This is a genomic window from Sphingomonas pruni NBRC 15498 (genome assembly GCF_001598455.1).
Taxonomy (GTDB): Bacteria; Pseudomonadota; Alphaproteobacteria; order Sphingomonadales; family Sphingomonadaceae; genus Sphingomonas; species Sphingomonas pruni.
This window is the reverse complement of the sequence record NZ_BCYZ01000023.1, coordinates 1-55,202: the sequence shown is the minus strand read 5'-3', so window position 1 is coordinate 55,202 and position 55,202 is coordinate 1. Positions and strand designations below refer to the sequence as shown.

Genomic DNA, 55,202 nt, shown 5'->3' with positions numbered 1-55,202 from the left:
GTCGGAACAAGCCGGCATGGAACAGGCGCGCACTCGCCTTGCCGGTCGGCCGCGCGCGGCTCAGCCGCATTCCGGCGTCCTGATAGCCGCTGAGGAACAGGCGTTGCAGCACCGCGCCGGTCCCCGCGAACAAGGCGACGCCGATCGTCAGCAGGATCGCGAGCGACACCGGGTCGCCGAACGCGGCATGGCCGGGCACGCCGCTCCATCCATTCTCGCCCCATCCCCAGGCGCGCAGGTCCTCGAAGATCACGGCAAAGGACGACCGCCGCCCCTGGCCGCCATGCGATAGCTGGCTGAAGAGGAACAGGGCGCCGCCGAGAACCGCCGCCGCCACCTGCCCAACCGTGCGCGCGGCGCGGGGGCCGGCGATGCTGGCGAGCGTCAGCGTGACCGCGATGCCGATCGCTGCCGCGGTCAGCGCCAGCGCAACGAGCAATGCGACGACGCCGAGCAGATGCGGGTGACCCAGGATCGCGACCGGGACGACCACGGGCAGCAACAGCCCGGCATAAGTCAGCGCGATCGCACCGGCGATTCCCGCCAGCTTGGCAAGCAGCACAACGCGCCCCTCGATCGGTGCGGTCAGCAGCAGATCGAGGTCACGACTTTCGTACAGGGTCTGCTGGCTGCCGAGGATCGCCTGCGTGGTCATGAATGACAGAGCGACGACGGAGGCAGCGAGGATGCCGATCCCGATCTCCGCGCGATAATCGATCGGCACGCCCATTAGGAGGTAGGCGACCGCGATGCCTGCCGCGAGGTAGAGACCGAGCAACACGAGCGCGAGCGCCTGACGCTTGCCGCCGCGCCTGCGGCCGCGCCAGGCGAGCCGCAATTCGTGGCGGGCCAGCCAGGCAAAGCTTCCGGGAGCCAATCGGGTCACGCCCCGCTCGTCAGCCGGATGAAAGTATCCTCCAGCGTCATGCCTTCGGTCCCAGCCCGGTCGCGCAATTCGTCGAGCGTTCCTTCGGCTAGCAATTTGCCGCCGCCGATGATGCCGATGCGGTCGGCCATGCGTTCGGCGACCTCGAGGATATGGGTGGTGACGATTACCGTCTTGCCGCGATCGACCTGCTCGCGCAGCGCGTCCTTGACCGCACGCGCCATGGCGGCGTCGAGGCCGGTCAGCGGCTCGTCGAGGATCAGCAGCTTGGGATCATGGATCAGCGCTCCGGCCAGCGCGACCTTCTGCTTCATGCCGCGCGAAAAGCCCTCGCACCGCGTGTCGCGCTGCTCCCACAGATCGAGCCAGTGGAGCAGCCGCTCGGCTTCCTCCGAGGCCACATGCGGCTCCATCCGCCATAGTCCCGCGACGAAGGCGAGATATTCGAGCGGGCTCAATTTGTCATAGAGCATCGGCTCGTCGGGCAACCACGCGGTGATCGCCTTGGCCGCGATCGGATCGGCCAGCGCATCCACGCCGAAAATCTCGATGCTGCCGGCATCGGGTCGGGTCAGGCCGGTGACCATCCGGAGCGTGGTCGTCTTGCCCGCGCCGTTCGGACCGAGCAGGGCGTAGAGCTGGCCTGCCGCGATATCGAGATCGAGGCCGCTGATAACGGGTTTGTCGAATGCCTTGGCCAGGCCGCGAATCCGAAGGGCTTCTGTCATTGGGGGAGGGGTTTAGCCCGACATTACGCCTCGTCCAGCTTGAACAGCGCTTCGACTGGCTTGCCGATCGCCGCGGCGAGCTTGAGCGCCAGCACAGTCGAGGGAATGAACACGCCGTTCTCGACCGTGTTGATCGTCTTGCGGCTCACCCCGACGCGCTCGGCCAGCTCGGCCTGGGTCCAGCCGAGCCGCGTGCGTTCGTCGCGCAGAAAATTGATCAGCCCGCTGCTCACGAGTTGAGCGCGCGCCGCTCGAGCATGGCGAAACGGATCAGCGCCGCGGCAATACCCGCACTCATCAACACATGGATCGCGTCGCGTGCGCTCATCGGCTCGAACAAGGAGAGGGCGTAGAGCGCGATCGCCGCGGCCATCGTCGCCAGGAAGCCGAAGCGGAATCCTTCGGCGCGATGCGCTCGGGCGCTCTCGTCGTTGATCAACGCACGCACCCTGGCACCGCGGAACCAGCCGCCGCCGGTCGCGAAGGCGATCACCAATACGACCGAGAGAATCGGCCATGCACTGATCGCTATATGATCGACCAGCCGCGACCCGTCGCCCGGGTGGTGACCGCTGAAATAGCTTGCCTGCTGAGCGAGAAAGATGACTGCCATCGCTGGCATCATCCGCGCGCGGCGGTGCACCAGTCGGTCCGCGGTTTCCGCATCGGTCATTTGAATACCCCCAAAGAAATGTAACCTATGCTACTCATGTAACCTGTGGGTTACATCGATGCAAGGGGCAAAATCAGAGACGAATGGGTTTGCCTCGCCGCTTCGGGCCGCTAGGACCTTAACCATGACGGCAACCGGTACCGACCAGCCGGTCGAAGGACGCTTCGACGGACGCGAGCACCGATTCCCGGTGCGGGTCTATTTCGAGGACACCGATCTGTCGGGCGTGGTCTACCACGCCAATTACCTGCGCTACATGGAGCGGGCACGGTCGGACATGCTGCGGCTGGTCGGGATCGACCAGCGCGCGGCGATGGAAGCCGGGGAGGGCGCCTATGCGGTGTCCGAAATGGCGATCAAATTTCGCCGCCCGGCGAAACTCGACGACGCGTTGGTGGTTGTTTCGCGACTGACACGGATTCGTGCGGCAGCGGTTCATATTCATCAGAGAGTCATGCGGGGCGCTGAATTACTGGCAGAGGCGGACGTGACCGCAGCATTGGTCGCGCCCGACGGACGCCCTAAACGCCAGTCGGCAGACTGGGCGTCGGCCTATGCAGGGCTGATCTGGACACCCGAAGAACAAGGGGACTGAAGACGTAATGCATTGGAGTTTGGACCTTTCCCCCGGATCGACCTCACCGCTCGCGCTGCTGCTGCATGCCGACATCGTCGTCCAGATCATCATGGCCGGGTTGCTGATCGCCAGCATCTGGACCTGGGCGATCATCATCGGTTTCTCGACCAAGGTCGGCGCGACCCGGCGCAAGATCGACAAGTTCGAAAAGGATTTCTGGAAGGCGGAGGATATCGACGCCTTCTACAAACTGCACGGCGATGACGAATTGCCGGTGGCCCGCGTGTTCGCGGCCGGTGTGTCCGAATGGCGCCGCTCGACCGCCGGCGGCGTAGTCGATCGCGAGGGCATTCGCGAGCGCCTCGCCACCGCGATGGGCTCGGCCGTAGCGGGGGAAGCGGACAAGCTCGCCGACCGGCTCAACATCCTGGCGACGGTCGGATCGGTGGCGCCGTTCGTCGGCCTGTTCGGTACCGTCTGGGGCATCATGTCGAGCTTTACGGGCATCGCCGCAGCCCAGAATACCAGCCTGGCGGTGGTCGCTCCCGGTATCGCGGAAGCCCTGTTCGCGACCGCGATCGGCCTGTTCGCGGCGATTCCGGCGGTGATTGCCTATAATCGCTTCAGCCATGGCGTGAACCGGATCGAGGCGCGGCTGACGCGGTTTGCCGATGGGTTCCATACGACCTTGAGCCGCCAGTTGGAGGCGAAACGGTGAATGAGGCCCATCAAATCCTCCCTATGCGTAGCGTGGGGAGGGGGACCGCCGGGGAAGCCGGGGGTGGAGGGGCCCGCAGCCGCGTAGCGGCGGAGGGAGGCCCCATCCTCGCGGCTGCGCCGCTGCGGCCCCTCCACCAGCTTCGCTGGTCCCCCTCCCCAAGCAAGCTTGGGGAGGACTTTTAGGGATGGCCATGAACCTCCCCTCGGCCCGCGCCAAAGGGCGCCGCGCGCCGATGGCGGACATCAACGTCACGCCATTGGTCGACGTCATGCTGGTGCTGCTGATCATCTTCATGGTCACCGCGCCGCTGATGACCGCGGGCGTGCCGGTGAACCTTCCCGATAGCCGCGCCAAGGCGCTCGACCAGGATCAGAAGCCGGTCGATATCGCGGTCGATCGCGACGGCACGATCCATATCGGCGAGGATGCCGTGACGATCGAGGAACTGCCCGATCGCCTGTCAGTGATCGCCAGCGAACGCCGCCAGGGGGACAAGCCGCCACAGGTCTTCCTGCGCGCCGACAAGGCGCTCGATTATGGCCGCGTGATGGAAGTGATGGGCGAGCTGAACCGCGCCGGCCTCAACCGCGTCGCGCTCGTCTCCAACGCCAGGGAGCGCCAGTGAGCGGCATCGCCGTCTCTCCCATTCTGCGCCCGATCCCTGCGGAGCGCGACGACCGGTTGTGGATCGCGATCGGCGTGTCGCTGCTCGCGCATCTCATCCTGTTCACGATCCTGTCGCTGCTGCCGCCATCGCCCCCGCCGCCGCCGGTGGTGCCGATGGACGTGACGATCGCCGACGATGTCGGGCTGAAGGCCGGCGCGCCCAACACGACGGTCGATCCGGCCGAAAGCAAGGCGCCCGATATAGGCAACCCCGAGGATTCGGCGCCGCCCGCGCCGGCCGAGGAAAAGGCCGAGCCCGCGCCGCCCAAGCCGCAGCCTGAAGCCGCGCCGCCGCCCAAGCCTGCTCCTGTCGCCAAGCCCGAGCCGAAGAAGCCGGCGCCCCCTGCGCCCAAACCGGTCCCGAAAGCCCAGCCCAAGCCCGCCGTCGCGGCGCCCGCCAAACCCGCGGTCAAGCCGGGCAAGGGCACCGGCAGCACCGCCAACGCGATCAAGCCCAAGGCGCGCGGGCTCAATTTCGGATCGGATTATTTCAAGGGCGCCTCAAGTAAGCCCAGCCCCGCGACCGGGACTGCGCCTAAAGCCGCGACTATGAGCGCAATAGCGGTCATGGATATTCGCCGGAAGATCGCCGAGCAAGTCCAACCCTGCGCCAATCGCCAGGTCAAGCCCGGCCCTGGCGCAGAACGAATCCTGGTCGCGGTTCGGTTGAAGATCAATCGCGACGGCACGCTCGCCGGACGACCGACAATAGGGGAGGTGACTGGCGTCGACGACGAAAATTCCCGTTATGTCCAACGCGTCAAAGACAGCGCGATCGCGACCTTCATGGGCTGTCAGCCGCTGCGCGGACTGCCCGCCGAATTGTACGACGTCCCCAATGGCTGGAGCAATTTCACGCTCCGGTACAAGCTTCCCGGTTGAGAGAGATGATGATGACCAAAGCTCTTCCGCTGATCGCGCTGACGATTCTGCTGGCGCCCGCTGCCAATGCCCAGACGACTCCACCGGCACCGACCCCGGCGCCCGCTCCGGCTCCTGCCCCCCAGGCGACGCCGGCGCCTGGCCAATCTGGCGGCCTGGTGGTCGATGTCGAGGGCGGCATCTCGGCGCCGATGGGAATCGCGATTCCGGCGTTGCCTACCCCCGAAGTGGCCTCGACCGCAGCGGGATCGACCGATCAGCTCGGCAGGCAATTGGCCGATGTCATCACCGCCGATCTCAAGAATTCGGGATTGTTCAAGCCGCTTCCTACCGGGCAGCTGATGCCGGTCCCGTTCGCGCAGGCGACCGCTCCCGATTTCACCGGCTGGACGTCGCGCGGCGCGACTGCCCTGGTTCAGGGCTATATTCGTGCCAACGGCAACGGCACAGTGACGGTCGGCTGCTATCTCTATGACACTGCCGCACAGCGCGAGCTCGCGCGCCAGGGCTACGTGCTCACGGTCAACGAATGGCGCCGCGCCGCGCATAAATGCGCCGATATGGTCTATACCCGCCTGACCGGCGAAGGGCCGTATTTCGACAGCCGCGTGGTCTATGTCTCTGAGACCGGACCCAAGGGCAAGCGCATCAAGCGGCTGGCGATCATGGATCAGGATGGCTTCAACGGCCGTTTCCTGACTAACGGCCAGACGATCGTGCTCACCCCGCAACTATCGCCCGATCAGCGCCGCGTCGCGTACCTGTCCTATCTCGACAAGAAGCCGACCATCTACGTCATGGACATCGCCACGGGACGGCAGCACCGGCTGGTCGACAATGTCAGCCTGGCGCTGGCGCCGCGTTTCTCGCCCGATGGCCGCTGGATCCTCTATTCGATGTCGCAGGCGGGCAATACCGATCTCTACAAGATCCCGGCCGATGGCGGCACGGCGCAACGCCTGACCACCGCGCCCGGCATCGACACCGGCGGCAGCTGGTCGCCCGATGGCAGCAAGATCGTGTTCGAAAGCGACCGTTCTGGCTCGCAGCAGCTCTATGTGATGAACGCCGACGGTTCCAACCAGCAGCGGATCAGCTTCGGCTCGGGCAAGTACGCCACGCCCGCCTGGAGCCCGCGCGGCGACCTGATCGCCTTCACCAAGATCGGCGGCGGCTTCCATGTCGGGATCATGTCGCCGTCGGGCGGCGGCGAGAAGATGCTGACCGATGGCTGGCAGGATGAGGCGCCCAGCTGGGCGCCCAATGGCCGCGTGATCATGTTCTTCCGCTCGACCCAGGGCGGAAGCGGCGTCGCGGACTTGTGGTCGGTCGACCTGACCGGCGTAAACGAGCGCCGCTTGCCCACCCCGTTCGACGGATCGGACCCGAGCTGGGGACCCATTCGCAAGGACTAACGTTTCGTATCCGGACCGAACACGCCCCCCAGGCATTCAACAGCCAAAAGTTAGGGAGAACCAACAATGGCACGCACGACTACCAAGCTGATCCTGCTCGCGACACTCGTCGCGGCTGCGGGCTGTGCCCATAAACGCCCGCCGGTCCTGCCGCCTGCCGCGGGCGAACAGCCGTCGGGATCCACTGGCAACGGCGATGCCGGATCGATTGTCCCGGGCTCGGCCGAGGATTTCAAACGCTCGGTGATGAGCGACACGATCCACTTCGCGCTCGACCAGTACGATATCGACGCGACGTCGCGCTCGATCCTCGACAGCCAGGCCGCCTGGCTGATGAAATGGCCCGACCGCCGCATCACGATCGAAGGCCATGCCGACGAACGCGGCACGCGCGAATATAACCTCGCGCTCGGTGATCGTCGCGCTAATGCCGCCAAGAACTATCTCGCCGCGCGCGGCGTCAACGCCTCGCGGATCAACACGATCAGCTATGGCAAGGAGCGCCCGATCGCGCTCGGTTCTGACGAGGCGAGCTGGGCCCAGAACCGCCGCGCGGTGACGATCGTCCTGCAATAGCTGCGATCGATCAGTCGCACGCGAACGAGGCCGGGGAGTGATCTCCGGCCTTTTTCGTGGCTACGCCTCCCATTTATCCAGTGCGCGCCGATAGGCGGATTCTCGCGCGGCCATTTCCTCTTTCAGATCGGCGATCTCGCTTTCCTGCTTCCTGCCCAACTCGCGTCGCTTGGCCTGCAACGCATCCAGCCGATGATCGATGTCGGCGAGGGCGCGTTCATGCCGCTGCTGCGCGGCGCTCAGCGCCTGCTCGGCCTTTTCAAGCGGCTTGCGGTTGGGCCGGGGCGGGCGCTTGGCTGTTTTGGGCGCGGGCGCCGTCTTGCCTCTGCTCGGCGCGCCGTTCCCCGCTCCCGCAGCCTTTCGATGCTCCGCGGCCGAACCCCGAGCGCGCTTGATCACCTCGCCCGGCTTGGCGAGCGGCTCCTTCGTCAGTTTGGGGTCGGTGACGATCTCCGCCGCACCTCGGGAAAACAGGTTCTTGGTCGTTCCCCAGGCCTTGAGCGCGGCTTTCATGCTCGGCGCCGCGACATAGGCGTCGTGGAAGCCGATCGGGGTGCGATAGACCTTGAGCTTCGGCATGATCGCAATGCTAACGCAGGGCCGGCGCGTTGGTGCCCGTGCGGTCGGCGGCCGTCGGAACCCTGCTGCCGAATGCGCTTGCGACTCGCTTGAGAACGATATAATGATGATATCATAATTAACGGGAGGGTCCGATGTCGGATTCGAATGGAAATGGTGCCGCCTTGACGTTGTCGCGCGAACGTCCGGCGGCAACGTCGAGCGGTTATGTGATGCTGCTCGTGCTGCTGATCGCGTTGGCGGCGGCGATCTATGGCGGGTTGACGGCAGACACCAATCCAATGGTCGGCGCACCGTTGATCATCGGCGGGACGATCGTCTTCGCCTTCGTGCTGTGCGGCTTCTACATGCTCCAGCCCAACCAGGCGGCGGCGGTCACCCTGTTCGGCAGCTATCAGGGCACCGACCGCAACACAGGACTGCGCTGGCTGCTGCCATGGCTGGGCCGCAAGAAGATCTCGGTCCGCGCCAACAACATTATTTCGGACAAGATCAAGGTCAACGATCTGCGCGGCAACCCGATCGAGATCGCGGCACAGGTGGTGTGGCGCGTGACCGATACCGCCCAGGCCTTGTTCGATGTCGACGATTACAAGGCTTTCGTGATGGTCCAGATCGAGGCGGCGGTGCGCACGATTGGATCGCGCTACCCCTATGACGATTTCGCGCACCAGGAAGTGACGCTGCGTGGTAATCATGATCAGGTAGGTGCCGAGCTTCGCCAGGAACTGATCGCGCGGCTGGCCATGGCGGGGATCACGGTCGACGAATGCGGATTCACGCACTTGGCCTATGCCCAGGAGATCGCCGGCGCGATGCTTCGCCGGCAACAGGCGCAAGCGGTGGTCGCCGCGCGCCAGACCCTGGTCGAGGGCGCGGTCGGCATGGTCGAAATGGCGCTCGACCAATTGAGCCAGAAAGGTGTGGTCGAACTCGACGACGAGCGTCGCGCGGCGATGGTGTCGAACTTGATGGTCGTGCTGTGCGGCGAGCGTGACACCCAGCCGGTCGTCAACGCAGGTTCGCTCTACCAGTAAGGCGATAGGATGGGCGCTCCTCCCAAAAAGGCGTTTCCGCTGCGCCTCGATCCCGCGCTTCACGCGGCGATCGAGCGCACGGCGGCGAGCGACCTCAGGAGCGTCAACGCCCAGGTCGAATGCCTGCTGCGCGAGGCGCTCGCGCGGCGCGGGGTGAAGCTGGCGGATCCGGTACGGCCCAAGCGCGGCCGCCCGCTCAAGCAAGGAGATCAGGAATGATCGGACGGATGACGAGCCGCGAGCGGCTGCCGATCCTGCTGGCGCTGTCGGTTCTGGCGCTCGGCATCGGTGCCGCGATGGTGCTGGCATGAGCGAGGGCGATTGGTTCGCGCCGAAAAAGCTCGGTATCGGCGCCGGTCTGCCCATCACCTGGCAGGGATGGGCGGTGACGATCGGCTATTCGGCGACAGTGATCGTCGCGGCAATGACCTTGGTGCCGCGGCATCCGGGAATCGCGGCGGGCGTCATTGTCCCGTTGACCGCCGCCTTCATGGTGATCTGCGCCCAGCACACACGTGGTGGGTGGAAATGGCGCTGGCGGGGAGAAGAATGATGAAGGCGATTGCGATGGCCGGCGCTGCATTGCTTGCGGCCGCGACCACGCCCACGGGCGTCGAGGTCACGATTCCCGGCCCACAGGGTGCGCTCGCGGGAACGTTGGTCGATCCGGACAAGGATGCGCCGGCCATCCTGATCATTCCGGGTTCCGGCCCGACCGATCGCGACGGCAACAATCCGCTCGGCGTGAAGGGTGGCGTCTATCGTCAGCTTGCCGAAGCCTTGGCCGCCAGGGGCGTCGCCACGCTCCGCATCGACAAGCGCGGCCTGTTCGGCAGCAAGGCAGCGATCCCCGACGCCAACGACGTGACGATCGCGGCCTATGCCGCCGACGCGCATGCCTGGGTCGATATGCTGCGCGCGAAAACCGGCCGCAAATGCGTCTGGCTGCTCGGACATAGCGAGGGCTCGCTTGTTGCCCTCAAGGCAGCGCAGGATCCCAAGGGGATTTGCGGCGTGATCCTCGTCTCGGGCGCGGGGCGGCCTTATGGCGAAGTGATTCGTGCCCAACTCCGCGCTAACCCCGCCAACGCGCCGCTACTGGCAGCGGGCGAGGCGGCGCTCGACCAACTCGAGGCGGGCAAGCGAGTCGATGGTGCGACCTTGCCGACACCCCTCCAGCCCTTGTTCCGCGACAATGTGCAAGGCTTCCTGATCGAGGCCTTCTCCTACGATCCGGCGAAGCTGGTCAGTGCGATCAAGCTGCCGGTGTTGATCCTTCAGGGCGACAAGGATCTGCAGGTGCCGGTGACCGACGCCGAGTTGCTCAAGCGCGGCCAGCCCGCCGCGACGCTCAAGATCCTGCCCGGGGTCAATCACGTGCTCAAACCGGTGGATGGCGATGACCGGGCGGCAAATGCCGTGACCTACGGCAATGCCGATCTGGCGATCTCGCCTGCCGTGTCCGAAGCGATTGCCGCGTTCGTCCGAAAGTAACTGACCTCAGCCGATCGCCTGATTCAGCAGCTTGGCCAACCGCAAGCCGCCGCGCTCGACTTCCAATCGAACCGTCGGGACCAAGCTTGCGATCGTCGCATTGTCCAGTTTCACCTTGGTCGGCGTCGGACCGCACGGATCGCCGCCGATCGCTGTCTTGTAGGTGACGTCGCGGGCGACCGCCCAGCTCTCGCGGCTCCAGTCGAGCACGTTGCCCGCCGCGATCCGCTTGCGCTGGGCGAACGAATAACGATGCACCAGGCTGGGGCCGGTCGAGATGGCGCGCTCGGCGAGATAGCCGTCCCAGATCGAATGGAGGTTGAGCCGGCTGGCGGCATAGGTGCCGTATTCGGCCTTCACGTCGTTGCCGCCCTTGTCGCCTTTCTCGCCGGCATGGAGTGGCTGGTGCAGGTCGCCGACGAAGTGGATCAGGAAGACGAGTGCCTCGACGCGCTGCTTGGTCGGCGTGTGACGATCCTTCAGAAGCTTCACGTCGCGAACGATCTGCGCCGAGACGCAATCGCCGTCCTTGCAGACGCTATCGACGTCGAACGGCGAGCAGATGTCGACGTCCTGATAATGCCAGGCGTTGGTATAGCCGAATTTCTGCTTGCCGTTCTCGTCCTTGATCCCCTTGATGCAATCCGCCCAAACCGCTGCGTCGTCGAGCGTGCCTGCCTTGCATTGCGGCGTGCCGAGCAGTTTCTGCTGGCGGAGCAATCGCGTGATCTCGCGCCGCGCCTTGGGCGTGATATTGGCCCAGGCGATCTCGGCGACCGTCTGATGGCCATATTCCCAATAGGCATTGGCGGGGGATGCAAGGACAAGTGCGGCGAGTGCGGCAGCAGCGGGGAGGAGGCGCTTCATGGGCTTTGCCTTAGGCTTGAGGGCGAGCGCTTCCAATCGTTTTAGAGTCGCCGTGTGCCTCTTCCTCGTCCCGTCTCCCCGGACTAGTTCCGGGGTCCAACCCTCCACAACGGAATGCAGCCGTTGTTGCATGTTGGATGCCGGGACAGGCCCGGCATGACGGGTGTGCGGCGTCAGCCCTCGTCCTGATAGAGCGCCACCCTGCGCCCACCATCCGACCCCGCACGGCCGCGGTACATGCTGGCGGTCGTAAAACTCCAGGCCATGCCGCCATCGGCCGCGGTGACGATCACCCCGCCAGTACCGCCAAGCGCCTTGACCTCGGCCATCACGGTATCGGCTGCCAGCTGCAGGCTCTCGCCCAGGAAACGGACGCGGGCGTTGATCTGGAACGCGACACTCTCGCGGATGAAGAACTCGCCCGCGCCGGTGCACGACACCGCGGCGCCGCGGTCATCGGCATAGGTGCCGGCGCCGATCAGTGGCGAATCGCCGATCCGGCCCCAGCGCTTGCCGGTCACCCCGCCGGTCGAGGTCGCCGCGGCGATATGTCCGGCTTGGTCGACCGCGACCGCGCCGACCGTGCCGTATTTCATGTCGACGTCGAACTTGCCGCCGTTCGATAGCAATTCGTCGAGCTGGCGGCGGCGTTCGGGAGTCGCGAACCAATCGGCGTCCGCCTGGTCGAGTCCATGCTCGCGGCTGAACGCGTCGGCGCCTTCGCGGCCGAGCAGGACGTGCACGCTCTGCTCCATCACGGCGCGTGCCAGCGTCACCGGATTCCGGGTCGCGGTTACGCCGGCGACCGATCCGGCGCGCAGCGTAGCCCCTTCCATGATCGCCGCGTCGAGTTCGTTCTTGCCCTCAAACGTGAACGCCGAGCCGCGGCCGGCATTGAAATGCGGATCGTCCTCGAGCACGCGGGCCGCCGCCTCGACCGCGTCGAGCGAGGCACCGCCCGCCGCCAGGATCGCGCCGCCCGCATCGAGCGCGGCATTCAGCGCGGCGCGAACGCCCGTATCGGTTTCAGGCCGGGTCTGGCTGCGCGTTATCGCGCCGGCGCCGCCATGGATCACCAGCGACCAGGGTTTGTGGGGTGTCGTCATGGCGGCGAGCGGTACCCTTGGCTGGGCGCCGCCGCAATCCGATCAGCGGCCGCAGCCAGTTCACTTCGCGCCCGATCAGGTAGAATGCCCAGCAGCCGGCCACTGTCGCCGGCACCAGGATCAGGAATTCGCCGAGCGCACCGATGCCCAACGGACGCAGCCAATATTCGGCCACGACAATGATCGTCTGGTGGATCAGGTAGAAGGGGAATACTGCCTCGGTCAGTGTCGGGCGCCACGCACCGTCGCGGTTCCAGAAACGCTCGGCGATGCCGATCAGGGCAGCGACCGCGGCCCAGCATTGAAGCTGATGCGCGACCAGCATCAGGTCGCCCAGCCATTGCGGCGGAAAGAGGTCGCCGGGATAGGCGATTTCGATGGCCGCGCCGAATGCGTAGCTCAGCACCGCGAGCACCGCCGCAGGCTTCCACCAGCGCACGAACGATGCGAGCACGCGTGACGACCGCGCGAGGCCGAAGCCGAACAGGAAAGCGGGAAAATAAGCGAGATGCGCAACGCCGTCGTTGATCAGGTCCTGGCTGTCGCTCCAACGGTGGAAGATCACCACCTGGCTCAGCACCAGATAGACGATCGGCAGTACCAATGCGCGCCAGCCGCCGAACACGGTATCGAACCACGCCTGCAGCCATTCGGGCCTGGGGACGAGCAGGAGCAGCGACAGCGCGGCGGTATAAGTCCACAGATAGGCCACGAACCAAAGATGGTTCCAGGTCGGCAGGAACACCCCATCGATCGCGCGGAAGCGGAAATAGTCCTGTATCAGGAAATGGCCGAAGCCCTGCGTGTAGCCATGCTGCGTCGTCACCTCGACCCAGCTTTGCGGTGGCACCATCACGACCATGCCGAACAGGAGCGGGATCAGCAGGCGGCTGCTGCGGCTCGACAGGAATTTCGCGACGCCGCTGGACTTGGCCAGCAGCGCCCGACTGGCATAGCCCGACACGACGAACAGCAGGGTGAGGCGCCAGGGGTTCGTCACCAGCATCAGCACCGACAGCCACTCGACCGGCTGAGCGGTCTTCACATGGAAGCCCCAGGGCGTGAAGACCATCGCGGTATGATAAAGGATCAGCAAGGCGAAGGCGCCGACGCGCAGCCAATCCATGCCGTAATGACGTGCCATGCCGGTCCATGTAGCGATTGAGGGCGCGATGACTACCCATCGCGCCCTCCGTAGTTCCCCGATGCGGGTAGAAAGGGGCTCAGGCGACGTCGGGCCGCGCCCGGATGTCCTCGATCCAGCCGCCCGACATCGACGGCTTGGCGGCCTGCCCACGCGCCTTCAGGCCGATCAGCGGGCGCAACAGGTCGATTTCGCGCCCAACGAGATAGAAGGCCCAGCATCCCGCGATCGTCGCCGGGACCAGGATCGCGAACTCAGTTGCCGCCCCCAGGCCGAGCGGCTTCACCCAGAATTCGACCAGGATGATCACCGTCTGATGGATGATGTAGAAGGGGAAAGTAGCCTCGGCGAGCGTCGAGCGCCAGCGATGGTCGTGGTTGAGGAAGCGTTCGGCCACGCCGATCAGCGCCGCGATCGCGAGCCATGTGTCGATCTCGCGCGCCAGGCGGAAGACGATCGTCACGTTATGGCTCGGAAAGCTGAAATCGGGATAGGCGACCAGCAGTCCGGCGATCACGGCGTAGCAGGCGACGGCGGTCGCGGTTGATGCCATCCACCAGCGCGTGAGGCCATCGCGCACCGCGCGCGAGCCGGCGAGGCCGAAGCCAAACAGCAAGGCGGGGAAATATTGCAGATGGGCCGGCCCATCGCCGAACAGATCGTGCGTTTCTTCCTGGTGCGGGAAAAGCCAGAATTGGGTGATCAGCAGGAAGATCACCGGCAGCCCCAGCGCCCGGCCGCCACCGAACACGCGATCGAACGTCGCCTGCAGCCGGTCCGCGCCGGGTATTAGCGTGATCAGCGCGAGGGCGAGCGTATAGACCCACAGATAGGTCACGAACCACAGATGGTTCCAGGTCGGCATGACGATGCCGTCGAGCTTGCCGAAGCGGAAATAGTCATGGGCCAGGAACCAGAAATAGGATTGGCCGTATCCGTGCTTGCCGACCAGCTCGACCCAGGTCTGCGGCGGGACGATCACCGCCATGCCGAAGATCAGCGGGATCAGCAGCCGCGACGTGCGGTTCTTCAGGAACCCGCTTATCCCCGTGGATTTGGATAATAACGCGCGGCTGGCATAGCCCGACACCACGAACAGCAGGGTGAGCCGCCAGGGATTGGTCAGCAGCATCGGGATCTCGACCCAGTCCATCGGCTGCGCGGTCTTGATGTGGAAGTCCCAGGGCACGAAGACCATGCCGATATGGTAGAAGATCAGGAGCGCGAATGCGCCGATCCTCAACCAGTCCATTCCATAATGCCGTTCCATCGTTCGCCTCCGTTCTTTGCGATGCGGTGACGGCTAGTCGAGGCCTTCCGGGGCCGGTATCGGAGAGGGCTGGACAGCGGCTTTGCGGGGACGATCGAAATAGTGGCTGGGACGAACGGCGGGTGGCGCGGGATGAACGGGACGCAGCGCAGGCTGGCGCTCGTGCTGGCTGCCGGCTTCCTGGTCATCGTCGCCGCGATCATGATCGCCAATGCCGAGTCTTCGCTCAGTGATCTTCGTGCCAACGGTCACTTCCTCCGCCCCGACCTGATCTGGTCGTGGGAATGGACCAGCATGATGGCATGGTTCACGGTCTGGCCGGTGATCTGGCTGGCGGTGAAGCATATCCGTCCACCCCGTTTCCCCTGGGTCGTGGTCGGCATCGTTTTCGTGCTCGGCAGCGTGATTGCGTCGGCTTGGCACGTGGCGCTGATGGTCGAGTTGCGGCACCTCTATTATTCCGCGACCGGCGCGGGGACCTACCAGTTCTTCGACGGGATCGAGAACAAGCCGCTCTACGAATATCGCAAGGACGTGGGTTCCTATCTGCAGTTCGTCGGGCTGTTCGCGCTAGCGCAATGGCTGATAGCGCGGGCCGGAACGGATCCAGCCGCGGAATCCCACGTGCCGAAGACACTCGCGGTCGGCGACGGCGCGGTCACACATCACGTCCCGATCGAGGAGATCGAATCGATCGCATCTGCCGGCAATTACGTCGAGATCGCCTGGGGCTCGCGGACGCTGTTGCATCGCGCGACCCTGGCGGCGGTCGAGGCAGAATTGGGCGATGCGTTCCTGCGCATCCATCGCGGCCGGCTGGTGCGGCGCGCGGCGATCCGCCGCATCGAAACCGATAAATCGGGGGACTTCACCGTCGAACTGGCGTCGGGCGCAAGCCTACGCGGAAGCCGGCGCTACCGTCCGGCGGATTGATCTCGGACTGAGGCCAACGAGCGGCCGCAGCCAGTCGATCTCTCGTCCGATCAGGTAGAAGCCGACCGCGAACCCGAACGTGCCGGTCAGGATCAGCGCGAACTCGACGAACGGGTTGAGGTTCAGCGGCAGCGTATACCACGCAATCAGGATGATCGCCGGATGGTGGGCGATATAGAGCGGGAACACCGCTTCGGCCAATGTCGCGCGCCATTTGTGATCGTGATCGAGATAACGGCTGGCGAGCTGGAACAGCACCAGGATCATGCTCCAGCCCATCGCCAGCCGCGCCGCGCGATCGAGCATCATGATGAGGTGCGGCGGGACGTTATGCCCTTCATAGGCGAGCTCGATGCAAACCACGGTCACCCCGGCGACCAGCGCGACCGCCGCCGCCGGCCATTGCAGCCGCGCGATCGTCGGCCACAATTTGCTCTCGCCCGCCAGCGCGAAACCGAACAGGAAGATCGGACAATAGGCGAAATGCGCATTCCAATCGGTGAACAATCCCTGCTTTTCGGAAAGGACGAACATCACCGAAAACTTGAGCAGGATCAGCGCGGCGATCGGAACCCAAAGCAATCGCGCGCCCGGCGCCAATCGGTCGACGGAGCGGGTCAGCCGCTCGGCATCCCAACCCGGCGCGAGCAACAAAGCCGCCAGCGCCATCGTATAGGCCCATAGATAGGCGACGAACCACAGATGCTCCCAGTTCGGGAAGCCGTGGCCATAAACGGGGGTGACGCTCCAATAATCGGTCAGCCAGAAATGGAGCAGGCTGCCCGGATAGCCGGCCTCGCGCGCTCTGACCCACATTTCGGGCGGGATCAGCGCGACCATTGCGAAGCCCCAGGGAATCAGCAGCCGGCGATTGCGTGAATCGGTGAAGGCGCGGACGTCGCGCGTCTTGTCGAACAACTTGCGGCTGGCATAGCCCGATACCGCGAACAACAGCGGCAGGCGCCACGGCGTCAGCAACGCCATCGGCGCGGTCAGTTCATGATAGGTGACGGGAGACTTGATCACCCAGTCCCAGGTCGAAAAGACCATCGCGACATGATACACGATCAGCAGGCCGAAAGCGCCGATCCTGAGCCAGTCCAGGCCATAATGTCGTCGCTGGGGAATCATCGTGCCGTTCGTATCCGAGTTGATCCAGATCATAGCGGACTGGCCCTGACCAAAAGGTTATCGCGAACGAAACCTCGGTTGCCCAAAATGAGTGTTGGCGGTTTTTTGTCGGCGTGGATCGTCGACTCGACGACGGGATGGCTGGATCTCGCCGTGTCTGAGCTAAGATCCGCGCGAGGGTGCTAGGTTTCGCGGCCGCGCGCCGCTATATGGCGGGCGACCCAAGAGGATTTCGAATGTCAGTTCGTCCCTGGCGCGACATCACGCGCCGCAAGAGCCGCCAGATCATGGTCGGCAACGTTCCCGTGGGCGGCGATGCCCCCGTCACCGTCCAGACGATGACCAACACGCCGACCAGCGACCCGCGGGCGACGATCGACCAGATCCGCCGCTGCGAGGATGCCGGCGTCGACATCATCCGCGTGTCATGCCCGGACGTCGAGTCGACCGCGGCGCTCAAGCAGATCGTCCGCGCCGCGCGCGTGCCGATCGTCGCCGACATCCATTTCCACTATAAGCGCGCGCTCGAGGCGGCCGACGCCGGCGCCGCTTGCCTGCGCATCAATCCGGGCAATATCGGCTCGGCCGAGCGGGTGAACGAAGTCGTCGCGGCGGCCAAGGCCAATGGCTGCGCGATCCGCATCGGCGTCAATGCCGGCAGTCTCGAGAAGGACCTGCTCGAGAAGTACGGCGAGCCGTGCCCCGACGCCTTGGTCGAAAGCGCGCTCGATCATATCAAGCTGCTCCAGGATCGCGACTTCCACGAATTCAAGGTCGCGGTGAAGGCGAGCGACCTGTTCCTCGCGGTCGCCGCCTATCAGCAGCTGGCCGAAGCGGTCGATTGCCCGCTCCATCTCGGCATCACCGAAGCCGGCGGGTTCGTCGGCGGCACGGTCAAGTCGGCGATCGGGATCGGCAGCCTGCTCTGGTACGGGATCGGCGATACGATCCGCGTGTCGCTCTCGGCCGAGCCCGAGGACGAAGTGCGCGTCGGGTTCGAGATCCTGAAGGCGCTCGGTATCCGCAATCGCGGCGTCCGCGTCGTGTCGTGTCCGAGCTGCGCGCGCCAGGGCTTCGACGTCATCCGCACCGTCCAGGCGCTGGAGGAGCGGCTCCAGCATATCCGCACGCCGATGTCCCTGTCGGTGCTGGGCTGCGTGGTCAACGGACCGGGCGAAGCGCGCGAGACCGATATCGGCATCACCGGCGGCGGCAACGGCAAGCACATGGTCTATCTGTCGGGCGTGACCGACCACCATGTCCAGGACGCCGACATGATCGAGCATATCGTCAAGCTGGTCGAGGCCAAGGCGGCCGAGATCGACGCCGCCGACGAGGCGAAAGCGGCGGCATGAAGATCGCGCTCGGGCTTGTCGCGGCGGCGATCGCGCTCGCCGCGCAGCCCGCGGCGGCTGACTCCGCGGCACCGACCGCAGCGCCCGTCCACCCCGAGGCGCGGCCGTTCGGCGATCCCGATCGCGCCGGCCGCGACGTCGCCGATGCGATGGCGCGCGCCAAGGCCAATGGCCATCGCGTGATCCTCGTGTTCGGCGCCAATTGGTGCCACGACAGCCGCGCGCTGGCCGGCTGGTTCGCCAGTCCGCGCTTCGCCGCGATGCTCAGTGCCCGCTACGAAATCGTATGGATCGATGTCGGGCAGAAGGACCGCAATCTCGATCTCGCCCGCCGCTTCGGGCTCGACGGGATCAAGGGAACCCCGACCGTGCTGATGCTCGATAGCATCGGCAAGCCGCTCAACCTCAAGGACGCGCCGCGCTGGCACGACGCCTCGACGCGCAAGGAAGACAAGATCTACAATTACTTCGCGCGCTAGAAGCGGGAAGGGGAGGGGCCATGACCGACGGACGCTTTCGCTTGGCGCAGATGCTGGTCGGTCTGCTCGCGGTCTTCGCGGTGGCGTTCGGCGTCTTCATGCTCGCCCAGCCGCAGCTCTGGTATCGTTCGATCCCTACGGTGCCGTTTACCGGGCCCTTCAACCAGCATTTCATTCGGGACATCGGCGCGGCCTATCTCACCAGCGGGATAATGTTCGGTTGGGCGACGCTGAACTTGCGGGTGCGGCGACTGGCAGTGCTGGCCGGGGCGTTATGGTTGAGCCTCCATGCCCTGGTCCACCTGTACGAAGTGATCACCGGCATTTGCGGCGTCGCGATCTTCTGGCGCGATTTCCCCGGCGTGTTCGGGCCGCCGGCATTGGCGCTGTTCGGCTGGTGGCTGGCCCGGCGGTAAGGTCTTCTTAGGCATCACTATTAGCCAAGCTGCAATCGCCGCGCGGTAGAAGAACAATCATGAAATACGCGCTGCTCGTCGTGACCGTGATCGGGATAGCGATCGGCCTCGCTCTGCCCGGAGCGAAGCGCGCGCCGATCGCCGTCGCTCCGCCGGCCACTGCGGCTCCACCGGGCGCCGCCGCTCCGCCGGCCGCGGCCGCGGCGGCGCCTGCCGACCAGCCGCAGCCGACTGTACTCGATCGTGCGGATAATGGGCACTTCTTCACCGTGGCCGACGTCAATGGCGAGCCGATCAAGTTCGTCGTCGATACCGGCGCGACCGAGGTCGCGCTGACCCAGGACGACGCGCGGCGCGCAGGGATCAAGTTCGATCCTGGCCAGTTCGACGTGGTCGGCACCGGCGCATCGGGCGCCGTGCGGGGCCAGGAAGTCGAGCTTGAGGATGTCGTGCTCGACGGCAAGCGCGTAAGCGGCATTCATGCCGTGGTGCTCGACGGGCTGACCATCTCGCTGCTCGGGCAGAACTATCTGCGTCGGCTCGACAGCGTGGCGATCAGCGGCGACAAGATGACGCTGAAATAGGCATAAAATTCCTCCCCGGAACGGCGAGGGGGACCGCGCGGCACAGCCGCGTGGTGGAGGGGGCCCTCTACCAGCTGTTTTTGACCTGTTGCTCGTCTGTCGCGGGCCCCCTCCACCAAGCCGCTTCGCGCCTTGGTCCCCCTCCCCGTTCGGGGGAGGAATTGGCCCCTTCCACAAGCCCACCTTCTCACCTCATGAGGGAACAGGCCGGTGACGTGACGATCGCCTGCCGCTATCGGCATGGATATGCCGCGCAGCCCCGCCTTCGTGTTTTCCGTCGCGGTGCTGGGGATCGCCGTCTTCTCGTCGATGGACGCAGTGATGAAGGTGCTGGTGATCGAGATCGGCGCCTATGACACCTTGCTATGGCGGACCCTGGCCGGCGCGATCCTGACTGGGCTGCTTTACCTGCCGCAGCGGACTGCCTGGCCGTCACGGGCGACGATGCGCGTGCATCTGATCCGCGGATCGGTGTCGGCGGTGATGGCGGTGACCTTCTTCTGGGGTCTCGCCCGCGTGCCGATGGCACAGGCGATCGCGCTAACCTTCATCGCCCCCTTGCTGGCGCTGTTCGGCGCAGCGTTCCTGCTCAAGGAACATATCTCGCGCCGCGCGATCGTCGCCTCGCTGGTCGCCTTTGCCGGCGTCGGGGTGATCATGCTGGGTCAGGCGGCGTCGGCGCCGTCGCCCGACCGCTTCCGCGGTACGATTGCGGTCCTGACCTCGGCGGTCTGCTATGCCTATAATATCGTGCTCATGCGGCAACAGGCGCTGGTCGCCGGGCCCAAGGAAGTCGCTTTCTTCCAGAGCGTGATCGTCCTCGTGATTCTCGCCGCCGGAGCGCCGTTCATAGCGCACGTTCCCGATGCGCGGCATGCGCCCGCGATCGTGGGAGCGGCGGTGCTGGCGACGGTATCGCTGCTGCTGCTCGCCTGGGCCTATGCTCGCGGGGAGGCGAACTATCTCGCGCCAACCGAATATACCGCCTTCATCTGGGCGTCCTTGTGGGGCTGGGTCGTGTTCAGCGAGCGAATCGCGCTCTATACGCTCGCCGGGGCCGCGCTGATCATCACCGGCTGCCTGATCGCCGCGCGGCGGCGGTCGATCGAGACTGTGGAGGCTGCGTTTTGACCCTGACTATCCGTCCCGCCACGCCGCAGGACGTCGCGCTGATGCTGCGCTTCGTCCGTGAACTCGCCGAGTTCGAGCGCGAACCGGACGCGGTGAAAGCGACCGAGGAGAGCCTGACGCAAGCGCTGTTTGGTGAGCGATCGGCAGAGGCGGTGATCGCCGAGCAGGATCGCGAGCCGATGGGCTTCGCGCTGTTCTTCCACAATTTCTCTACCTGGACGGGGCGCAAGGGTCTGTATCTCGAAGACCTCTACGTGACTCCCGAGGCGCGGGGATCGGGCGTCGGCACGGCGTTGTTGCGGCACCTCGCGGGCATCGCACTCGACCGCGATTGCGGACGATTCGAATGGGCGGTGCTCGACTGGAACACCCCGGCGATCGATTTCTACTCTGCTATGGGCGCCGAGAGCATGGACGAATGGCGAATCCGGCGGGTCAGCGGCGACGCGCTGGTCAAGCTCGCCGGCCGCAGCTGATGGCCTGGGTCTGGCTGATCCTGGGTGGCTTGTTCGAGGTCGGGTTCACCACCTGTCTTCGTAACGTCGAAGGGTTCCGTAACATCCCCTGGACGCTCGGCTTCCTCGGGTCGGTCGCGCTGTCGATGGGTTTGCTCGAATATGCGTCGCGTTCGATCCCGATGGGTACGGCCTATGCGGTGTGGGGCGGGATCGGCGCCTTGGGCACGGTGATCGTCGGCATTGCCTGGTACCAGGAACCCGCCAGCCTGCCGCGGTTGCTGCTGATTCTCGGCGTGGTTGCGTGTATCGCGGGGCTGAAGATCACGGGAGCACGCTGATGGCGGCCGATCAAGGCCTGATCGATTGGGTGAGCGAGGCGATGGAACCGATCGGCCGCGTCACCAAACGCGCGATGATGGGCGGCGCCACGCTCTATTGCGACGGCACCATCTTCGCGATCGTCGCCAGCGGTGGCGGGCTTTGGCTCAAGGCCGATGCCGACAGCGACGCGGTGTGGGACGAAGCGGGCTGCGAGCGCTTCACCTATGAGATGAACGGCAAGACCGGGAGCATGAATTACCGCCGTGCGCCCGACGACGTGTACGATGACGCGGATGAACTGCGGCGCTGGGCTGCGCTCGCGCTTGAGGCGGGAAGGCGGGCGCCGAAGAAGGCGCCGCCGCGTCGGACGGCGCGGGTGACGACGCGGGGGCATGTGGCGCGGAAATAGCTTTAACAACGGGCGCCACCGGCAGGGTGCTCGCCAACTTTTTAATCCTCCCCCGCCAGGGGGAGGTGGCAGTCCCCGCTGCCGCGGGGACTGACGGAGGGGGAGGAAGCAATGCGGCTCGAAGGTTCGGGCAGCGGCAAGCGTAACGCGAAGCGCCTGCGCAAGGAAATGACGCCACCCGAAATCGGACTCTGGATTGCGCTGCGCCGGAATGAGGCGGGCTTGCGTTTCCGCAAGCAGCACTCGGCGGATGATTATGTGCTGGATTTCTACTGCGCGCCCGCACAGCTTGCGATCGAAGTCGACGGCGAGGCGCACAGTCGTGGCGATCGACCAGAACGCGATGCGGTTCGCGACGCATGGCTCGTGTCGCAGGGGCTGCAAGTTCTGCGTTATCCGGCGATTGAGGTATTGACCAACCTTGAAGGCGTAGTCGGTCAGATCATCGCAGTTGCGCTCGAACGACGAAAGAGGTTTCAGGGCTGATCCCCGTCCGCCCCCTCCGTCGCCTTCGGCGCCACCTCCCCCTGGCGGGGGAGGATTAGAGGGCGACAACGCCGGTAGCAGATCTATCCGGCCCTTGCTCCCATTCGCCGTCCAAACACTCCCGACGCAAAAGACGCCACAATCGCTGTCACCAGGATCGCGAACCAGGCGTAGGTGAAGCCGGCCATCATCATCGCGTTGGGCAGCGTCCAGAAGCCGTAGATCGTCGCCGCGCCGCCGACCGCGACGATCAGGCCGAACAGCATCGGCCACAATTTGAACTTGGCGAGCAGCGCCAGGCCGATCGCGGTGGTGCCGAGCGCGAGCAGCGCGAACTTGATATGCACCGCCCACCACAAGGCGTCGAGCTGTCCGGGTGTGCCGGGCAGAGTGTCCATGATCCGCCACATGAACACGCCCTCGATTTCGTCGCTGAGGCCTGCGATCACGAGCATCGCGACAATCGCGAGCCGTAACCGGCCGCGACTGGCGGCGATCGCCGCCAGCGCGAGGAACGCGGTGTAGGAGGGGATGAAGCCCAGCGCGTCGAGCCACAGGCCCGTACTCTGTGCCGCGACGAAAGTCGCCCGGCACGCGCCGCCGCCGAACAAGGCGGCAATGTCGCCCGGCGACCGGGCCAGCTCGAAGGCCAGGATCGGCCCGAGCTGGCCGGAGCCATCAAATGTCCCGCAGGCGACCAGCCCGGGGATCTTGCCGAACGCGAACGAACAGGCGAACGCGACCAGTCCCGCCAGCACACTCAGGCGCCAGGCGGTCCGTGGCCTCACGCCGGCTGGGATTCCTTCGCGCGCTCGATCGCCTCGATCACGATCTGGCGTGCCTCGGCCGCGTCGCCCCATTTGCCGACGCGCACCCACTTCTCGGCCTCGAGGTCCTTATAGTGGGTGAAGAAATGCTCGATCTGCGCGAGCACGATCGAGGGGAGATCCTGCCGCTCGCCGACGTCCGAATAATAAGGAAAGGTCGAATCGACCGGGACGCAGATCAATTTCTCGTCGCCGCCATGCTCGTCCTCGAGGTTGAGCACGCCGATCGGCCGGGCGCGGACGACGCAGCCCGGCACGAACGGCGAGCGCGCGATGACCAAGGCATCGAGCGGGTCGCCGTCGGGCGACAATGTATGCGGAACGAAGCCGTAATTGGCCGGATAGCGCATCGGCGTGTGCAGAATACGGTCGACGAAGAGCGCGCCCGATTTCTTGTCGAACTCGTACTTCACCGGCTCGCCGCCGACCGGCACTTCGATGATCACGTTCAGGCTTTCCGGCGGGTTGTCCCCGACCGGTATCAAATCGATCTGCATCTCATTCCTTTATGGCGTGGCGCGCCGCCCCGTCTCAGCGGGGCTGGAGCAGCAGGTCGAGACCGCTCTCCCCGGTCCCGGTTTTCACCAGGTGCGGATAGCGCAGGCCATCATGATAGTCGATGCTCACGCTGCGAACTTCTTCGCCTGCCTTGACCAAAAGGATGATGGGCGTTTTCGTACCCTTGGCTTCGGTCACCGCCGCCTTGAGCCGCTCGTCGGAATAGGCGAGACCGTTCACGCCGACGATCGTGTCGCCGATCGTAAGACCGGCATCGAACGCCGGGCTCTGCCAGCGAACCGAGCTCAGGCCGCCATCGGCGGCGGCGTTGAGGCCGAGCGAATAATAGAAATCGCTATATTTGCGCGCCCGCTCGGCCTGCTTGCCGATCGATGGCTGCACATCGGTATAGACGAGCTTGTAGCCGTTGCGCTCGAACCCGCCCAAGGGCGCAGGCTCGCCAACGCCGTAGAGCCGCTTGGTCAGCAGGCCGCGCCAGTCATAGGGCTGGATCTTGTCGAGCGTCGCGACGACGTCGTCGAACGTATAGGTGACTTCGCCCCAGTCGCCATCGTTGATGCCGAAAAAGGCGCGGGCGAAGTCGTCGATCGACTTGCTGCCCTTGGACTGCTGGCGGAGGATCGAATCGACCTCCATCCACACCAGCAGGCCTTCGTTGTAATAATCTTCCGAGCGCTGGTTGCTGGTCCAGCCCTTGGGCCGGCGGTTGGAAATGATCGGGTCGTTGGTCGTGTCGATCAGCGGACGCCAATTGCGGCCCGGCGTGTTGTCGAGATTGGCCATGATCGCCGCATAGCCGTCGAGCGTGTCCTGCTTCGACACCAGCCCCGACCGCGCCTGGAGCACATAGCCCCAGAATTGCGTCTGCCCCTCATAGACCCAGAGCAGGCTGTCGCGCATCGGATAGAGGTAATCGGGGGTCCACAGGTCGGCACCGCGGCGGAACTTGCCGTCCCAGCTATGCGTGTATTCGTGCGGCAGCAGGTTACGCGCGCCCGCCATGTTCTCCCACTCGCTGAAATAGCCCATCCGCGTGCCGTCCTCGGAACTGCGATGATGCTCCAGGCCGATCCCGCCGAGCTCGTTGGAGATCGACAGCAGGAATTCGTAATGGTCGTAATGCTGCGCGCCGAAGGTCTTCACCGCCTGATCGACCAGGCGCTTGTGCGCGTCGATCATCGCCGGGGTAGCGGAATCGAGCTCCTTCTGGGTGTCGGCATAGACGTTGAGGTTGACCCGGTCGCTGAGCGGCCACTTCTTGTAGTAGCGCCCGGCCAGCATCGGACTGTCGAGCAGGATCTCGTAATTGGTCGGCTCGTACGTATAGGTCGACCCCGTGACCTTGGCGTTGAGTGCAGACGACGCGGTCCACCCCTCGGGATATTTCACCGTCATGCGGATCGGAATCTGCCGCACGAAATAGCCCGCGGGATAAAAGCTGGTGCCGATCGGCTCGAGGCTCAGCAGGTTACGCGTGACCATCATGCGACCCTGGTCGCCCTTGGTCGAAGTCACATATTTGAACGAGACCTCGATCGACTTGGCGCCCTTCGGCACATCGAGATGGAACGCATAGACCTCGACAGGGTCGCGCTTCCACGCCACGGACTTGCCCGCCGCGGTGATGTGCAGGTCGACGACCTTGTCGATCTCGTTGCGCGGCGTGTGTCCGCCCGGCACCCATTTCGGATAGAGCAGCACCATCTCGCCGCTGCCCGAGACCGGGATAGTCTCCTTGACGACATAGATGCCGCGCATCGTGTCGGTCGCATCGACGTCGAGCGTCAGCGTTCCCGGATAGGGCTTGTCGACCGCGACGGGGATCGTGTTCTCGATCGGCGTCGGCTGCGGCTTCGAATTTTCGGCGAGGGCGACGGTGGCAACGGAGGAGGCGAGGAGGACGGCAAAGGCTGCGCGACGGAGCATGGAGAGAGGACCCCTTTTTGATGTGCGGCCGTCCTAGGACGGCGATACACCCGTCGTCCAGTAGGTAACGCTAGGGAATTGTTGGAATCACGCTCCACCGATCGAGTTGATCGTGAAGGCCAGCACGCCCAGGTTGAAGACGAAGGCGGCGAGGCAATGCCCCGTCACCACGCGGCGGACGCGGCGGCTCTTGATGTCGACGTCGCTGGTCTGGAACGTCATGCCCAGGGTGAAGCTGAAATAGACGAAGTCCCAATAATCGGGGTCGTCGCAGTTGGGGAAATCGATGCCGCCGCTGTCTTCGTTATCCTCGGCCGGCGAATAATAGAGATGCGCGTAGTGGAGCGCATAGATCATGTTGGAAAAGGTCCAGGCGAGCACCAGGGACGTCAGCACAAGCCCGATGGTGAAGGGCGATGCCTTGTCGAGCTTTTCGGTGACCACCGCGACCATGATGATGATCGACGTCATGACGGTGAGCAGCAACAGGAAGGCGCGATTGGCATCGTTGCGCTGTGCCGCCGCGCGCATCTGTTCCGCCGTCCCGCGGGCGAATAGCGGCATGATCGAAGCCAGGAAAATGGCTGCGGCGATGTCGAACGCGATCATCGCACCGCGTCCATAGCCCTGGGCCGGGATCGTCACGAACAGGCCTCCAACAAAGATCGCGACGAAGGCGATGAAGCGCGGAGGCGCGAGCCGGTGACCGAGATGCATGTTCGCCATGACGAAACGCTAGCGTAGGCCGCGCGCCTCTACTAGATACCCGCCCCCAATGGCACGTATCGAGACTCCCCGGCCCATCAGGGGCACCCAGGACATTTTCGGCGACGAGCAGCGGCGGTTCGCGCGCGTGCTCGAGGCGTTCGACCATGTCCGTAAATTGTACGCCTTCCAGCGCGTCGACTTGCCCGTGTTCGAGGATACCCAGGTGTTCGCGCGGTCGATCGGCGAGACGACCGACGTCGTTTCCAAGGAAATGTACACGTTCGAGGATCGCGGCGGGGATTCGCTGACCCTGCGCCCCGAATTCACCGCGGGCGTGTGTCGTGCCTATCTGACCAATGGATGGCAGCAACATGCGCCGCTCAAGCTCGTCACGTCGGGAGCGGTGTTCCGCTACGAACGCCCGCAAAAGGGGCGCTACCGCCAGTTCCACCAGATCGACGCCGAAGTGATCGGCGCGGCCGAGCCGGCAGCGGACGTCGAATTGCTCGCCTTCGCCGATCAGCTGCTCCACGAACTCGGCATTGCCGACGGCGTGACGTTGCAGCTCAACACGCTGGGTGATGCCGAGACGCGCGATGCCTGGCGGAACGCCCTCGTCGCGCATTTCGAGAAACATCGCGGCGAACTGTCGGAGGACAGCCTGGTGCGGCTCGACAAGAACCCGATGCGCATCCTCGACAGCAAGGACCCGCGCGACCGGCCGATCGCCGATGCGGCTCCCGATATCGACGCGCACCTGACGAGCGAGGCGGGGGACTTCTTCGAGAAGGTGACCAAGGGCCTAGACGCGGCAGGCGTCAAATGGACGCGCAACGGCCGGCTGGTGCGCGGGCTCGATTATTACCGCCACACCGCGTTCGAGTTCGTCACCGATCGGCTGGGCGCGCAGGGCACGGTGCTGGCAGGCGGCCGCTATGATGGTCTGATCGAGTCGCTGGGCGGGCCTGCCACGCCGGGTGTAGGCTGGGCGGCGGGTGTCGAGCGGTTGGCGATGTTGCTGGAGCAGGCACCTGAGCCAGAGATTGTCGCGGTAGTCGTGCCTGCCGGAGACTCGGCGATGGAGGCGACTACTAAGTTGCTAGCGACTTTGCGGCGCGCCGGTGTTCCCACGGATATGGCGTTTCGGGGCAATCTGAAGAGGCGCTTGGCTAAGGCTGACGCTCAAAACGCGCATATCGCTATCATTGTCGGCGAAGCGGAGATCGAAAAGCAGGAATATACGGTCAAGATACTGAGGTCTGGCGGCCAGCAGGCAGTGCCGGCGGGCCGGTTCGCGGCTGTTCAGAGTTCTGTTCGGCAAGCAGCATGGGAGCGCGATAAGGCTGCATCAGTCTCGACCGTTCTCGTCAACGCGCTGGGCATCGGCGAGGACGAATGACCTCCATCTCCCCCGAACGGATCGCGCAGATCGAGGCGCGGCGCGACGAATTGTCGGCGCTGATGTCGACCGGCGACTTGTCGGGCGAGCGTTTCGTCCAGGTGTCGAAGGAATATGCCGAAATCGAGCCGGTGGCGAAGGCTGCCGGCGAAGTGCGGCGCCTGCGCGCGGAGCTCGCGACCCTGAGTCATATGGCCGAGGACGATGCTGCCGATGGCGAGCTGAAGGCGATGGCGCGCGAGGAGATCGAGGAGATCCGCGCGACCTTGCCTCAGGCCGAACGCTCGCTGGCGCTGGCGCTGCTACCCCGCGACGCCGCCGACGAACGCGCGGCGATGCTCGAAATCCGTGCCGGCACCGGCGGCGACGAGGCGTCGTTATTCGCAGGCGACCTCTTCCGCATGTACCAGCGCTATGCCGAAGGGCAGGGCTGGCGGGTCGAGTTGATCTCCGCCTCGACCTCCGAAGCGGGCGGCTTCAAGGAAGTCGTCGCCTCGGTCGAGGGCAAGGGCGTGTTCGCCAAGCTGAAGTTCGAAAGCGGCGTGCACCGTGTCCAGCGTGTGCCGGTGACCGAAAGCGGCGGGCGCATCCACACCTCGGCGGCGACCGTCGCGGTGCTGCCCGAGGCCGAGGATGTCGACGTTCAGATCGACGAGGCGCGCGACTTGCGGATCGACGTCTATCGCTCGTCGGGGCCGGGCGGGCAGTCGGTCAACACCACCGACAGCGCGGTGCGCATCACGCACTTGCCGACCGGGCTGGTGGTGATCCAGCAGGACGAGAAGTCGCAGCACAAGAACAAGGCCAAGGCGCTCAAGGTGCTCAGGACGCGGCTCTATGAAGCCGAGCGCGAGCGGCTCGCGGCGGAACGGTCGGGAACGCGCAAGGCGATGGTCGGCTCGGGCGACCGATCGGAGCGCATCCGGACGTACAATTTCCCGCAGGGGCGCGTGACCGACCACCGCATCAACCTGACCTTGCACCGCCTTCCGGAGATTCTCGAGGGCGACATGGACGAGCTGATCGGCGCGCTGATCGCCGAGGACGAGGCCGAACGACTGGCGACGCTGGATGGCTAAGTTCCCCTCCCGCTCGCGGGAGGGGCTAGGGGAGGGCATGTTCCCTCCTCGCATATGGTAACAAGCCCTCCCCCAACCCCTCCCGCAAACGGGAGGGGAGTAAGGGCAGCCCTCGCGGATGCCGCCTCGCGCCTCGCGGCTGTCTCCGATACCCCGCGCCTCGATGCGGAACTGCTGATGGCGCACGCGCTCGGTGCGACGCGCCAACACTTGCTGTTGCGCCATCTCGATGACCCCGTGCCCGACGCGTTCGCCGCGCTGATCGACCGCCGCCTCACGCACGAACCGATCGCCTATATCATCGGCACGCGCGATTTCTGGACGATCAGCCTCGCGGTCGGTCCCGGAGTCCTGATTCCGCGTCCCGATAGCGAGACGCTGATCGAGGCAGCAATCGAACACTGGCCGGATGTCGCCGCGCCGCTCAGGATATTGGACCTGGGAACGGGGCCGGGGACCTTGCTTCTCGCCGCGCTTGCGCACTGGCCCGAAGCGCAAGGTCTGGGGATCGATGCTTCGCCCGAGGCGCTCGATTACGCCCGGCGCAATGCCGAGTTACTCGATCTGGCCGATCGCGCCGCGTTTCGCATCGGCAACTGGGCCGACGGAGTCGCGGGGGATTTCGACCTGATCCTCTGCAACCCGCCCTATATCGCCGCCGACGAATCGCTCCCTGCCGAGGTGCGCGAGCACGAGCCCGGCGCGGCATTGTTCGCCGGTGCCGACGGCCTGGACGATTATCGCATAATCGCCACCCAGCTCCCGCGCCTGATCGCACCGGGCGGGATGGCCGCGATCGAAATCGGCGCTACCCAGGCCGAAGCGGTTTCCGCCTTGCTGGCCGCCCAGGGCCTGAAGGTCGCGGTTCGCCGTGATCTTGCCGGGCGCGACAGATGCGTCATCGCCACACCTTGAAAGTGACACACTTCGGTTACATATTTCTTCTTGGACAAACGCCCCGCAGCCGCTATTGAGCGCCAAGGGGCAGACGATCTCAATCGACAAGTCGTTGAAATCGCGGGCCTGCCCAATCCATCGTCATTAGGCCGCTCGTCCGGCGGCCATGACAGGCCTTTCGCGCCTCCACCCTTGGTTTCGGGTTCGGCGCGGGTGGCGCGTGGGATTTGCATCCTCTTGGAGCAAGGCCGGGTTTGTTTTGAACACAAGGACCACAGGACTTTGAACATAAATCGTCAGGCCGGCCGCCGTCGCGGCCGTGGTGGCCAGCGCCAGGGTGGCGGCGGTAATCCCAACGGCAACAACGGGAACCGCATCGACAACCGCGCGCGGGGCAATGCGAACCAGCTCTTCGAGAAGTACAAGGCACTCGCCGCCGAGGCGCAGCGCCAGGGCGACCGCGTCAACACCGAATATTATCTGCAGTTCGCGGATCACTATTTCCGTGTGCTCGCCGAGAATCGCAGCCGGTTCGAAGAGCAGAACCCGAATCAGGCTCAGCAGCGCCGCGGCCGCGAGGACGCGTTCGACGATGAGGATGAGGGCTACGAGGACGAGGGCGCCGACGGCGAGAGCCAGGAGCCTCGCCGCGAGGTCCAGGCCGAGCCGCGTCGTGAGAGCCGCAACCGTGACGATCGTGGCAATCGCGACGACCGCGGCAACCGTGAGGATCGCGGCAATCGCGAACCGCGCGAGGCTCGCGGTAACCGCTATAACGGCAATGCCAATGCCAATGCTGGCGTCAACGGCAACGTGAACGGCTATGCCGAGAACGACACCGACGAGGCGAACGGCGTCGAGGTGGCCGAGGTCGCCGCGCCGGTCGAAGAACGCGCCGAGCGTCCGTCGCGCCGTGGCCTGCGTCCGCGCCGCGAACCGCGTGCGGTCGAGGCGAGCGAAGGCGAAACCTTCGACGCGTCGCTGCTGCCGCCGTCGCTCGGCATTTCGGCCGGCACCGAGGGCGAGGAAGAGCCCGCCCCCAAGCCACGCCGCCGCCGCACGCCGCGCGCGGTCGCCGCGGAGCCGGCTGCCGACGCCGCCGAATAACGGACGGCTTCGAATAAAAAAACGCCCGGCCGGATCCGATCCGCCGGGCGTTTTGTTTTGGGAAGGGCATAAGGCGAAGGGAGCCGGTGGTTCCGGCTCCCGTCACCATGTCATGCCAGCGCGGGTTCGGCGGTCGCGGCCTGCGGAGACGTTGCCTCTCCGCTGATAAAGGCGAGGATGTCCGCATTGATGAGGTCCGGGTGTGTCGTCATGCAGCCGTGCGGCAAGCCTTGATAGGTCTTGAGCGTACCGTTTTTGAGCAGCTTTACGGCCAGCGGACCGCTGTCGGCATAAGGCACGACCTGATCGTCCTCGCTGTGGATCACCAGCACCGGCACGTCGATCTGCTTCAGGTCCTCGGTGAGGTCGGTCTCCGAGAATACCTTGATGCAATCATATCCCGCATTGGCGCCGCCCATCATGCCCTGGCGCCACCAATTGTCGATCAAGCCTTGGATAGGTTCCACGCCCGGTTTGTTGAAATTGTAGAACGGACCCGAGGCGACATCGAGGTAGAATTGCGAGCGGTTCGCCATGAGCGCGGTGCGAAAGCCGTCGAAAACCTCGATCGGCGTACCGCCGGGGTTCGTCTCACTCTTCACCATCACCGGCGGGATGGCGGAAATGAGCACCGCCTTCGACACGCGGCCTGGCTCGGCGCGCGCGACATAGCGGGCGACCTCGCCGCCGCCGGTCGAATGGCCGACATGGATCGCGTCCTTGAGATCGAGCGCCCGCGCGAGTGCGATGACATCGGCCGCATAGGTATCCATATCGTTGCCGGTGTCGGGCTGCCCCGAACGGCCATGACCGCGACGGTCATGCGCGACGACACGGAAGCCCTTGGCGCGGAAGAACAGCAGCTGGTTGTCCCAATCGTCGGCGCTGAGCGGCCAGCCGTGGTGAAACACGATTGTCTGCGCGCCGCGCGCGCCCCAATCCTTGTAGAAAATCTCGGTGCCGTCGTCGGTGGTGATGAAAGGCATGGGGGAATTCCTCTCGTAAAGAGGCGTGCCGGCCGGCAGGACCGGTGCTGCTGTCTCGCGAAGGAATCGTCGACGGGCCCAGATACGCTATCCGCCAAACTCGGATCCGATTCGGTCACGGGGACCCGGTGACGTTACAGCCGCAATGGCCGGGGGTCACTTCATCAATGCGTGCTTGCCGCCAAATCCGCGTTCGGCACCCCGACTCTCCGCGCAATTGACGATCGCGCCGAAATGGATGCGACGCCGCAGCCTCGACCATCTTTCAGCTTCCGTTCACCCGCCAATACGTTAGCTTCGTCGCAAACAAGATTAGGGGATGAAGATGCGCGCATTGGCGGTTTCGGTCCTGTTGCTGGCGCCCGGCGCCGCCTTGGCGCAGACCGCGCCGCAACCTTCGGCCCAGGGCGATGTCTCGGTCACCATTTACAATAACAACTTGGCGCTGATCCAGGATACGCGGCGGCTGGCTTTGGCCAACGGCGTCAATCGCCAGGAATTTCCCGACGTCTCCGACCGCATCCGGCCCGAGACGGTGCGGCTGTCGGTCGACGGTGCGTCGATCGTCGAACAGAATTTCGACTATGACCTGTTGTCGCCGAGCGCGCTGATCCAGAAAGCGGTCGGACAGACCATCACGCTCGTCCGCACCAACCCGGCGACCGGTGCCGAGACGCGCGAGCGGGCCAAGGTGCTGGCGACCAATGGCGGCGTTGTGCTCCAGATCGGCAACTCTATCGAGGTGCTGCGCGACGACGGGCTGCCGGTGCGCGTGGTCTACGATTCGCTGCCGCCCAATCTGCGCGCGCGGCCGACCCTGTCGATCTCGCTCGATGCCAGCGGTGGCGGTACGCGGCCGGCGACGCTCAGCTATTTGACCACCGGGCTTGGCTGGAACGCCGATTATGTCGCCTTGTTCGACGAAGCGAAGAGCACGATCGACGTCCAGGGCTGGGTGACGCTGCGCAACGACAACAATGTCGCCTTCACCAACGCCGATACGGTTTTGGTCGCCGGCGCGCCGGGCCAGGGGCGTGGCGGCAATGCCGGCATGGCCCCGGGAACGTTGCCAGGCACCGAGAGCGCGCGGCGCGCGCGGCTGGGCGATTTCTACCTCTATCCGGTCGGGCACCGCATCACGATCGCGCCCAACCAGCAGAAACAGGTCAGCTTCCTGTCGGTCGGCGGCGTGCCGGCGAAGAAGCTCTATCAATATCGCAACGACTGGTACGGATCGTCGAGCGACCCGGTGAGTGCCGCCACCGTTCTCAGCTTTTCGAGCTCGAAGGATGGCGGGCTGGGCGACGCGCTGCCCGCGGGCACGGTCCGCGTTTATATCCGCGATGCCAAGGGCCAGCCGCAATTCATCGGCGAGAACCGCATCGATCACACACCGATGGGGTCGACGCTGGCGATCCGCACCGGCGAGGCGTTCGACGTCAAGGTCAAGCCGGCGGTCGAGAAGCGCGAGAAGATCAACAGCGGCGAATGGGAGCGGACCGAGAAATTCCGCATCTCGATCGATGGCGGCAAGCCGACGACGGTCGAGCGCGAGGACGAGGTCACCTATTGGCGCACGACGATGAGCTATACGGTGACCAATGCGCGGCCCGAACCGGTGACCGTCGACCTGGTCCAGGCCGGACTGGACCGCACCTACTGGCACGACACGCGTGTTTCGAGCGAATCGATCAAGGGCGAACAGCGCTCGCTCGACGAGCGGTTGTGGCATGTGACGGTGCCGGCCAACGGGTCGACCGTGCTGACCGTCGCGTTCGATACCCGGTACTGACGGCGAGATCCGCGCGATGCGCGCCGCCTTGCTGTTGCTGCTCGTGCTGGCCGGCGCCATGCCGGCGCGCGCGCAGACAATCGTCACGTCCGCCGGCCCCGACAAAGTGTCGGTCACGCTCTATCGCGACCCCAATCGCGACGCCCAAAGCGCGATCAACCGGTCCTATCCGCAGGGTTTCGCGCTGATCACCGAGACGCGGACGGTTACCATTCCCGCCGGCCCGGCGGTTATCCGGTTCGAAGGCGTGGCGGGCAATATCTTGCCCGAAAGCGCCTTGGTGTCGGGGCTGCCCGATGGTGTCGAGGAGAAGAATCTCGATGCCAACCTATTGTCACCGCGATCGCTGTTCGACCGTGCGCTGGGCCGGCGCGTCCTGGTCCGCCGCACCGATCCGGCGACGGGCAAGGCGCAACTGCTGCAAGCGACCTTACGCTCGTCGGCCAATGGCGCGGCGGTGCTCCAGTTCGGCGGCGTCTATGGCGACCTGCGCTGTTCGGGCCTGCCCGAAGCGATCGTCTATGACGGCGTGCCCGAGGGCTTGTCGGCCAAGCCGACGCTGTCGGTGAAGACGATTGGCAAGGCTCAGCGCCAGGTGACGCTGACCTTGTCCTATCTGTCGGGCGGGTTCGACTGGCAGGCGGATTATGTCATCGCGATGCGCAAGGACGGGCGGAGTGCCGATCTGTTCGCGTGGATCACTTTGGCATCAACCGACGTAACCAGCTTCGTCGATGCCGATACCCAGGTGGTCGCGGGCAAGATCAACCGCACCGCGAACAGCAATTACGGTCCGCGCAATTTCGCCTCGGCGAGCTATCTGCCGCTGCAATGCTGGCCACTGCCGGAATACGATCTGGATGATGGAGAAGGCTTCGCCCCCGAGGCGCCGCCGCCTCCCCCTCCGCCGCCACCGGCCCCGGCCCCGCCGCCGATGGATATCGTCGTCACTGGTAGCCGCGTCGCCGCGCGTATGATGGAGGCGAAGATGGCAACCGCGGAGGAACTCGGCGACCTCAAACTCTATCGCTTTCCGAGCCGGGTCACTGTCGCCTCGCAATCGCAGAAACAGGTCGGGCTGATGAGCAAGTCGGGCGTCAAGCTCGCGCCAATCTATGTCAGCGACGTCATAGGCGAGGATGCCGAGACGACGTTGCTGCTGCGCGGCAAGAACAACGCCGCCAACGGCCTCGGCGCGGCGATGCCGGCGGGCAAGGCCGCGGTGTTCAGCGATGTCGATGGAAAGATGTTGCTGGTCGGCGAATCGGCGATCGACGACAAGGCGGTGGACGAGATCGTCGAGTTCCGCATGGGTCGGCCGCAGAGCGTGTCGGCGCAAGTGGTGGGAACGCGCCGCCACCCCGATGATCGCGTCACCAAATACGCGTTGACCATCACCAACGACCAACCCTGGCCGGTGACCTATGAAGCCAAGATTCATCTCGACGACGATGAAAAGATGGCGCGATCGAGCAGCAGACTGGGTAGGAAGGACGGCGCGTCTTTCTGGACGACCATGGTTCCCGCGAACGGCACCGCGACCTTGTCCTATGCGGTGCGCAACGATCGCAACCGGTAGGATTCTTGAGCTTCCCGCAGTTGCTGCCGGCCTGCAGCGGAGCGAAGCATAGGACCGTTTCAGGTTGCCGAAATCGCGGCTAGAGCGGCGCGATGCAGCGGCTCGCCATTTACGACATGGACAAGACGATCACGCGGTCGCCGACTTGGATGGCGTTCCTCCGCGCCTGGGCGAGGCGGCGGCCGTGGCGGATCGCGGCGTTGGCGGCGAGTGCCGCGCCCGCCGCGCTCTATCTCGGCAAGCGCATCGATCGTGCTCGGCTGAAGGAAATGACGCAGCGGCTGGTGATGGGGCGGGGGGCGGCGAGCGTCGCGGTCGATCGCGTTGCCGGGCGTTTCGCCGCCAATGTCGTGACGGGGAAGGTATGGGACGATGCCCGCGCGCGCATCGCGGCCGATCGCGCGGCCGGTTATCGCGTGGTGATGGCGACCGCCTCCTATGATTTCTACGTCCGTCCTATCGCCGCCGCGCTGGGCATCACTGATGTCATCGCGACGCCATCTACGCTCGAACATGGCCGTTTGCTGCCGCGTATCGCCGGCGAGAATTGCTACGGCGACGCCAAGCTGCGGATGATCGAAGCATGGATGGAGCGCGAGGGGATCGTGCGCGCCGACGCTCATATCCGTTTCTATTCGGATCACGTGTCGGATGCGCCGACGCTCGACTGGGCGGACGAGGCCTTCGCGGTCAATCCGCACGCGCCGTTGCTGGCGCTGGCGCAGGAGAAAGGCTGGGAGGTGCTGCGCTGGCGGTAAGGTTTAGGCCATCGCTGTAGTTTCCCTCCCTTGGCAGGGCGGGGAGCTACAATCTTCTACAACAACACATCCACCGCATGGATGACGAGCCCGACCAGGCCACCGACCAATGTACCGTTGATGCGGATATATTGCAGGTCGCGGCCGACCGCATTTTCCAGCCGTCGCGTGATGGTCTGCGCGTCCCATCCGCGTACCGTTTCCGACACCAATCGGACGATCGCGTCGCCATAATCGGCCGCGGTGCCGACCGCAGCGCGGCGGGCGAACCGGTTGATCGTGTTGGCGAGCTCGGCATCCTCCTGCAATGTGGTGCCGAGCTGGTGCAGCGCCTCGCCGAACCGCCCCGCCATCATCGCGTCGGGATCGCGCGCGATCTTGAGCATGGCGCCGCGCATCTGCTCCCAAATGCCTTGCCACCAGTCCGACAGCGCCGGATTGTCGAGCATCTCCGCCTTGAAACCCTCGACTCGCGCGCGCATCGTCTCATCGTGCTGCAAGTCGTGCGCGAGTTGCGCCAGGCCTTCCTCAGCCTTGGCGCGCAGCGGATGGTCGGGTTGCGACGCCATGTCCTGGATCATGCCGTCGAGCCCGGCGATGATCTTGTTGGCCAGCGTCTCGTCGAGCCCGGTCCAGCGCATCAGCGATCCGGCGCGCTCATGCACCATCGCGCGGATCACCGGTTCGTTGGCCGACAACACCTTGGCCGCCCATTTGATGATGCCGTCGAGTAGGGGAACGTGGCGGTTGTCGGCGATCGCGACGCTGAGTGCGTTGCCCAGGAGCGGCGAGATTTCGAGTGAGCGCAGCCGCTGCGCCAGGGTCGCCCGCACCATCCCGCCCAGCCGCTCCTGGTCGAGCGATTCGAGCATGTCGGCGGCGAGCCGCGACGCGCCGCGCCTCAGCCGGCCTTCACTCGCGCCCTTCGGGCTCGCCAGCCAGCGTCCGGCGGCGCCGGCGACGTCCACGCGCTGCATGCGCCGCGCGACGACGCGTGGGATCAGGAAATTATCGCGCAGGAATTGCGCGAGCGTGTCGCCGATCCGATCCTTGTTCCTGGGGACGATCGCAGTGTGCGGAATTGGCAGGCCGAGCGGGTGGCGAAACAACGCGGTCACCGCGAACCAGTCGGCCAGCCCGCCGACCATCGCAGCCTCGGCAAAGGCGCGGACGAAACCCCAGGCGGGGTGACGATCGCCGAGCGCGCGCGCGATCAGGTACAAAGCGGCCATCGCCACCAATAGAGCGGTCGCGACTAACCGCATCCGCCGGAGGCCAGGGGGCGCGGCGGTCGGGCCGGGTACGGACAGTCGCGCCAGCTTCATGCCCGAAACAATCCCCGAAAGCCGGGATTGTTCAAGCCCTCCTTATGCGCCCGGCCATTATTATTCGGCCGGCTGCGGCCCCTGTTCGCCATGGTCGTAGCCGATCGGCTTGGGCGCATCGGGATGCGCGAGGATCGGCCGGCTATCGTCGCCCGGACGATAGGTCAGCAACACGCGGCGCAGCCACGGTCCGGCCCATTCCTCGATTCCGATCGCCAGGCTGAAGCTGGCCGGCACGATCAGCAAGGTGAGGGCGGTCGACAGGATCAGGCCGCCGATCACGACGATGCCCATCGGCGCGCGCCACGAGGCGTCGCCCGACAGCGACACCGCGGTCGGCACCATGCCCGCGACCATTGCGACCGTGGTCATCACGATCGGCTGCGCGCGCTTGTGACCGGCATCCTCGATCGCGGCGAGGCTGGGCACGCCCTTGGCCATCTCCTCGAGCGCGAAGTCGATCAGCAGGATCGAGTTCTTGGCGACGATGCCGATCAGCATCAGCAGGCCGATATAGACCGGCATCGAGATCGGCTGGCCGGCGATCCACAAGGCGATCAGACCGCCCAGCGGTGCCAGTAGCAGCGAGCCCATATTGACGAACGGCGGGAGGACGCGGCGATAGAGCAGCACCAGCACCGCGAACACCAGGAACACGCCGGCCACCACCGCGACCAGGAAGTTGTTGATCATCTCGGCCTGCCACTTGGCCTGACCGAGCGTCAGCTGCTGCACGCCATTGGGCAGGTGCTGCATGATCGGCAGCGCGTTGATTTCCTTCCACGCCTGGCCCGACACCAACGGCTTGCCGGTCTTGGGGTTGAGGCCCAGATCGGCGCCGATCGTCAGCTGACGCTGCAGCTGGACGCGTTCGATTTTCGACGGGCTGGCACCAAAGCCGATATCGGCGACGGTCGACAGCGGCACCGAACCGCCGTTGATCGTCGACACCGGGATATTTTCGATCGTCGACATCCGCGCGCGGGCCGATTGTTCGAGCGCGACGGTGATCGGAACCTGGCGATCGCTGAGCGAGAATTTCGCCTTGTTCTGGTCGATATCGCCCAGGGTGGCGAGGCGCACCGCGCTCGACAGCGCCTGGGTCGTCACGCCTAGGTTCGCGGCGAGGTCGAACCGTGGGCTGACCACCAGTTCGGGCTGTTGCAAATCGCCCTGGATGCGCGGCGCGGTGACCGATTTCAGCTTCGACAGCTGCTGCACGATCGTCTGCGCGGTCGAGGTCAGCAATTTCGGATCGTCGCCGCCCAGCACGATCGTGATGTCGCGGCCGCTCGAGCCCCAGCCTTGCTGGGAGCGGAACGAGACACGCGCGTCGGGAATCGCGGCCAGGGTCGGCGCCAACTGGCGCTCGAACTGGACGCTCTTGAGGTCCTTGTCCTTCTTGAAGATCGCGGTCACGCGGCCGTTGCCGACAAAGGCACGCGAATAGACGTCTTCGACCTGCGGCTGCTTCTTGAGGATGGCCGCTACCTTGTCGACCACCGCCTGAGTCTGGGCGAGCGTCGTCCCCGGCACCATTTCGATGCTCGCGGTCGACGCATCCTGATCCTGATCGGGCTGGAACGATTGCGGCAGGATGGCGAAGAAGACCACAGTCAGCGCCAGCGCGACCGCCCCCGCCACGATCGACGACCAGCGGTGGCGCAGCGTCCAGCGCAGCGCCGCCATATACCAGTTCATCATCCGGCCTTCGCCGTGCGCGGCATGGCCCTTGGCCTTGAGGAAATAGGCCGCGATCATCGGCGTCAGCAGTCGCGCGACGGCCAGCGACATCAACACCGAGGCGACGACGGTCAGGCCGAAATTCTTGAAGAACTGACCCGATACGCCCGGCATCAGGCCGACCGGCAGGAACACCGCGACGATCGACATGGTGGTGGCGAGCACCGCGAGGCCGATCTCGTCGGCGGCGTCGATCGCTGCCTGATAGGCGGTCTTGCCCATGCGCATGTGCCGGACGATGTTCTCGATCTCGACGATCGCGTCGTCGACCAGCACGCCTGCCACCAGGCTCAACGCGAGCAAGGTCATCTGGTTGAGCGTGAAGCCCAGCTGCTGCATGACGAAGAAGGTGGGGATCGCCGATAGCGGGATGGCCAGCGCCGAGATCGCCGTCGCCCGCCAGTCGCGCAGGAACAGGAACACGACGAGCACGGCCAGGCCCGCGCCTTCGTACATCGCTTCCATCGCCGAGTGATATTGCATCTCGGCATATTGGACGTTGTTGAAGATCAGCTTGAACTTGACCTTGGGGTTCTTCTTTTCGAGGTCGGCGAGCTTCTTCTCGGCGCCATGGAAAACGGTGACGTCCGATGCGCCCTTGGCGCGTTGGAAGTCGAACGAGATGACCTGCGCGCCGTTGAGCTGCGACGCCGAGCGCTGTTCGGCGAATTGGTCGACCACGGTCGCGATATCGGTCAGGCGCACCATGCGGCCGCCACCGACCGAAATCTGCGTCTGACCAAGCGCATAAGCGTCCTTGGCGTTGCCGAGCACGCGCACCGTCTGTTCGGAGCCCGCAATCTCGGCGCGGCCGCCCGCGGCGTTCATGTTGACCTGGCGCAGCTGGGCGTTGACCTGGCTGGCGGTCAGGCCGAGCGATTGCAGCTTGTCGGGATCGAGCTTGACGCGGATCTCGCGGCTGACACCGCCATTGCGTTCGACGGTCGCCATGCCCGACACCGACTGCAATTCCTTGGTGACGGTATTGTCGATGTACCAGCTCAGCTGCTCGATCGTCATGTCGGTCGAGATCGCGGCATAATTGGCGAGGTCGTTGCCGGTGGTGTTGGCGCGTTCGACCTGGGGCTCGAGGATGCCGTCAGGCAGGTTGCCGCGAATTTGCTGCAGCGCGCTGCGCACGTCCTCGACCGCGCGGTCGATCGGCGTACCGATGTCGAGCTGGACGATGGTGACCGAATTGCCTTCGGTCACGTTCGAGTTGATCTCGTCGATACCAGACAGGCTGCGGACCGCGGCCTCGACCTTCTGCGTAACCTGGTTTTCGAGTTCGGTCGGCGCGGCGCCAGGCTGGCTGACCGACACGATCACGACCGGGAAATCGATATCCGGGTCGTTGTTGACCTGCATCGTCGCGAAGCTGACCAACCCGGCGACGGTCAGCATGAAGAACAGGACGAGGCTGGGGACCGGGTTGCGGATCGACCAGGCGGATATGTTGCGGAAGCTCATGCGAACATCCTTCTCAAAGCTTGCGCAGCTGTGGCTTGACCTTCTGGCCGGGGCTCAGGAACGCGCCCGCCGACAATACCACGCGCTCGTCGCCGGTCAGTCCCTGGACGATCGCGACGCCGCGATCGGTGACTTCGCCGGTCTTGATCGCGCGGCGCTCGACCTTGTCGTCCTTGCCCAGGATATAGACGAAATTGCCGCTGGCGTCGGTCTGGATCGCCGAGTTGGGCAGGATCGGCGACGTGTTCGCGCCGCCATAGATCGTCGCCGAGGCGAAGCCGCCGGGGCGCAACGTGGCGTCGAACGGGATCGCGATGCGGACGATGCCGCGGCGCGACTGCGGATCGATCACCGGGGGCAGCTGCCACACCTGGCCGGCGAACGACTGGCTGCCGCCGACTGGGGTCACCTCGGCCCGCGAGCCGACCGAAATGCCCTTGATGTCACCTTCGGCCACTTCGGCCCTGAGCTCCATCTCGCCACCCTTGGCCATCCGGAACAGCGTGCCCGAGCCCGAACTGACGATCTGGCCGGGCTCGACCATGCGCGCCAGCACCAGGCCGGCAGCGGGAGCGCGGATGTCGAGCCGCCCGTTGCGCGCCTGGGTCTCGGCGAGCTGCGCCTGCGCCACCTTCACCTTGGCATTGGCTGCCGCGAGCGTCGCTCCCTTGCGTTCGAGATCGGCCTTGGAGATGAAGCCGCGGTCGACCAGCGCCTGAGCGCGATTATATTCGCTCTGGGCGATGGCGGCATCCGACTTGGCTACCGCGATCGAGGCAGCGAGGCTGCTCGCGGTCTGCACCTGGACCGAGCGGTCGACGGTCGCCAGGACCTGGCCGGCACCGACCCATTGGCCCGGCTGTACCAGCACGGCCGTTACGCGGCCGCCCTCGCCGGCCACGCCGACCGGCATGTCGACTCGCGCGGCGAGCGACCCCGTCGCCGACACCATGCGATCGACCGAGTTACGCCCGGGCGAGCCTACCGATACGGTCGGCATCTGGTCCGCGGGGGCGCCGCTGGCGGTCGTCCCGCCGGTTCCGGCCGCGGGCTTGGCGGCGGGGCGCATCATGAAGAAAGCGACGATCAGCACGACGATGACCGCGCCGATCCCGGCCAGGACCAGCCAACGGCGGCGCGGCGCCGCGGTTTCGTCGGTGAGCGCGTACATGCCGCTCGACTCGTAATTCATGTCCGCCACGTTCCCCATGTGCCCTGTCATTGAGGCACCATCAGGGCCTCCGTTGGAACTGTATTATAGAAATAAAGCACCGACCTCAAGAGGCTCGGTGCGCTACCTTTATAATGTCCTTTTCGGCCGTGAATCGCAATCCGCAACGTTATTTCGTGTCGGAAACGGTTGCATTTGCGGGCGCTTTGGGCGGACGATGCGGCACCGCCCATCAAAGAGGCGGTAAGGAGGGAAGTTCGATGCCCGAAAGATCGATTCTAGGATGGCTGCTGATCGGCCTCGTCGCCGGAGTGCTTGGCAAGTTCGTGATGCCGGGCAAGGATCCCGGCGGGTTCATCGTCACGATCCTGATCGGCATTGCCGGCGCATTGCTGGCCGGCTTTGTCGCGCAGACGATGAACTGGACGTTGGTCGGCGGCTGGCAGAACTATGCGGCGGCGACGGCCGGTGCGATCGTGCTGCTTGCTTTGTACAGGCTGGTGGTCAACCGTCGCGTATAGTGCGTTCGCGTAAGGCCGCGACCTCGTTCAGGTTGGTGTAGTCCGTCTTGTGGCACGGGCGCCGAGGACGGAATGATCCGTCATGTCTGGAGGACATATGCGTTTGCTTGCCACTGCCGTCGTCATCACCCTGTCATCGATCGCGGTTGCTCCCGCGCTCGCGCAGACGATGCCCGTCGCGCCGGCGATGATCCCCGACGGGACGTTGCTCGACATCACCGCGACCGGAAAGACCACGCGCGTTCCCGATCTGGCGACGATCCGCGCCGGGGTCGTCACCCAGGCGCCGACTGCCGCGGCGGCACTGTCGGACAATGCCAATCGCATGAGCGCGGTCCTGTCGGCGCTCAAGCGCGCGGGTATCCAGCCGCGCGACATCGCGACCGCCAACGTCTCGTTGCAGCCGCAATATCGCTACGAGGACAACAAGCCGCCTGTCATCACCGGCTATCAGGCGACCAACAATGTCTCGATTCGCTTTCGCGACATCGCCAAATCCGGCGCGATTCTCGACGCGTTGGTAGCGCAGGGCGCCAACCAGATCGACGGACCCAATCTCTCGCTCGACCAGCCCGACGCGGCGCTCGACGAAGCGCGTGTCGACGCGGTCAAGCGCGCTCAGGCGCGCGCGCAGCTTTATGCCAAGGCGGCGGGCCTGTCGGTGTCGCGCATCCTGACGATCGCCGAAGGTGGAGAAATTGCCGGACCCCCGCCCCCGATGCCGGTCTATCGCATGGCCGCGGCCAAGGCGGCGGACACCCAGGTTATGCCCGGGGAGAGCGACGTCACCGTCACGATCACGGTCCGCTTCCTGCTCAAATAAGCGAAAGGGGCCGCTTCCGGTCGGAAGCGGCCCCTGAATTAATGACGTCCGATCAGCGCGCCAACCGGCCGCGATTGATCAGGTGAAGGACGGCGAGCAGAATGATCGCGCCCAGCACCGAATAGACGAACGTATTGATCGTGATCGCGTCGTTGATCCCGGCGCCGAAGAGCAAACCGGCGATCACGGCGCCGACGATCCCGACGACGATATTGACGAGAATACCCGACCCGCCGCCGCGGACCACAAGGCTGGCGAGCCAACCCGCGAGACCACCGACGACGAGCCAGATGATGATGGATTCAAGCATGCAACCCTCCGATTTTCCCGGCCACGAACGGCCGGATCCTTCCGGGTTACGACGCTCCAATCAGCCGGTTTGTTCCGCTACCGTTTTTGTCGGCGCGGGCGTCTCGATCTTTAGGGTCGCATCTTTTTGCGGAAACGGTGCCCCCGTCTTTCCGCGCGATACTCAATATTTCTGCTGACGCTCGTAAAGGCTCTTATAATGCTGGATGCGCGTCACGCGCAGTCCGGGCATGCCCGAACGATCGATCGCGCGCTGCCAGCCGGCGAATTCCTCGACGGTCAGATTGTACCGGTCGCACACTTCGTCGACGCTCAGCAGACCGCCATTGACCGCAGCCACGACCTCTGCCTTGCGACGCACGACCCAACGCGTCGTATCCGCTGGGGGTAGCGTCTCGAGAGTCAGCGGCTCCCCGAGGGGGCCGATCACCTTTGCAGGGCGTATTTTCTGGTTCTCAATCATTCACTACCTCGATTGGGGCGGGGGGCCCCCACTCACTTTGGCTAAAACGACCGTTAGCGGCCGGACTTGAACATCCATTGAAGCGTCTAGGTAAACACGTCCTTCATTCTTGACCCCAATCCGCGATCCGCGCGGCGACGTTCGCGTCGAATGCGCCCGAGGCCGGGAAGAAGGCCGAGGATTCAATCACTCGCGGAAATTGCCGAGTCTGAATGAGCGCGGTCGGGCTCGCCGCCTGGCGTGCCGAGATGCCGACCATCAGGACGGCCAGGTCGGGTGGCAACACCGCAACCGACGCGTCGTGATCGAATCTCAGATAGCTCAGGTCCACGCTTTTACTCGCCCGCGTTCAACAGAATCGAGGGTCTACCCATTTTGCCCTAAAGGTCGGTAAAGACGGTGTTCGCGACCGCTTAACCTCGCGAATTCGGGTGATCGCCTAGGCAAAGCGGGCCGGCATCCCTATTGAGCGCCCTACAGCAATGACCGAAGCCGACTTCCAACTGGGCCCCGATCTGTCGGGAAAGCGCATCGTCGTCGCCATGTCAGGCGGGGTCGATTCGTCGGTCGTGGCCGCGCTCGCCGCGCGATCGGGGGCGGAGACGATCGGCATCACGCTACAGCTCTACGACCATGGCGAAGCGGTGGGACGCGCCGGCAGTTGCTGTGCCGGGCGCGACATCCGCGACGCGCGTGCGGTGTGCGACCGGCTCGGCATCGCGCATTATGTCCATGATCATGAAAGCGCGTTCCGCGATGCCGTGATCGACCAGTTCGCCGACGAATATGTCGCCGGGCGGACGCCGATCCCCTGCGTTCGCTGCAACATGGGGCCCAAGTTCACCGACCTGTTCCGGCTGGCGCGAGACCTCGGCGCCGACTGCCTCGCGACCGGCCATTATGTCCGCCGCGTCGAAGGAGCGGGGGGCGCCGAACTCCACCGTGCCGCCGATCCGGCGCGCGACCAGAGCTATTTCCTGTTCGCGACGACGCAGGACCAGCTAGATTTCCTGCGCTTTCCCTTGGGAGGCATGCCGAAGCCGCGTGTCCGCGAGCTTGCGGCCGAACTTGGTCTGGGCGTGGCCACAAAGCCCGACAGCCAGGACATTTGCTTTGTCCCCGACGGCGATTATGCGAGCCTGGTCAAGAAGTTGCGGCCAGAGGCGGAAGCCGGCGGCGACATCGTCGACCTGGCCGGTCGCAAGCTCGGCGAGCATAAGGGCCTGATCCACTTCACCATCGGCCAGCGCCGAGGGCTCGAGATCGGCGGCAGCCCCGAGCCGCTCTACGTCATAAGGCTCGATCCGGCGACGCGCCGCGTCATCGTCGGCCCGCGCGCCGCGCTCGGCGTTGCCTCGGCGCGATTGTCGGAAATGAATTGGCTGGGTGGCGATTATAACGGGCCGATTGCCGCCAAGGTGCGTAGCCTGGCCAAGCCGGTGCCCGCGCATTTCGCCGGTGATCGCGTATCGTTCGACAGCCCCGAATATGGCGTCGCGCCGGGGCAGGCGGCGGTGCTCTATGCCGGCGACCGCGTGCTCGGCGGCGGCTGGATTGAGGAAACGCAAGCGGTGGAGGCGGCGCTCGCGGCGTGAGAACCGTCAGTTATCCGTCGGTTGATTATACGCCGCAATGTGACCCATGATCTTCAGACCGGTTGGAGTGTTTTCCAGCGGGAGCTTTTTCCCTAGCCGTTCCAATGCCGCGCGAATGGCTGTCACGTCCTGAATATAGTCTTCGGCGGGGACATTATTCGGTCTAGGAAATCGAACAAGCGATGGAATCTCCATCCATTCGATCGACAGTAGCGGAAACGGACCCACCTCAAGCGAATCGGCGAAATCATGCGGGGTGCTCAGCCAAGGCAATTGCATCTGCTGTGGAGCATTCGCGTCGACAAACTTAACCGCAACCCGACGGATCGTCGGTTCCATGGCACCGAGGATTGTCAGCGTTTCTCGCCATTTGGTCGAGGACATGAGTGAACCGGCATAGTCGCGACGGACCGCTCGGCGCGCCTTTTCGAGTTCGTTGTTAAGGTCGACCATCGACAATGGATATCGAGCGGCACCGATTTTCGCTACGATATTGCTATTCGCCCTTCGGGAAAAACCGCTCGATCACGCTCGACGCCAATCGCGCCGGACGCAGCGTCTGGGCATCGATGCAGCACCAGCTCGATTTGACCTCGGCCAGCACTTCCTCGCCGCGGTGGATGACCGTCTGGTAGAAAGCGCGCGCTCCCTGCACCTTCTCGAGCAGGACGGTGGCGATCACCTCGTCGTCGAGGAAGGTGGGCTTGCGATACGTGATCTCATGCTTGAGCGCGACCCACAGCAGGCTGGCGACGGCGTCGGCCGGGGCGATCTTCTGCCAGTGGCTGAGCACAGCGTCCTGCACCCACTTCAGATAGGAGGCATTGTTGACGTGCCCCATGAAGTCGATGTCGGCGGGTTGGATGCCGATCGGAAAATCGTGCGGGATGGCATGGTCGGTCACGCTCGGGACTATAGCGGAAGCGATGGAAAATAGCCAGTTTTGCCGGGGGGGTGAGCGGACGCTACGGAAAGCTGGTATGCTATAAATTCCGCCCCGGAACGGGGAGGGGGACCACTCGCTACGCGAATGGTGGAGGGGGCCCGCGACAACGAGCAACAGACTAGGGGCTAGCAAACAGCCGGCCCCCTCCACCACGCGCTATCGCGCGCGGTCCCCCTCCCCGTTCCGGGGAGGATTTGAGGTCAATCGAGCAAAAACGTCCCCTCCAACACCGTCACGCAATTCCCGCCCAGGATCACGCGATCGCCCTCCAGCCGGCAGTCGAGATACCCGCCGCGCGCGCTTGCCTGATAAGCCGTGAACCGATCGCGTCCCAGCCGCTTCGCCCAATAGGGCACCGCGACCGCATGCGCCGATCCGGTCACCGGATCCTCGTCGATTCCGCCGCCGGGCGCGAAGGCGCGGCTGATGATGTCGGTTTCGTCACCCGGTGCAGTAGCGATGGTTAGCAGGTCGCCGCCCGCCGCCAGTGCACGGAAATCGGGGGTGAGCGCGCGCACCTGATCGGCGCTTTCCAGCACGATCAGCGCATAGCGATGCTCGTGCCACAACGTCTCGACCGCGCTGTCGATGCCGAGGCCAGCGACGATCTCCGGCAACGGCTTGGGGGACGGCACCCAGGCGGGCAGCGCCAGTTCATAGCTGCCGCCGGCCCGCGCGACCTCGAGCATTCCGGCCTTGCGCGTGCGAAAGCGGACGCGCTCCCGATCGGCGTCGGACGACAGGACAAAATGTCCGCTCGCCAGCGTCGCATGGCCGCACATCACCACTTCGACCGCCGGCGTGAACCAGCGCAGATCGAAATCGGCCCCCCCATCTTCCTTGCCATCGTTGGACGCGACCAGGAAGGCGGTCTCGGACAGATTGTTTTCGGCCGCGATCTTCTGCAGCAGGTCGTCGTCGAGCCAGTGATCGAGCGGCATCACCGCCGCCGGATTGCCCTCAAAGGCATGACGCGCGAATGCGTCGATCTGCGCGATCGGTAACCTCACAGCCTGTCTCCCTTAGATACGCTTGCCGAACCAGTGCGGCGTCACATCGGCTTCGACCAGCGGGTTGTCGGTGTCGACATGCCCTTCGGGATCGACATGGATCAGCACCTCGACCCGGGGAAAGGCCCGATGCAGCGCGTTCTCGACGCGCTCGACGACCTCATGCGATTGCGCCACGGTCAGGTCGCGGCCGACTTCCATATGGAATTGCGCGAATTCGTGGCTGCCCGATCGCCGCGTGCGGAAATCGTGGATGCCCTTCAAGCCTTCCTGCCGTGCCGCGACTTCGATGAATTGCTTGCGCAGATCCTCGGGCCATTCCTTGTCCATCAACTGGTCGATCGCGTTGGACGATGCCTGAAACGCGCCCCAAGCGAGCCAGGCCGCGATGATGATGCCGAACACCGGGTCGGCACCACGCAGGCCGACATATTGATCGAGCACGATCGCGACGATCACCGAAAGGTTGAGGAACAGGTCCGACTGGTAATGGACCTTGTCGGCCATGATCGCGACCGATCCGGTCTTGCGGATGATGCTCCGCTGATAGGCGAGCAGCGCGAAAGTGGCGAGGATCGCGACGATCGACACGCCGATCCCGAACTCCGCTTCACCGGTCTGGCTATTGTCGCCAAACTTGAGGATCGCCCGCCAGGCGATGCCGGCGGCGGACAAAGTGATCAGCCCGACCTGGAACAACGCGGCCAATGCCTCCGCCTTGCCGTGACCGAAGCGGTGGTCGTGATCGGCGGGCTCGGCGGCGATCTTGACGCCGTAGAGCGTGACCAGGCTGGCCAACAGGTCGAGCCCGGTGTCCGCAAGGCTGCCGAGCATCGCGACCGACCCGGTCGACCAGGCCGCGTAACTCTTGAGCGCGAGCAGAAACAGCGCCATCGCCACGCTGGCCAGCGCGGCGCGGATCGCGAAGGGAATGATGCGGCGGCGTTCGCTCTCGGTCATCATGGGTAGAGCAGTCCTTCGGACCAGGTTCCGTCGCCCGCAAGGTCGAACACGCGGCGCTCGTGCAGGCGATGCGCGCGATCCTGCCAGAACTCGATATGGGTCGGGGTCAGGCGATAGCCACCCCAATGCGGCGGGCGCGGCACATCTTGCCCCGCGAATCGTGCTTGGACCTGCTCGAACCGCGCCTCGAACGTGGCGCGGCTGTCCAGCGGGCGCGACTGATCCGACGCCCAGGCGCCGAGCTGCGAATCACGACTTCGGCTGGCGAAATAAGCGTCCGACTCGGCGTCACTGGCGAGGCTCAGACTGCCCTCGATCCGGATCTGCCGGCGCAGCGACTTCCAGTGGAACAGCAGAGCGGCGTGCGAATTGGCTGCCATCTCGCCCGCCTTGCGGCTCTCGCGATTGGTGTAGAAGACGAAGCCGTCGCGGCCATGGCCCTTGAGCAATACCATGCGGACCGATGGGCGTCCCTCCGCGTCGGCAGTGGCAAGCGCCATCGCGTTCGAATCGTTGGGCTCGGTCGTCCGCGCTTCCGCGAACCAGCTATCGAAAAGGTGGAAGGGATCGGTGCTCATGATCGGGCCTTTAGCCGATCCTCCCCGCAAGCGGGGAGGATTTGGTTCGCGGAACGACTCCGCGCCTCTTGCCTGGACCCCCGGGCTTCGCCGGGCGACGGGCGACGGAACGAGTCCGTCGCTCGACGATTGAATCGGTTTCGCAACGGAGGTGACCATGGCCGCACGGGCCTATTGGCAGGGACAGATCAGGCTCGCGCTCGTGTCGATCCCGGTCGAGATCTACACCGCGACCAAGTCGGGCGCGCAAGTCGCGTTTCACCAGATCCACGAGCCTTCGGGCAAGCGGATCAAATACGAGAAGACCGTGCCCGGCATCGGGGAGGTGGATCCCGACGAGATCGTCAAAGGCTTCGAATATGAGAAGGGCGAATATGTTCTGCTCGACCAGGACGAGATCGATGCGGTGAAGCTCGAATCGAAAAAGACGCTCGAGCTCACGCAATTCGTCGACATGGATGAGATCGACGTCCTCTATTACGAGCGGCCCTATTTCGTCGTGCCCGCCGACGACCTGGCCGAGGAGGCGTTCATCGTCCTGCGCGAGGCGCTGCGCCGGTCGAAAAAGGTCGGGATCGGTCAGCTCGCGATGCGCGGGCGCGAATATGTCGTCAGCCTGAAACCCTGCGGCCGCGGCATGGTGTTGGAGACGCTGCGCTATGCCGGAGAGGTCAACCGCGCGCAGGGCTATTTCCGCGACATCCCCGATGACGAGCCCGACGACGATCTGCTCGACCTCGCGACCGCGTTGATCGACAAGAAGTCGTCCAAGTTCGATCCCGCCAAGTTCCACGACCATTATGTCGATGCGCTGAAGGACCTGATCGCGCGCAAGGCCAAGCAGAAGTCGCGCCGCAAGATCATCGAGGACAAGGATGACGAAGGGACCGGTCGTTCCGGGCCCAACGTCATCGACCTGATGGCGGCACTGAAGAAATCGATCGAGAAGCCGAGCGCCAAACCGGCGCAGAACGAGAGCGTCACCACCACCAAGAAGACCGCGCGCAAGAAGACCCCGGCGCGAGCCGCCCCGGCGAAGAAACGTGCTTGAGCCTCACTCGTCGTCCCGGCGAAGGCCGGGACCGCTGGCGGCTCTTGCCGGGACGGAGCCGCCGGCAACCCCGGCCTGCGCCGGGGTGACGGAAAGGACGCGGCATGGCTGATCGCGACCCTCTCGCCAAATATAACGCCAAACGTGACTTCTCGAAGACGGCCGAGCCCAAAGGCGAGCGCGCGAGCGAGACCGGCCATCGCTTCATGGTCCAGAAGCACGATGCGACGCGGCTGCATTGGGATTTGCGGCTCGAGGTCGACGGCGTGATGAAGAGCTGGGCGGTGACGCGCGGCCCCAGCCTCAACCCCGACGATAAGCGGCTGGCGGTGCAGACCGAGGACCATCCGATCAGCTATGCCGATTTCGAGGGCACGATCCCCGAAGGCGAATATGGCGGCGGCACGGTGATGCTGTGGGACGATGGCTGGTGGGAACCGATCCCCGGCAAGTCCGCAAAAGATCTGGAGAAAGGCCATCTGCACTTCATTCTGCACGGTCAGCGGATGAAGGGGGAATGGCTGCTGATCCGGCTAAAGCCGCGGGGAAAGGAACGGAATACCAACTGGCTACTGAGGAAGCTGGAGGACGATTATGCCGGCGGTTCTGACGATCTGGTCGAGAATGCCGTCACCAGCGTGAAGACCGGCCGCTCGATGGCCGAGATCGCCAAGGGGACGAAGGCGAGGGAATTGGCGAGCTGGAAGAAGCTGCGTTCCTCCCCCGCAGGGGGAGGGGGACCATCGCGGAGCGATGGTGGAAGGGCCGGGCCGCAGGCGAATCCAGTGAGGAGAAGCCCCTCCACCGCCGCTCCGCGTCGGTCCCCCTCCCCGTTCCGGGGAGGAATGCCCAAATTCCGCGACCCCCAGCTGTGCACGCTGGTCGACTCCGTCCCCACCGGCACCGGCTGGATTCACGAAGTCAAATATGACGGCTATCGCGCGCTGATCGCGATCGGCGGCGGTCAGGCCAAGGTCTATACGCGCAACGGCCTCGACTGGACCGACAAGTTCCACGCCATCGCCGATGCGGCGGCCAAGCTGCCGGTCGGATCGGCGCTGATCGACGGCGAGATCGTCGCGTTCAAGGACGGACACCCCGATTTCTCGACCCTGAAGGACGCGATTTCCAACGACGGCGAGATGACCTTGTTCGCGTTCGATCTGCTCGAACTCGACGGCGAAGACCTTGCCAAATTGCCCCAGGTGCAGCGCAAGGAGCGCCTGCGGCCGCTGCTCGAGGGCGCCGATGCGCGCCTCCAATACGCCGAGCATATCGTCGGCGAGGGCGAGAAATTGTTCGAGACGATGTGCCGCGAAGGCTTTGAAGGCATCGTCTGCAAGCGCGCCGACGCGCCCTATTCCGGCCGCCGCACGCAGGCCTGGCTCAAGGTCAAATGCCTGCTCCGCCAGGAGTTCGTCATCGTCGGCTGGACCGAAAGTGACAAGTCGCGTGGGTTCCGGGCGCTGCTGCTCGGCGTCCATGAAGATGGCGAACTGCGTTATGCCGGCAAGGTCGGCACAGGGTTCTCAGTCGAGACGATGAACGATCTGCGTGCCAAGCTCGACAGGCTCGCTCGCAAGACTCCGACGGTGCAGGCGCCGCGCGCCGCCACCCGTCGCGTGCATTGGGTGACACCCAAGCTCGTCGCGGAGATTGCCTATACCGAGACGACGCCCGACAAGGTCCTGCGGCACCCGAGCTTCCTGGGGCTGCGCGGCGACAAGGAGGCCGAAGAGGTGGTCGAGGAAAAAGCCAAGCCGGCCCCCAAACCCAAAGCGTCGAGCGTGAAGGTCACGCACCCGGACCGGCTGATCTTTCCCGATTCTACGGTGACCAAAGGCGATCTCGCCGCATTCTACGAGGCGATGGCGCCGGTCGCGCTGCAATGGATCGCCAACCGTCCGATCAGCCTGGTGCGCTGCCCCCAGGGACGCGGGAAGCATTGCTTCTTTCAGAAACATGACGCCGGCTCGTTCGGCGATCACGTCAAGCATGTCGACATCAAGGAGAAGGACGGGTCGGTCGAACCCTATCTTTATGTCGATGACGCCGACGGGCTGTTGCAATGCGTGCAGATGGGAACGATCGAGTTTCACGGCTGGGGATCGTCGGTCGCCGATGTCGAAAAGCCCGATCGCCTCGTGTTCGACCTCGATCCCGATGAGGGGCTCGGGTTCGCCGAAGTCAAGAAAGCGGCGGTCGAGATCAAGGGGCACCTTGCCGAGATCGGACTGGTCAGCTTCGCAATGGTGTCGGGAGGCAAGGGCGTCCATGTCGTCGTGCCGCTGACTCCCCAGGCCGAATGGCCGGCGGTCAAAGACTTCGCCGACCGCTTCTGTGTGGCGCTCGCCCAGGCCGAACCCGACCGCTTCACCGCGACCATGTCCAAGGCGAAGCGTAAGGGGAAGATCTTTCTCGACTGGCTGCGCAACCAGCGCGGCGCGACCGCGGTGATGCCCTATACGGCGCGGGCGCGGGCCAAGGCGCCGGTCGCGGTGCCGGTGACCTGGGCGGAACTGGGCGACCTCGACTCCCCGGCGAATTGGCATGTCGGGGATCAGGACGAGTTGCTGAGGCGCGCCTCGTCGAAGGAGCTGGCGGGGTGGGGGATTGCGCGGCAGGTGCTGCCGGATCTTTGAGCAAATAAGCCCCTCCCCTTCAGGGGAGGGGTTGGGGTGGGGCCCATACGCAGGCCATAGGGTTTGAGGCACGTCCCCACCCCTAACCCTCCCCTGAAGGGGGGGGGCTTATTGCAGGCCCAACCCTAATCCATGTTGCCACGCAGCATGGTTTGTGGTGGTTAGCTGTTCGCCAGGGGAGCCCGGTTGGCCAGTCACGCACTCAGCGAAGGTCTATTCGACGCCGCGGCGCATGCCGCGCGCTGGCTGGCGGACTATCGCGAGCGGGTCGGGGATGGCGATGTCGTGGCCAGCGGCGATGCTGATGCCTGGACCGCTGCGTTCGAGGAACTCGCGGTCGCGGCAGGCGACGACCTCGCGCATGCCCAGGAACGCGTGCAGCGCCACGCCGAAGATATCGGCACGGGTTTTCGCGTGGCCGGCGATCCCGACGAGCGACCCTGGCCGGTGTCGCCGGTTCCACTACTGATCGCCGAACAAGAGTGGTGCGGGATCGCCGAAGGCGTCGCGCAGCGCGCCGGACTGATCGAGGCCGTGCTCGCCGACATCTATGGCGAGGGGACCTTGATCTCTGACGGCGCCATTCCTGCCGCGCTGATCAACGGCAGCCCGCTGTTCCTGCGGCCGATGGTCGGGTTGACCTTGCCCGGCGGCTACCAGCTCCAGTTCGCGGCGTTCGATCTCGGGCGAGGTCCCGACGGCGAGTGGCGCGTGCTTGCCGATCACCTGCGCGCGCCGGCTGGTGCCGGCTATGCGCTCGAAAACCGCCTAGCCACGTCTCGGACCCTGGGAGGATTGCAGGGACGGCTGAACATCCTCCGCCACGCGCCGTTCTTTACCGCGTTCCGCGACGGCCTTGCCGCTTTGTGCAAGCGCGCGGAGCCGCGCATAGGCCTGCTCACTCCCGGCCGCTGGAATGCCAGCTATGCCGAACAGGCTCATCTCGCGCGATATCTGGGCTTCCTGCTGGTCGAAGGCGCCGATCTCGCCGTCGCCGAGGATCGGCTTTACGTCCGCACGATCGCCGGGCTGAAGCGCGTCGACGCGCTGTGGCAGCGCGCGGACCCCCGCATGCTCGATCCGCTCGCGTTCGATTCGCATTCGACGATCGGGGTCGCCGGCCTGATCGACGCCTTCGCCGCGCACAATGTGCTGATCTCCAACGCGCCCGGCGCAGGCGTGCTCGAAGCACCGGCGCTGCAGGCCTTCCTGCCTGCGCTGGCCGAACGGATCATCGGCGCGAAATTGAAGCTGCCCAATATCGCCACCTGGTGGTGCGGTGACGATGCCGCGCGCGCCACGGTGGAGGCGCGGCTCGACAGTTTGATGATCGCGCCGGCGTTCGGCGTGAACCCGCTCGGCCTGCCCGATGGCGCCGTGCAAGGGTCCGAATTGTCCGCCGAGGCGCGCCAGGCGCTGCTCGACGACATGGCGCGGCGGCCGCAGGATTATGTCGGAAAGGAACTGGTCCGGTTGTCGACCATGCCGGTGGTCGCCGATCATCAGTTGGCCGCGCGGCCCTTCACTTTGCGCGTGTTCGCGGCACGCGGCGTCGACGGCGACTGGACGGTGATGCCCGGAGGCTTCGCGCGGATCGGTGAGCATCCCGACATCCGCGCCGCAGTGATGGGCGAGGGGATCTGGTCGGCGGATGTCGCGATCTACAGCCCCGATCCGGTGCCTCCCGCCTCGCTGCTGCCGGCGCCCGACAGCACCCAAATCCGGCGCAATCCCGGAACGTTGCCGAGCCGCGTCGCAGACAATTTCTATTGGCTCGGCCGCTATCTCGAACGCGGCGAGGCGTTGCTGGCGATCATCCGTGCAATGCTCGGCAATTCGATCGACGCCGATGCCGGCGCCGCGCTCGATCACGATACGGTTGGGCGGATGGCGGGATTGGTCGTGGCCGCCGGCGCTGCGGCGCATCCGGCGCATCTCAAACGCCCCGATCTCGTCCAACTTGCAAGGACGGCGCTCGACGCGCTCGACGGCTGGAACAACATTCCGGCGATCAATCGCATGGCGCGGACCATCGCCCAGGTGTCGCGCGACCGGCTGTCGGCCGACGTCGTGCGCCTGCTCGACGCGCCGCATCCGACCAAGGGGTCGATGCTCGATCGCTGCGGCTCGCTGCAACGGCGCTATGCCGCTTTGTCGGGCCTGGCGGCGGAGCATATGGGCCGGACCGCGGCATGGCGGTTCCACGATCTCGGCCGCCGGGTCGAACGCGGACTGGCGGTGGCGCGGTTGGTCCGCACCTTCGGCATGACCGGGGCGTCGAGCGACGATCTTACGACGCTGCTCGATCTGGCCGACAGCCAGATCGGCTATCGCCAGCGCTATCTGACCGGGATCGCGCGCGTGCCGGTCGTCGATCTCGTCGCGCTTGATCCGGGCAATCCGCGCAGCCTCGCTTATCAGGCCGACCGTATCGCCGAGCATCTCGCCGAACTTCCGGTGCTCAACGACGACGGGCTGCCCGAAGAACAACAGGCGGAGGCCCGCGCGCTGTGCGCCTTGCTGTCGACGGCGAGCGCCGCGCGTCTCGACGTGCGCTTGCTCGACGATGCCGAACGCCAGCTCGCGCATTTGTCCGACGCGATCGCGCGCCGCTATTTCCTGCAAGGCGCGGAACCGTTGCGCGCGGGCGGGCTTACGCTGGCGTGATGACGACAAAAAAGATCCTCCCCG

General features: G+C 65.1%; 59 protein-coding genes (1 of these 59 running past the window's edge). 33 read left to right on the top strand and 26 right to left on the bottom strand.

Annotated features, from left to right (window positions below; all coding sequences use genetic code 11):
- The 4 genes in view from SPR01S_RS09170 to SPR01S_RS22025 are tightly spaced (at most 23 nt apart) and all read right to left on the bottom strand, a layout consistent with a single transcriptional unit that may run on beyond the window.
- Nucleotides 1-886, bottom strand: the 5' portion of a protein-coding gene (locus SPR01S_RS09170) for a hypothetical protein (protein ID WP_066588360.1). The gene continues 545 nt to the left of window position 1, outside the view; the window shows 886 of its 1,431 coding nt (coding positions 1-886); the start codon lies at nt 884-886; its stop codon lies off the left edge, out of view.
- The gene (locus SPR01S_RS09165; protein ID WP_066588357.1) at nt 883-1,614 is read right to left on the bottom strand and encodes an ABC transporter ATP-binding protein; all 732 of its coding nucleotides are present in this window, start codon (nt 1,612-1,614) and stop codon (nt 883-885) included. Before SPR01S_RS09165 ends, SPR01S_RS09170 begins: the two co-directional genes overlap by 4 nt.
- A 23-nt stretch (nt 1,615-1,637) precedes the next feature.
- Nucleotides 1,638-1,847: a helix-turn-helix transcriptional regulator gene (locus SPR01S_RS22030; protein WP_066588353.1), complete on the bottom strand. Its 210-nt coding sequence runs from the start codon at nt 1,845-1,847 to the stop codon at nt 1,638-1,640.
- Nucleotides 1,844-2,287, bottom strand: a complete 444-nt coding sequence (locus SPR01S_RS22025) for a hypothetical protein (RefSeq protein ID WP_066588350.1) — start codon at nt 2,285-2,287, stop codon at nt 1,844-1,846. Before SPR01S_RS22025 ends, SPR01S_RS22030 begins: the two co-directional genes overlap by 4 nt.
- A gap of 124 nt (nt 2,288-2,411) precedes the next feature.
- Here SPR01S_RS22025 and ybgC point away from each other — a divergent pair, with 124 nt between their 5' ends.
- The 6 genes from ybgC to pal all read left to right on the top strand — a co-directional run bounded on the left by ybgC (nt 2,412) and on the right by pal (nt 7,124).
- A complete protein-coding gene (gene ybgC, locus SPR01S_RS09150) occupies nt 2,412-2,882 on the top strand; it encodes a tol-pal system-associated acyl-CoA thioesterase (RefSeq protein WP_066588347.1) in 471 nt (156 codons plus the stop codon).
- A 7-nt stretch (nt 2,883-2,889) separates the two neighbouring features.
- Entirely contained in the window at nt 2,890-3,582 is a 693-nt protein-coding gene (gene tolQ / locus SPR01S_RS09145; RefSeq protein ID WP_066588344.1) for a protein TolQ, read from the top strand.
- Between the two features lie 187 nt (nt 3,583-3,769).
- Entirely contained in the window at nt 3,770-4,210 is a 441-nt protein-coding gene (tolR, locus tag SPR01S_RS09140) for a protein TolR (RefSeq protein ID WP_066588341.1), read from the top strand.
- Entirely contained in the window at nt 4,207-5,133 is a 927-nt protein-coding gene (gene tolA, locus SPR01S_RS09135) for a cell envelope integrity protein TolA (RefSeq protein WP_369405264.1), read from the top strand. Before tolR ends, tolA begins: the two co-directional genes overlap by 4 nt.
- A gap of 5 nt (nt 5,134-5,138) precedes the next feature.
- Entirely contained in the window at nt 5,139-6,548 is a 1,410-nt protein-coding gene (gene tolB / locus SPR01S_RS09130) for a Tol-Pal system beta propeller repeat protein TolB (protein WP_066588339.1), read from the top strand.
- Nucleotides 6,549-6,614: 66 nt separating this feature from the next.
- Nucleotides 6,615-7,124 carry a peptidoglycan-associated lipoprotein Pal gene (pal, locus tag SPR01S_RS09125; protein ID WP_066588337.1) on the top strand — a complete coding sequence of 170 codons (510 nt, stop codon included), beginning with the start codon at nt 6,615-6,617 and terminating at the stop codon, nt 7,122-7,124.
- A 60-nt stretch (nt 7,125-7,184) separates the two neighbouring features.
- Here pal and SPR01S_RS09120 read toward each other — a convergent pair whose 3' ends face one another.
- Nucleotides 7,185-7,637, bottom strand: coding sequence for a hypothetical protein (locus tag SPR01S_RS09120; RefSeq protein WP_245661928.1), 453 nt, complete (start codon nt 7,635-7,637; stop codon nt 7,185-7,187).
- Nucleotides 7,638-7,837: 200 nt separating this feature from the next.
- Between SPR01S_RS09120 and SPR01S_RS09115 the strand changes: the two genes are divergently transcribed.
- From SPR01S_RS09115 to SPR01S_RS09100, 4 genes are all read left to right on the top strand, one after another.
- Nucleotides 7,838-8,740, top strand: coding sequence for an SPFH domain-containing protein (locus tag SPR01S_RS09115; RefSeq protein ID WP_066588328.1), 903 nt, complete (start codon nt 7,838-7,840; stop codon nt 8,738-8,740).
- Nucleotides 8,741-8,749: 9 nt separating this feature from the next.
- Nucleotides 8,750-8,959, top strand: coding sequence for a type II toxin-antitoxin system antitoxin (locus SPR01S_RS09110; protein ID WP_066588326.1), 210 nt, complete (start codon nt 8,750-8,752; stop codon nt 8,957-8,959).
- Between the two features lie 88 nt (nt 8,960-9,047).
- Complete coding sequence (locus SPR01S_RS09105) at nt 9,048-9,293, top strand: hypothetical protein (RefSeq protein WP_066588324.1); 246 nt, start codon at nt 9,048-9,050, stop codon at nt 9,291-9,293.
- Nucleotides 9,290-10,234, top strand: coding sequence for an alpha/beta hydrolase (locus SPR01S_RS09100; protein WP_066588322.1), 945 nt, complete (start codon nt 9,290-9,292; stop codon nt 10,232-10,234). Before SPR01S_RS09105 ends, SPR01S_RS09100 begins: the two co-directional genes overlap by 4 nt.
- Before the next feature lie 6 nt (nt 10,235-10,240).
- Here the strand turns inward: SPR01S_RS09100 and SPR01S_RS09095 are convergent, their stop codons facing one another.
- The 4 genes from SPR01S_RS09095 to SPR01S_RS09080 form a co-directional block, all read right to left on the bottom strand.
- Nucleotides 10,241-11,101: a S1/P1 nuclease gene (locus SPR01S_RS09095; RefSeq protein WP_066588319.1), complete on the bottom strand. Its 861-nt coding sequence runs from the start codon at nt 11,099-11,101 to the stop codon at nt 10,241-10,243.
- Between the two features lie 173 nt (nt 11,102-11,274).
- Nucleotides 11,275-12,207 carry an isoaspartyl peptidase/L-asparaginase family protein gene (locus SPR01S_RS09090; RefSeq protein WP_066588316.1) on the bottom strand — a complete coding sequence of 311 codons (933 nt, stop codon included), beginning with the start codon at nt 12,205-12,207 and terminating at the stop codon, nt 11,275-11,277.
- A complete protein-coding gene (locus SPR01S_RS09085) occupies nt 12,128-13,351 on the bottom strand; it encodes an acyltransferase family protein (RefSeq protein WP_066588312.1) in 1,224 nt (407 codons plus the stop codon). The genes SPR01S_RS09090 and SPR01S_RS09085 overlap by 80 nt, the downstream gene beginning before the upstream one ends.
- A 79-nt stretch (nt 13,352-13,430) precedes the next feature.
- Nucleotides 13,431-14,621 (bottom strand): acyltransferase family protein, encoded by a 1,191-nt coding sequence (locus SPR01S_RS09080; protein ID WP_066588310.1) that lies wholly within the window; start codon nt 14,619-14,621, stop codon nt 13,431-13,433.
- A 102-nt stretch (nt 14,622-14,723) separates the two neighbouring features.
- Here SPR01S_RS09080 and SPR01S_RS09075 point away from each other — a divergent pair, with 102 nt between their 5' ends.
- The gene (locus tag SPR01S_RS09075) at nt 14,724-15,554 is read left to right on the top strand and encodes a LytTR family DNA-binding domain-containing protein (RefSeq protein WP_157082104.1); all 831 of its coding nucleotides are present in this window, start codon (nt 14,724-14,726) and stop codon (nt 15,552-15,554) included.
- Here SPR01S_RS09075 and SPR01S_RS09070 read toward each other — a convergent pair.
- A complete protein-coding gene (locus SPR01S_RS09070; protein WP_084251060.1) occupies nt 15,519-16,718 on the bottom strand; it encodes an acyltransferase family protein in 1,200 nt (399 codons plus the stop codon). The genes SPR01S_RS09075 and SPR01S_RS09070 overlap by 36 nt on opposite strands.
- 203 nt (nt 16,719-16,921) lie before the next feature.
- Here SPR01S_RS09070 and ispG point away from each other — a divergent pair, with 203 nt between their 5' ends.
- The 9 genes from ispG to SPR01S_RS09025 all read left to right on the top strand — a co-directional run bounded on the left by ispG (nt 16,922) and on the right by SPR01S_RS09025 (nt 22,324).
- Entirely contained in the window at nt 16,922-18,040 is a 1,119-nt protein-coding gene (gene ispG, locus SPR01S_RS09065; RefSeq protein WP_066588301.1) for a flavodoxin-dependent (E)-4-hydroxy-3-methylbut-2-enyl-diphosphate synthase, read from the top strand.
- Nucleotides 18,037-18,519: a thioredoxin family protein gene (locus SPR01S_RS09060; protein ID WP_066588298.1), complete on the top strand. Its 483-nt coding sequence runs from the start codon at nt 18,037-18,039 to the stop codon at nt 18,517-18,519. The genes ispG and SPR01S_RS09060 overlap by 4 nt, the downstream gene beginning before the upstream one ends.
- A gap of 20 nt (nt 18,520-18,539) precedes the next feature.
- Nucleotides 18,540-18,935: a DUF4345 family protein gene (locus SPR01S_RS09055; protein WP_157082102.1), complete on the top strand. Its 396-nt coding sequence runs from the start codon at nt 18,540-18,542 to the stop codon at nt 18,933-18,935.
- A gap of 59 nt (nt 18,936-18,994) precedes the next feature.
- Complete coding sequence (locus SPR01S_RS09050; RefSeq protein ID WP_066588296.1) at nt 18,995-19,519, top strand: retropepsin-like aspartic protease family protein; 525 nt, start codon at nt 18,995-18,997, stop codon at nt 19,517-19,519.
- A 246-nt stretch (nt 19,520-19,765) separates the two neighbouring features.
- Nucleotides 19,766-20,650, top strand: a complete 885-nt coding sequence (locus SPR01S_RS09045) for a DMT family transporter (RefSeq protein ID WP_369405263.1) — start codon at nt 19,766-19,768, stop codon at nt 20,648-20,650.
- Nucleotides 20,651-20,691: 41 nt separating this feature from the next.
- Nucleotides 20,692-21,126 carry a GNAT family N-acetyltransferase gene (locus SPR01S_RS09040; RefSeq protein WP_066588388.1) on the top strand — a complete coding sequence of 145 codons (435 nt, stop codon included), beginning with the start codon at nt 20,692-20,694 and terminating at the stop codon, nt 21,124-21,126.
- Nucleotides 21,126-21,446, top strand: a complete 321-nt coding sequence (locus SPR01S_RS09035; RefSeq protein ID WP_066588292.1) for a DMT family transporter — start codon at nt 21,126-21,128, stop codon at nt 21,444-21,446. Before SPR01S_RS09040 ends, SPR01S_RS09035 begins: the two co-directional genes overlap by 1 nt.
- The gene (locus SPR01S_RS09030) at nt 21,446-21,838 is read left to right on the top strand and encodes a TfoX/Sxy family protein (protein WP_066588290.1); all 393 of its coding nucleotides are present in this window, start codon (nt 21,446-21,448) and stop codon (nt 21,836-21,838) included. The genes SPR01S_RS09035 and SPR01S_RS09030 overlap by 1 nt, the downstream gene beginning before the upstream one ends.
- Nucleotides 21,839-21,949: 111 nt before the next feature.
- Entirely contained in the window at nt 21,950-22,324 is a 375-nt protein-coding gene (locus SPR01S_RS09025; protein WP_066588287.1) for an endonuclease domain-containing protein, read from the top strand.
- An 83-nt stretch (nt 22,325-22,407) separates the two neighbouring features.
- Here SPR01S_RS09025 and SPR01S_RS09020 read toward each other — a convergent pair whose 3' ends face one another.
- The 4 genes from SPR01S_RS09020 to SPR01S_RS09005 all read right to left on the bottom strand — a co-directional run bounded on the left by SPR01S_RS09020 (nt 22,408) and on the right by SPR01S_RS09005 (nt 26,322).
- The gene (locus SPR01S_RS09020; RefSeq protein ID WP_066588285.1) at nt 22,408-23,112 is read right to left on the bottom strand and encodes a hypothetical protein; all 705 of its coding nucleotides are present in this window, start codon (nt 23,110-23,112) and stop codon (nt 22,408-22,410) included.
- Nucleotides 23,109-23,648, bottom strand: a complete 540-nt coding sequence (gene ppa / locus SPR01S_RS09015) for an inorganic diphosphatase (RefSeq protein ID WP_066588284.1) — start codon at nt 23,646-23,648, stop codon at nt 23,109-23,111. Before ppa ends, SPR01S_RS09020 begins: the two co-directional genes overlap by 4 nt.
- Nucleotides 23,649-23,682: 34 nt before the next feature.
- The gene (locus SPR01S_RS09010; RefSeq protein WP_066588283.1) at nt 23,683-25,596 is read right to left on the bottom strand and encodes a M61 family metallopeptidase; all 1,914 of its coding nucleotides are present in this window, start codon (nt 25,594-25,596) and stop codon (nt 23,683-23,685) included.
- Nucleotides 25,597-25,683: 87 nt separating this feature from the next.
- Entirely contained in the window at nt 25,684-26,322 is a 639-nt protein-coding gene (locus SPR01S_RS09005; RefSeq protein WP_066588282.1) for a DUF1345 domain-containing protein, read from the bottom strand.
- 49 nt (nt 26,323-26,371) lie between these two features.
- Here SPR01S_RS09005 and hisS point away from each other — a divergent pair, with 49 nt between their 5' ends.
- From hisS to SPR01S_RS08985, 4 genes are all read left to right on the top strand, one after another.
- Nucleotides 26,372-27,703 (top strand): histidine--tRNA ligase, encoded by a 1,332-nt coding sequence (hisS, locus tag SPR01S_RS09000; RefSeq protein ID WP_066588278.1) that lies wholly within the window; start codon nt 26,372-26,374, stop codon nt 27,701-27,703.
- Entirely contained in the window at nt 27,700-28,782 is a 1,083-nt protein-coding gene (prfA, locus tag SPR01S_RS08995; protein ID WP_066588277.1) for a peptide chain release factor 1, read from the top strand. Before hisS ends, prfA begins: the two co-directional genes overlap by 4 nt.
- A gap of 54 nt (nt 28,783-28,836) precedes the next feature.
- Nucleotides 28,837-29,697 carry a peptide chain release factor N(5)-glutamine methyltransferase gene (gene prmC / locus SPR01S_RS08990; RefSeq protein ID WP_066588276.1) on the top strand — a complete coding sequence of 287 codons (861 nt, stop codon included), beginning with the start codon at nt 28,837-28,839 and terminating at the stop codon, nt 29,695-29,697.
- 264 nt (nt 29,698-29,961) lie between these two features.
- On the top strand, nt 29,962-30,786 hold the full coding sequence (locus tag SPR01S_RS08985) for a DUF4167 domain-containing protein (protein ID WP_066588275.1): 825 nt from the start codon (nt 29,962-29,964) through the stop codon (nt 30,784-30,786).
- A 110-nt stretch (nt 30,787-30,896) separates the two neighbouring features.
- On the opposite strand, the gene SPR01S_RS08980 is transcribed toward SPR01S_RS08985, so the two are convergent.
- Nucleotides 30,897-31,772: an alpha/beta fold hydrolase gene (locus SPR01S_RS08980; protein WP_066588272.1), complete on the bottom strand. Its 876-nt coding sequence runs from the start codon at nt 31,770-31,772 to the stop codon at nt 30,897-30,899.
- 319 nt (nt 31,773-32,091) lie between these two features.
- On the opposite strand from SPR01S_RS08980, the gene SPR01S_RS08975 reads away from it, so the two are divergent.
- The 3 genes from SPR01S_RS08975 (at nt 32,092) to SPR01S_RS08965 (ending at nt 35,901) form a co-directional block, all read left to right on the top strand.
- Nucleotides 32,092-33,564 carry a DUF4139 domain-containing protein gene (locus tag SPR01S_RS08975; RefSeq protein ID WP_066588269.1) on the top strand — a complete coding sequence of 491 codons (1,473 nt, stop codon included), beginning with the start codon at nt 32,092-32,094 and terminating at the stop codon, nt 33,562-33,564.
- Nucleotides 33,565-33,580: 16 nt separating this feature from the next.
- Complete coding sequence (locus SPR01S_RS08970) at nt 33,581-35,143, top strand: DUF4139 domain-containing protein (protein WP_066588267.1); 1,563 nt, start codon at nt 33,581-33,583, stop codon at nt 35,141-35,143.
- A gap of 92 nt (nt 35,144-35,235) precedes the next feature.
- On the top strand, nt 35,236-35,901 hold the full coding sequence (locus tag SPR01S_RS08965) for an HAD family hydrolase (protein ID WP_066588260.1): 666 nt from the start codon (nt 35,236-35,238) through the stop codon (nt 35,899-35,901).
- A gap of 56 nt (nt 35,902-35,957) precedes the next feature.
- Here the strand turns inward: SPR01S_RS08965 and SPR01S_RS08960 are convergent, their stop codons facing one another.
- Genes SPR01S_RS08960 through SPR01S_RS08950 form a run of 3 tightly spaced genes read right to left on the bottom strand, consistent with a single transcriptional unit; the run spans nt 35,958 to nt 41,631 of the window.
- Complete coding sequence (locus SPR01S_RS08960; protein WP_066588259.1) at nt 35,958-37,226, bottom strand: DUF445 domain-containing protein; 1,269 nt, start codon at nt 37,224-37,226, stop codon at nt 35,958-35,960.
- Nucleotides 37,227-37,286: 60 nt separating this feature from the next.
- Nucleotides 37,287-40,439 carry an efflux RND transporter permease subunit gene (locus tag SPR01S_RS08955; RefSeq protein ID WP_066588257.1) on the bottom strand — a complete coding sequence of 1,051 codons (3,153 nt, stop codon included), beginning with the start codon at nt 40,437-40,439 and terminating at the stop codon, nt 37,287-37,289.
- Between the two features lie 13 nt (nt 40,440-40,452).
- Nucleotides 40,453-41,631, bottom strand: coding sequence for an efflux RND transporter periplasmic adaptor subunit (locus SPR01S_RS08950; protein ID WP_066588385.1), 1,179 nt, complete (start codon nt 41,629-41,631; stop codon nt 40,453-40,455).
- Between the two features lie 239 nt (nt 41,632-41,870).
- On the opposite strand from SPR01S_RS08950, the gene SPR01S_RS08945 reads away from it, so the two are divergent.
- Together SPR01S_RS08945 and SPR01S_RS08940 are read left to right on the top strand one after the other, a co-directional pair.
- Nucleotides 41,871-42,131: a GlsB/YeaQ/YmgE family stress response membrane protein gene (locus tag SPR01S_RS08945; protein WP_066588382.1), complete on the top strand. Its 261-nt coding sequence runs from the start codon at nt 41,871-41,873 to the stop codon at nt 42,129-42,131.
- 97 nt (nt 42,132-42,228) lie between these two features.
- Nucleotides 42,229-42,954 carry an SIMPL domain-containing protein gene (locus SPR01S_RS08940; protein ID WP_066588255.1) on the top strand — a complete coding sequence of 242 codons (726 nt, stop codon included), beginning with the start codon at nt 42,229-42,231 and terminating at the stop codon, nt 42,952-42,954.
- Between the two features lie 52 nt (nt 42,955-43,006).
- On the opposite strand, the gene SPR01S_RS08935 is transcribed toward SPR01S_RS08940, so the two are convergent.
- The 3 genes from SPR01S_RS08935 to SPR01S_RS08925 form a co-directional block, all read right to left on the bottom strand.
- Nucleotides 43,007-43,264 (bottom strand): GlsB/YeaQ/YmgE family stress response membrane protein, encoded by a 258-nt coding sequence (locus SPR01S_RS08935; protein ID WP_066588252.1) that lies wholly within the window; start codon nt 43,262-43,264, stop codon nt 43,007-43,009.
- A 162-nt stretch (nt 43,265-43,426) separates the two neighbouring features.
- A complete protein-coding gene (sciP, locus tag SPR01S_RS08930; RefSeq protein ID WP_066588249.1) occupies nt 43,427-43,726 on the bottom strand; it encodes a CtrA inhibitor SciP in 300 nt (99 codons plus the stop codon).
- A gap of 103 nt (nt 43,727-43,829) precedes the next feature.
- Nucleotides 43,830-44,057: a hypothetical protein gene (locus SPR01S_RS08925; protein ID WP_066588246.1), complete on the bottom strand. Its 228-nt coding sequence runs from the start codon at nt 44,055-44,057 to the stop codon at nt 43,830-43,832.
- Between the two features lie 151 nt (nt 44,058-44,208).
- On the opposite strand from SPR01S_RS08925, the gene mnmA reads away from it, so the two are divergent.
- Nucleotides 44,209-45,321, top strand: coding sequence for a tRNA 2-thiouridine(34) synthase MnmA (gene mnmA / locus SPR01S_RS08920; RefSeq protein WP_066588241.1), 1,113 nt, complete (start codon nt 44,209-44,211; stop codon nt 45,319-45,321).
- A gap of 6 nt (nt 45,322-45,327) precedes the next feature.
- Here the strand turns inward: mnmA and SPR01S_RS08915 are convergent, their stop codons facing one another.
- From SPR01S_RS08915 to pdxH, 5 genes are all read right to left on the bottom strand, one after another.
- Complete coding sequence (locus SPR01S_RS08915; RefSeq protein WP_066588238.1) at nt 45,328-45,774, bottom strand: DUF6678 family protein; 447 nt, start codon at nt 45,772-45,774, stop codon at nt 45,328-45,330.
- Nucleotides 45,775-45,817: 43 nt separating this feature from the next.
- Nucleotides 45,818-46,225 (bottom strand): acyl-CoA thioesterase, encoded by a 408-nt coding sequence (locus SPR01S_RS08910; RefSeq protein ID WP_281178778.1) that lies wholly within the window; start codon nt 46,223-46,225, stop codon nt 45,818-45,820.
- A 242-nt stretch (nt 46,226-46,467) separates the two neighbouring features.
- On the bottom strand, nt 46,468-47,277 hold the full coding sequence (locus SPR01S_RS08905; RefSeq protein ID WP_066588236.1) for a PhzF family phenazine biosynthesis protein: 810 nt from the start codon (nt 47,275-47,277) through the stop codon (nt 46,468-46,470).
- A 12-nt stretch (nt 47,278-47,289) separates the two neighbouring features.
- Complete coding sequence (locus SPR01S_RS08900) at nt 47,290-48,237, bottom strand: cation diffusion facilitator family transporter (RefSeq protein ID WP_066588378.1); 948 nt, start codon at nt 48,235-48,237, stop codon at nt 47,290-47,292.
- On the bottom strand, nt 48,237-48,818 hold the full coding sequence (pdxH, locus tag SPR01S_RS08895; protein ID WP_066588233.1) for a pyridoxamine 5'-phosphate oxidase: 582 nt from the start codon (nt 48,816-48,818) through the stop codon (nt 48,237-48,239). The genes SPR01S_RS08900 and pdxH overlap by 1 nt, the downstream gene beginning before the upstream one ends.
- Nucleotides 48,819-48,975: 157 nt before the next feature.
- On the opposite strand from pdxH, the gene ku reads away from it, so the two are divergent.
- The 3 genes from ku (at nt 48,976) to SPR01S_RS08880 (ending at nt 55,178) form a co-directional block, all read left to right on the top strand.
- Entirely contained in the window at nt 48,976-49,869 is an 894-nt protein-coding gene (gene ku / locus SPR01S_RS08890) for a non-homologous end joining protein Ku (protein WP_066588230.1), read from the top strand.
- A 104-nt stretch (nt 49,870-49,973) separates the two neighbouring features.
- Complete coding sequence (ligD, locus tag SPR01S_RS08885; RefSeq protein WP_066588228.1) at nt 49,974-52,511, top strand: DNA ligase D; 2,538 nt, start codon at nt 49,974-49,976, stop codon at nt 52,509-52,511.
- Nucleotides 52,512-52,697: 186 nt separating this feature from the next.
- Nucleotides 52,698-55,178 (top strand): circularly permuted type 2 ATP-grasp protein, encoded by a 2,481-nt coding sequence (locus SPR01S_RS08880; protein ID WP_066588225.1) that lies wholly within the window; start codon nt 52,698-52,700, stop codon nt 55,176-55,178.
- Nucleotides 55,179-55,202: the final 24 nt, after the last annotated feature.

Bases quoted from the DNA above. Each gene is read 5' to 3' on its own strand.
- SPR01S_RS08955 (WP_066588257.1), bottom strand. From the start codon at position 40,439: ATGAGCTTCCGCAACATATCCGCCTGGTCGATCCGCAACCCGGTCCCC.
- SPR01S_RS09025 (WP_066588287.1), top strand. From the start codon at position 21,950: ATGCGGCTCGAAGGTTCGGGCAGCGGCAAGCGTAACGCGAAGCGCCTG.
- ybgC (WP_066588347.1), top strand. From the start codon at position 2,412: ATGACGGCAACCGGTACCGACCAGCCGGTCGAAGGACGCTTCGACGGA.
- SPR01S_RS08960 (WP_066588259.1), bottom strand. From the start codon at position 37,226: ATGAAGCTGGCGCGACTGTCCGTACCCGGCCCGACCGCCGCGCCCCCT.
- SPR01S_RS09115 (WP_066588328.1), top strand. From the start codon at position 7,838: ATGTCGGATTCGAATGGAAATGGTGCCGCCTTGACGTTGTCGCGCGAA.
- SPR01S_RS08935 (WP_066588252.1), bottom strand. From the start codon at position 43,264: ATGCTTGAATCCATCATCATCTGGCTCGTCGTCGGTGGTCTCGCGGGT.
- SPR01S_RS09095 (WP_066588319.1), bottom strand. From the start codon at position 11,101: ATGAAGCGCCTCCTCCCCGCTGCTGCCGCACTCGCCGCACTTGTCCTT.
- SPR01S_RS09110 (WP_066588326.1), top strand. From the start codon at position 8,750: ATGGGCGCTCCTCCCAAAAAGGCGTTTCCGCTGCGCCTCGATCCCGCG.
- prmC (WP_066588276.1), top strand. From the start codon at position 28,837: ATGGTAACAAGCCCTCCCCCAACCCCTCCCGCAAACGGGAGGGGAGTA.
- SPR01S_RS08950 (WP_066588385.1), bottom strand. From the start codon at position 41,631: ATGAATTACGAGTCGAGCGGCATGTACGCGCTCACCGACGAAACCGCG.
- tolR (WP_066588341.1), top strand. From the start codon at position 3,770: ATGGCCATGAACCTCCCCTCGGCCCGCGCCAAAGGGCGCCGCGCGCCG.
- hisS (WP_066588278.1), top strand. From the start codon at position 26,372: ATGGCACGTATCGAGACTCCCCGGCCCATCAGGGGCACCCAGGACATT.
- SPR01S_RS08970 (WP_066588267.1), top strand. From the start codon at position 33,581: ATGCGCGCCGCCTTGCTGTTGCTGCTCGTGCTGGCCGGCGCCATGCCG.
- SPR01S_RS09070 (WP_084251060.1), bottom strand. From the start codon at position 16,718: ATGATCTGGATCAACTCGGATACGAACGGCACGATGATTCCCCAGCGA.
- SPR01S_RS09120 (WP_245661928.1), bottom strand. From the start codon at position 7,637: ATGAAAGCCGCGCTCAAGGCCTGGGGAACGACCAAGAACCTGTTTTCC.
- SPR01S_RS09055 (WP_157082102.1), top strand. From the start codon at position 18,540: ATGACCGACGGACGCTTTCGCTTGGCGCAGATGCTGGTCGGTCTGCTC.
- SPR01S_RS08965 (WP_066588260.1), top strand. From the start codon at position 35,236: ATGCAGCGGCTCGCCATTTACGACATGGACAAGACGATCACGCGGTCG.
- SPR01S_RS09005 (WP_066588282.1), bottom strand. From the start codon at position 26,322: ATGGCGAACATGCATCTCGGTCACCGGCTCGCGCCTCCGCGCTTCATC.
- SPR01S_RS09105 (WP_066588324.1), top strand. From the start codon at position 9,048: ATGAGCGAGGGCGATTGGTTCGCGCCGAAAAAGCTCGGTATCGGCGCC.
- ku (WP_066588230.1), top strand. From the start codon at position 48,976: ATGGCCGCACGGGCCTATTGGCAGGGACAGATCAGGCTCGCGCTCGTG.
- SPR01S_RS09165 (WP_066588357.1), bottom strand. From the start codon at position 1,614: ATGACAGAAGCCCTTCGGATTCGCGGCCTGGCCAAGGCATTCGACAAA.
- SPR01S_RS22025 (WP_066588350.1), bottom strand. From the start codon at position 2,287: ATGACCGATGCGGAAACCGCGGACCGACTGGTGCACCGCCGCGCGCGG.
- ispG (WP_066588301.1), top strand. From the start codon at position 16,922: ATGTCAGTTCGTCCCTGGCGCGACATCACGCGCCGCAAGAGCCGCCAG.
- sciP (WP_066588249.1), bottom strand. From the start codon at position 43,726: ATGATTGAGAACCAGAAAATACGCCCTGCAAAGGTGATCGGCCCCCTC.
- SPR01S_RS08945 (WP_066588382.1), top strand. From the start codon at position 41,871: ATGCCCGAAAGATCGATTCTAGGATGGCTGCTGATCGGCCTCGTCGCC.
- tolB (WP_066588339.1), top strand. From the start codon at position 5,139: ATGATGATGACCAAAGCTCTTCCGCTGATCGCGCTGACGATTCTGCTG.
- SPR01S_RS09080 (WP_066588310.1), bottom strand. From the start codon at position 14,621: ATGGAACGGCATTATGGAATGGACTGGTTGAGGATCGGCGCATTCGCG.
- SPR01S_RS09040 (WP_066588388.1), top strand. From the start codon at position 20,692: ATGCTGCGCTTCGTCCGTGAACTCGCCGAGTTCGAGCGCGAACCGGAC.
- SPR01S_RS09090 (WP_066588316.1), bottom strand. From the start codon at position 12,207: ATGACGACACCCCACAAACCCTGGTCGCTGGTGATCCATGGCGGCGCC.
- SPR01S_RS08900 (WP_066588378.1), bottom strand. From the start codon at position 48,237: ATGACCGAGAGCGAACGCCGCCGCATCATTCCCTTCGCGATCCGCGCC.
- pal (WP_066588337.1), top strand. From the start codon at position 6,615: ATGGCACGCACGACTACCAAGCTGATCCTGCTCGCGACACTCGTCGCG.
- ligD (WP_066588228.1), top strand. From the start codon at position 49,974: ATGGCTGATCGCGACCCTCTCGCCAAATATAACGCCAAACGTGACTTC.
- SPR01S_RS09100 (WP_066588322.1), top strand. From the start codon at position 9,290: ATGATGAAGGCGATTGCGATGGCCGGCGCTGCATTGCTTGCGGCCGCG.
- SPR01S_RS08940 (WP_066588255.1), top strand. From the start codon at position 42,229: ATGCGTTTGCTTGCCACTGCCGTCGTCATCACCCTGTCATCGATCGCG.
- mnmA (WP_066588241.1), top strand. From the start codon at position 44,209: ATGACCGAAGCCGACTTCCAACTGGGCCCCGATCTGTCGGGAAAGCGC.
- tolQ (WP_066588344.1), top strand. From the start codon at position 2,890: ATGCATTGGAGTTTGGACCTTTCCCCCGGATCGACCTCACCGCTCGCG.
- SPR01S_RS08980 (WP_066588272.1), bottom strand. From the start codon at position 31,772: ATGCCTTTCATCACCACCGACGACGGCACCGAGATTTTCTACAAGGAT.
- prfA (WP_066588277.1), top strand. From the start codon at position 27,700: ATGACCTCCATCTCCCCCGAACGGATCGCGCAGATCGAGGCGCGGCGC.
- SPR01S_RS09050 (WP_066588296.1), top strand. From the start codon at position 18,995: ATGAAATACGCGCTGCTCGTCGTGACCGTGATCGGGATAGCGATCGGC.
- SPR01S_RS09045 (WP_369405263.1), top strand. From the start codon at position 19,766: ATGCCGCGCAGCCCCGCCTTCGTGTTTTCCGTCGCGGTGCTGGGGATC.
- SPR01S_RS09010 (WP_066588283.1), bottom strand. From the start codon at position 25,596: ATGCTCCGTCGCGCAGCCTTTGCCGTCCTCCTCGCCTCCTCCGTTGCC.
- SPR01S_RS09035 (WP_066588292.1), top strand. From the start codon at position 21,126: ATGGCCTGGGTCTGGCTGATCCTGGGTGGCTTGTTCGAGGTCGGGTTC.
- SPR01S_RS09085 (WP_066588312.1), bottom strand. From the start codon at position 13,351: ATGGCACGTCATTACGGCATGGATTGGCTGCGCGTCGGCGCCTTCGCC.
- ppa (WP_066588284.1), bottom strand. From the start codon at position 23,648: ATGCAGATCGATTTGATACCGGTCGGGGACAACCCGCCGGAAAGCCTG.
- SPR01S_RS09060 (WP_066588298.1), top strand. From the start codon at position 18,037: ATGAAGATCGCGCTCGGGCTTGTCGCGGCGGCGATCGCGCTCGCCGCG.
- SPR01S_RS08975 (WP_066588269.1), top strand. From the start codon at position 32,092: ATGAAGATGCGCGCATTGGCGGTTTCGGTCCTGTTGCTGGCGCCCGGC.
- SPR01S_RS09030 (WP_066588290.1), top strand. From the start codon at position 21,446: ATGGCGGCCGATCAAGGCCTGATCGATTGGGTGAGCGAGGCGATGGAA.
- SPR01S_RS08915 (WP_066588238.1), bottom strand. From the start codon at position 45,774: ATGGTCGACCTTAACAACGAACTCGAAAAGGCGCGCCGAGCGGTCCGT.
- pdxH (WP_066588233.1), bottom strand. From the start codon at position 48,818: ATGAGCACCGATCCCTTCCACCTTTTCGATAGCTGGTTCGCGGAAGCG.